Source organism: Enterovibrio qingdaonensis (genome assembly GCF_028683135.1).
Taxonomy (GTDB): domain Bacteria; phylum Pseudomonadota; class Gammaproteobacteria; order Enterobacterales; family Vibrionaceae; genus Enterovibrio; species Enterovibrio qingdaonensis.
The window spans coordinates 1-57,671 of record NZ_JAJUBB010000021.1; the positions used below are offsets into that span (position 1 = coordinate 1).

The following is a 57,671-nucleotide window of genomic DNA, read 5'->3' on the forward strand; positions in this document are numbered from 1 at the left end:
AACTTATTAGCGGGCAACTTGCCCGTTTAGTACAAAACCGGGACGCCCGATTAGTCCGCGTACACTTGTGCTAATTTACCATATAAGTTATTAAAATCAGTGGATTAACTTTTATAACTTTGACTTAAATAGGAGAAAACGGGCGTCCCTTACTAAAAAAAGGTTCATTTTTACTATACACATTGAACTGTGCATTCATACAGTATAAATACATAAGTGATATTTGGGCTTTTTGGGATAATTCGAGCACTCGGATGGTCGAAACGCTAACTCACTTTGGGGCAGAAACGGTTTAGAGCTACTGAACTAAACCGTTTCTATCAGGCTAAAAAAAGCACCTTCAAACCATAAACTCGCATTGTGAGCGTATCTACGCAAATGCTAGACTGTCTTAGCTACTGATTTAAAAGCACTTATTCAAAGATTAACGAAAACTTGGGATAATCGCCGGTATCCCTGGAAGTAAACCAACCAATGCCATCACACCACTTAGCACGATAAACATAATGCCAGGCAACACCCAGCGGCTCATTTTACTAAGCTCACTACTACGTTCCTTACAACCGACTAAGCCTAAGTTATCCAACAGCATGGTGAGAGCCCAACCAAATGCAGGATTAACGAGCGCTGAAGAAAATACAACAATCGCTGCCGACTGTGTGGTTTTACCTTCACGCGTCATTTCCATTCCAGCTTCTAGCAATGGCACAAATACCCCAACAATGAGCGCGACACAAAGTACAGGTTGCCAAATAGCTAAATCCATCGGGTAACCCCAAATGGCGGCGATGATACAGAACAGAGCCGTGAGCAAAGCACCAGCAGGAATAGGACGCTTAGCAATCGCTGCCGGTACGATATAAGTCCCCCATGAAGACGTAAAGTTTGTGCCACCGAGCAGAGAACCGAACGTTTGACGAATTGAAGCGGTGGTCATGGTATCGTCAATGTTCATGTGTACTTTTTCGGTACGTTCTGGATAGCTGATTTTTTGAAATACTTGATGTCCTAAGAAATCTGGCGACCACATCGCCACAGCTAAAATAGCAAACGGTAATACCACCATGAAATGTTCAATCGTAGGTAGGCCTAGCATCCAGCCTGTATCTTCTCCCCACCAATACATGGGGTTCATGTTGGGTAAACCTGGCTCGGTTTGGAAAGAAAACGGCGCACCCATAGCAAAAGCTAACGTACCACCCAGCAAGCAACTAAGAGGGACGGCTAGCCAACGTTTACGGAAATGTTCCAATAACGCATACAGAATAATGGTGCAAAAGATCACGACAAAGGCGATGTGGCTCATTCCGATTCCCTCCGCCCAAGCGAACAGCTTTTTAACTTGAGAAGCGGTTCCAACAAAGCCAAGGTAGAGCAATAAGCCGCCACACACGCCTTTACTGGTGAGATTTGCCAGCATGCTGCCACCTTTACTGATGGCTAACAGTATGCCAAAAGCGCCAATCAGCAAACCAAAGGCCATAGGGTGCCCGCCTGCTGCAACGACTATAGGAATTAAAGGGATGAGTGGGCCGTGTGTACCCGCGAGGTTTGCGGTCGGCAATAGAAAGCCGGAGAAAAGAATGATGAAAACAGAGGCGATCAGTAGTTCATAACGAACATTTTCTAATATAAATCCTTCATTCAGCCCTAGCGAACCGGCAAAAGTTGCTGCAATGGCTCCCACCATTACAACTTTACCAATGGTCGCGGCCATCGCTGGAATGGTGTCTTCTACCTCGAATCGATAATCTTTAAACGGCAAATTGGGACGCCAGCGTTTAGGCGCCATGATTTGTAATTCATGTTCTAGATACTGTTCGCGGGAATCAAATTCCGATCTTGGTTTATGTTGTTGTTCATAAGTGAGTTCATCCTCATTGGCTTGAGGCGTATCTGTTCGTATATCTGCGGACTCTAACGTAGTGCTCATTATGATTCCTTTCGTTCACACTCTAAGGTGTGTTTTTCCAACCAGCGTTATTGACTCACCAAACGAAGATTAAGCGAGTCGTCGTCTATATCTTTTCTGCCACAAGAACTCGATGACTGATTTTTATGAACCTTTGAAATTTTGTTGCTAGTACCTTATACCAAACGAAAAAACACAAATAGTCTCAGATAGTTAGACATTAGTCGTAGGGTACGACTACCAGCATGGGCTTTGTTATGGAATTCTATAGAACTAGCCTCAAGGGCTTTGGCGAAAGCGAATGGAAGGTCAAGAAGCATGGTACTGACGGAAAGCGCAGAGTCTGGAGAAAGTTGCATGTGGCGGTGGATATCAGTACTCACGACCACTAAATCAACATTACTAGCCAACTTTCAACCACCTCTATTTATTACTTAGAATCAATTGAAGCAATATAAATATGAGAAAAAGTAAGTCAAATCTTACTTGGTTTGATTAATGTGTTTGTCTGACGAAACAAAAAAAGGGGCAAAAACGTGCCAGAATAGTTTGGCCTATACAGGTGGAAAAAAGTGAGCTGCGCGTAGTCTGCTAAGCCACTTATATTAGGTTAGTAAAAGCATCTTTAAATCTTAACTAATTGTTTAAGAAGATACTTTATTTAGATTTAGAACCCATTTTTCTAGTTCTTCGTTATCGTCATCAACAACTCCCCCTGCAAAAACGAAATTGTTCGCCTTTACAACATTGAGTGACGCTACATTCGTTGATGAAATCAATGCGACTACATTTTCGACTAAACCAGAGTTAAACGCTACTTTGCAAAGTTTGTTAACCGCGGACTTTGCTAACCCAAGACCTTGCTGCTGCTCTGCAACATTGTAACCAATTTCAACCTCACCAGCGTTAGGTTCATTTTTAAAACCACAAAAGCCAACCACATGGTTATGGAGCAGCATCATGTAAGGCAACGACCATATTTCATCCTTTCCGCTTTGAGCATGTTGAACAGAACGATAAAGTACATGCTCAGGCGGAATTGAGCCGACACAGAAATCAACCTCCACACCAATACTTGCCGAACTGATCAATTGATGAAGCTGGTCCGTATTTAGCTGCTTTAACTCCATGTTCCACTCTGTGCCTAACGCTTATAAGTCGGATAACTTTCAGTAGGGTAAATCATATTGGCAGAATGTGAATATATTTAACCACTGAATCAGAAAGGCATTCGGAAAACGCATCAACCACAATCTGTCAGCGTTTCTCTCTCTGAGGAAACGATACCGACAGATTGCTTTGAAACTAACCCGTCTTCGATCCGTGGGCGGTAGCGTTATCTCTCAGGTGCACTGTCAGCTCAGCTTTTTGAGCAGTTGAGCGGCTGCCTCTTTGGGGTGAATATCACTCGTATCCACTTCCAAATCGTATTTCATGTATTTATGTACCTGTGGGAACTCCCACTCTGCAAGGCCGATTGCTCTGTCGCCACGTGCGAGTTCGCGTGCCACGCAAACCTCTAGACGACACTCGACTTTCACTCGCACCACGTGGAAACCAGTGAGGACGTTTTCAAGTGCGTTTATCTCGTCTTCGTTTATCCACGCGTTATCTATGATCACCCTGCAACCGGATGTCAGCAGTGCCTTTACGCTTTGATGGTAGCCTTCCGTCAGTTGACCATAGTCATAACCATCACGCGTGATAGGCTCGCCCTTCATCATGTGTTGCAAATCTGATGGTGGTAATGCGTACAAAACACTGTCAATGCTGAAATTCAGATACTGTGTGGGCAAAAGCTCCTGCAACTCTTTTGCCAGGCTCGTTTTGCCGGAACTACCCGTGCCGTTTAGCAATATGACATCTGGATACATACATAGACTCCTTCAAAAGATAACGACAATCTGTTTATATTTCAGCGTTTACCCGCCAAGGTGGATTCAGTCGATTTTCCCCCGCCCAGTAAAGCTTGATTTCATTACCCGATGGATCGACAAGCATGGCTTCTCTCCACAAGTAATCTTTGTCCTTAGGTTCTTCTACAAACTCAATCCCTTTTGCCTTCAAGTCTTCTACTAGGGCATCAAGTTGCTCATGCTCGAAATAAATAACACTGTTATTTTTGGAGTCGGGATTTCCTAAATAGAGTGAAAACGTCGCGTCACCTTCTGGACATTCAAAACGGGCATAATGGTCATCAGCCACTATTTGATTGAATCCAAGGGTTTTGTAAAAGTTGACGGATTCTTCCATGTCTTTGACAGTCAATGTCACTTGATTGAGGTTCATAGAAACTCCCTGATGAACAGACTCTTAATTCGCCATCACTTTACATGGTGTTGAAAAATACACGACTATCATTAGGCGTTTTTTGCGAGCGGGAGAGGGTGAGCAGAAAAGTGCAAAGGCACGGCATGTTAGGGGCAGGAATAATCTAGGCGATAAGGAACGCGGCTAAGCATTACACCGCCGTATTACGCCGTTTCGCTTTGACGCGTCTTACTCCTCTTCACTTTTAGAAAACCACCGGCTGAGCTTTTCTGCGGCTTTTTCGGAATGCTCGGGTTTTACGTACATCACAACTGCGGCGGCGGCAGCAAACAACACACCTAAATCATCAGAAAACCCCACTGCAGGCGTTAAGTCAGGAATGGCGTCAATCGGCGCGATGAAGTAACCCAAAGCGGCAAATATCGTTGTTTTAGCCCATTTCGGCGTGTCATTGTCGGTCGCTGAATAGTAGAGCGTCAGTGCTTTTTCCAGCACATCGTAGCCTGCTTTTTTCGCAAACCCTTTGGCTTTGTCCCAAAATCGCGCTTCGGTATATTCATCTAAATACTTATTGTCACTCATCGATACCGCCTCCTTTTAGCGACGTTATTTCAAACCACATCTTTACACATACTTGCTTCTCATGACTTCGCGTTGTGACGTTAAGACACTGAGATCCGAATCACACCCATCCCCTGCTAGAACATAAAGCATGTGCAAGACTGATATAGTACTTACCAAAATGTAACAGAATAGAAATGGCCAGTCTTCGAGACGGCCATTTTGTCACCATATAGGACACGCGTTAATGACGAAGTGGTACATGGTGCGACGATGGGTAGCTTCCCAGTTTCAACATTTGAGAGGCCGGCATATTGCCGTTGCTGTCGTCGCTTATGCACTCATCAGTTGGGTTTTGCTAACCGCTGCAGGCGAACAGGCTCTCACCTCTCCCTTTGTTGATTTTATTTATTACCTTATCGTCACTGCGTCGACGGTGGGATACGGCGATATGTCTCCGCAAACCGCGGCCGGGAAATGGATCGTCTTGTTATTTGTGATCCCCTGTGGTCTGAGTATTTTTGCCATCGGTGTCGGTCGATTAGCAAGTGTCACCATCGCATATTGGCGTAAAGGGTTATTAGGAAAAAGGAGTGTTGACGTGTCAGGACATATTTTGATTTTGGGGTGGAATGAAAGCCGAACTCTCCATTTAATTGACATGCTGCTTCACGAAGAAAAAGACAAGCGCCCAATCGTACTTTGTGTCCGTGCAGACATCGAAAACCCGCTGCCTAAGGAAATTGATTTCGTGCGCACCACCAGCTTTACCGACGAAACGGCCATGTCGCGAGCTGGCGTTCATGATGCTGAGTGCATCATCATCGACAATCCAGAAGATGATATTACGTTTGCTGCCGCGCTGTTTTGTGCGAGCAAAAATCCAAACGTTCATATTCTTGCCTACTTCCAAGAAGAAGTGCTCAGTAACCTTCTTAAAACCCATTGTCCTAACGCCGAGTGTGTCCCATCCGTTTCCGTTGAGATGCTGGCAAAATCGGCCGTCGATCCGGGCTCATCAGAATTGCATCATGAATTGCTCAATACCCGAAAAGGCATGACGCAGTATGCTGTTACCTATCCTGCGAATGCCAAGCATACAACGGTAAATGACCTATTTCTTCGCATGAAGCAAAACTATGATGCCACCTTGATTGGTATCCGCCGCGACAATCAGGTTCGATTAAACCCCGGGTTAGAGGAAGACGTGAAACCCAACGATCTGCTGTTTTACATTGCAGATGAACGCGTTCAAGACTTTACCTGGGAATAGAAAGCATAAGAGTAGAAAATCAAAAGGGAGCAAACGCTCCCTTTCTTTTAGCTTCGAACACGCTACTACGCCAGATTAAACCTCTGGCGCAAATTTCTTCTTAACAGATACCCAACTTCTCTTCCCTGTTTACCTAAATACGCACCCAGCAAACCACCAAATCGTGACCCACCTTTGGCCCCTTCGTAAACGGTATCAAACAAGGTGTTTTCGACTACCGTGAGATAGTCTTTTCTATCATCACCATCAAGCCAAGCGAGCGACTGAGGATTTAATGGTGCATCCATTAAGACAAACTTTTTTTCCGCTGGCAGTTTTTCAAGCATGGTCGCCATTAACTTCATCAAATTGAAAGGATGTGTGGATTCCCCTTGCCGCGTCAATTCTGCTGCGATACAAACAGGGGCGATTTCCAGCCCTGATTCATCAAGCAGACAATGACGAAGCAAAGACGCCGTGCTCTCTGGCCAGATTTCCACCTCTGGTGAGGGGCTATCCATCACAAAATCCCAGTCATAGGCATAACTCGCCACATCCACTTTATTTAACGCAACGACCAGCCTGTCTTCAAACTCACTGCCTAAAGCCGGAACGATTATGTCTGTGATCAAACGGTAGCCATCATTTAAGTTACGCTCTGCGGCATCAAGCACAACGACGGCCATATCTATTAACGGGTTGCCATCACCATCGTGCTCACTGAGGGTCGCACCAATTTGCATTTCTATCAGCTGATCATGCACTTTATCACCAGTTAATCCCGGATAATCCCATACAATAAGATCACCAGATTGGTAACGCGTAATGCCACTCACAGCATCTAATTCCGCAGAAGGAAATAGACTCTCGCCAAACAATGCTCTGATCGTCGCGGTTTTTCCTACACCTTGAGGTCCCGCAAACAGCAGAGTTAACGGTCGGGCTTCAAGTTGATGCAGACGAAGTTGCAACACTGCTTTTTTAAATTCATCGACGAGTGACGATTGGCTGATATCAAGCGCGAGCTGACGCGAAAATGATTTACTGCTTTCCATAGAAATCTACCTCAATGAGTACCACATATTCCCTTGTCCAACTGCAACTATACGCAAAGTGTTGAGTAAAGTTTGTCTCGCTCTTGATAGGGAAAGTGTATTTCCCCCAAGAGCTGAGGACAAAAAAGCCAGCATTCAAACTGGCTTTTTATTCCATTTTAAATCAATACGTTAAATGCTTATTCCGAATTGACGTCTTAACGCATCACAGACAATTTCACCCAGTGCTCTGCCATTTCGGCCAAGGAACGCACCCAGCTGACCACCGAATCTGTCACCATCTCTTGCGCCGAGATGGAGGTTATCAAAACAGAGATTTTCAACGCTTTGAAGGTACAGCAGCCTGTCATCATGATCGCGCCAATAATCATCACCGCGCGTGAAAGGCTGATTAAGAAGGAGGAGACGCTTCTCTTCTGGTAGCGTCACCATCATTCGAGCAATCACCTTCATCAAATTGTATGGTCGATGGGACGGCGACTCTCCCGCCAACGCACTGTAGGCAATTGGTCGAGTCTGTACCCCAGTGTTGTGAATGAGGCGATAGCGTATGGTCGCCGCTGTGCAGTCCAGCCAAATCTCGGCATCCAATGGCATGAGTTGGCTAGACGATGTTCCGCGGACATTTCGCGCCACTTTGTCAGCCTTATTCATTAGTACCATCAAGCGATTTTCAGTCTGTCTGCCCAACATAGGTACTAAGGTATCGCTAATGTCACGATAACAATCTTCAAGGTTATTGCTGGTTGCATCTAACACCACCAACACCAAATCAATCAGGGGACGTCCCTGCTCATCGTTTTCCGACAGCAAAGAGCCAAGCTCGGCAGTCATGCGTTTTGGATCCGCACTCTCGCTTGGTAATCGCGACTCCCATAGCGTCAAATGTTCGAGCTCGTGACGCGCAATAAGCTGCGGGGTTTCTGCACTTTCGGACCATGAATGTTCGCCAAATAATGCAGCCAGTGTTGATGTTTTCCCGACATCGGCCGCCCCCACCATCAAGATATTGAGTGATTCTGAGGACAAGGCAGCGATACGTTGTTGAACACGAATTTTATAGTCATCTTCTATCGTACTGGATGCACTAACATGTTGACTGATTTCGGAAAAGAATGAGAGCGCATGAGGGTGAACCGTAGACGTTTCATCCTTGTTTTGACTATTCAGTAACGCCCGAAATATTTGTGTATTGACGTTATTTTCCATCTGCATGGTGGTGGTTCTCCTCTTTACTAGATTCACTGCTGAACCGGGACACCTTTCCACTATATGCACTTAAGGCATCAGCATACTGTCTCGCACTTGATAGAGACCGTAAGTTTTTCTGACTGCATTTGAAAAAACGTTTTGAAAGAGAGCGTTAGCCCCAAAGAAATATGCCCGTTCAAAAAGGGCAATATGGTGTAGTCTCTATCTCGGCAACGAAACCTAAGGGTCACTCAACCGCTAATTTTCAAAACCCGCGACAAACAAGGTGTAGGCTATGTTGCTGACGGCTAATCTTCCGTACTGCACTTCACGCGCGATTCGAAACAGGTGCCCTCTTTATCCGCGCACTTTTCAAGTACACGCCCTTTAGCTTCTGCTTTGGTAAAACCTGTTCCGTACAGTCCGCCCGCTTTCAGATCATCGAGGTAGCACCCCCAACGCTTTGAATTCCCCGAATTGCCAGCCTCGCGCTCAAGTGCGCTAACGCGTTTTTTCAACTGCCTGACTTCTCTTTGCAGTTCACGAATCTCCTGTCGCAAAGCGTGGTCACCAAAAAAGTTATCTTCTTCAAACGCATAAGATGGACTCGCAAAGACAAATAAAAGTGCAGCAACAATATACTTCATGACTATCTCTACTTAATCAAACTAGAATTAACGCCACTGTTGGTGGGCCAAGCGACATAGCTTATGTCATCGATACGGCTTCTATCTTATTCCCATCCAGATCTTTTACATATGCTGCATAGTAAGTTGGACCATACTCGGGTCGAAAACCGGGCTTTCCTTCGCAACTTCCACCCAGTTCCATCGCTGCGAGATAAAACGCATCAACGGCATCATTGCTAGGCGCAGTAAATGCAACGTGAACGCCATTGCCTGCGCTTGCTTTATTGTTGCATGGCAGCGTTACCCAAAACTCGAAATTAACGCCATACGCCGCAGCGGTATTCTCAATGAGGTACGACCTTTCAATCGATAAAGCCCCCATCACGGCGTCATAAAATTTAACTGCTGGTTGAAATTGGTTAGTTCCGACTGAAACATGATTTAGCACGACACTTGCTCCTTTTTCTGCATATCCAATAGCACCATGATTATCACCCGACACTGTATGTATACCCAGCAAATTAACGATAACCTATCGTGACATCTGCCGATGTTTCATCTTTTCATGCGTAGTCGTGAAGCTAAGTAAGAGGAAAATGCACGTTTTGAAGCACACCTACCGTGAAATCAATTACATATCATCCGAAAATACAATCACGTAGCATCATTTCACTAACAAATAAAACAAGGGGAATTATTTGATTCCACTCTGACAATTTCGAGATGCCACATTCAAAATTGTTAACTCGTGGTAAATTTCACGTCAAACCTCAACATTTTGAATGTTTGCGGTTTTTTCATCATAGGAAATGTAAATTCATAGCATTGGATGTAGAAAAGGTATCAAGGATGAATATTTTCAAGGGAACCTTAGTGTGTGGTGTTTTATTGCTTAACACAGCGTGTTCATCAATTCCTACTGACTCACTGACAAACGAAGAAGCCGTCGCGCTTGAAGGAAAAGCACTGACTTACTCTCAATACGATGAACTGCCTGATTTCCCCGCGCAAACGGCACTCAACGTGCAATTTGGCTTGCTGGGTGTGTTAAGTGCGATTGAAAGCGGCAACACGATTTTGGAAAACAACCAAATTTCCGACCCTGCATTAGACATCGCAAAAAATTTAGCCAAAGGCATCGAGGAAAATTACGACGTTAACATTATCGAAAATGACAAGGTAATCTCTGTTGATGCCGGCCTGTCAGACGTGGTTGCCGCTTACAATACGTATGATTACGTTGTTGATGTGAAAACCACAGGGTGGGGCTCTATCTACTACTTGGAAGATTGGGACAACTACAAGCTCTCTTACGGTGCTCACGCTCGACTGATTGACGTTAAAGAAAAAGAGGTCGTAGTTGAAGTTCAGTGTTTCACCCAGCCAGCCTACGATGACTCAAATGAAGGACCGTCCTATGAGCAACTGGAAAACGGTGAAGGCCTGAAAAAAGAAATCGCGCGAGCAGTGGCCTTTTGTGTCGACCACATCGTTGCACAGGGCCAACTTCAAAACCACGAGACCAATCAGCCCGTTGATCCCCTCGCAGACAACCACTGATTTTCTAAAAATTCTATAAAAGAAGCCGACATTGGTCGGCTTCTTCTTTCTCCGCTCAACGAACCTTATTGCCGTTGAATTGCGCCAATTAATGCATCTAGCCCTGCATTCACTTTCGAGCGCGAACAGCCTAAATTCAATCGCACATAACCACGTCCCATCTCACCATATACGCCACCATCCATTATGGCGACATTGAAGTGCTCGATCAGGTCTTTCTGAAGCTGAATCATATCAAGGTTCAGAGATGACAGTTCTATCCACGCCAAGTAGGTCGCATCAGGTGCCTGATAGTTCACCGAAGGGAGCGCTTCTTTTAATCGAGAACGCACAAGCTCATGGCTGTCACGAACATACGCATTCAGGGCATCAAGCCATTCCTCGCCTGCGTTGTACGCCGCCATCATCCCAATCACGCCTAAAATCGACGGGGACGAAAGGCCATCCACTTCCTTCAATTTGAACAGGTAATCATTCCGCGCTTTCTCGTTTGGAATAAACGCGTATGCACCGTTCAAAGCAGGAATGTTGAAAGATTTAGAGGCTGATGTCACTAACGCCCAACGTTGTTCCATGCCAAAACCCAGAAACGGGGTGTGCTTTTTAAAGGCAACGTCCATATGAATTTCATCAGAAATCAGGGCCACATCATGCAGGTCACACAGTTCAGCGATTCGGATCAACTCTTCACGCGACCAAACGCGGCCCGTCGGGTTTTGAGGGCTACAAAGCAGGAAAATCGTGGTATCTGCGAGTGCCAACTGAGCTTCTAATTGTTCCCAGTTAATTTCCCAGCCACTTTCGGTTTTAATCAGCGGATTACGGATACAACGGCGGCCCGAGCCTTCTACCAATTTGTCGAACGCATCATAAGCGGGCGTTTGGAAAACCACGCCATCACCAAGATGGCTCCATTTTTCAATCAGCTTGGCGATGATGTAAATGACCGATGGGCCGTACACAATGGCGTCTTTATCAATTTGGGCATCGAATCGACGCTGATACCACGCTTCAATCGCGCCTTTAAAATCATCATGATTCCAACGACTGTAACCCAGCACTGGGTGTGCTAAACGCTCTCTCAATGCTGCCATAACAGCATCTGGTGCCGCAAAATCCATATCTGAAATCGTAAACGGCAACAAACCCGCCTTGCCAAATCTGTCCTGAACGTAATCCCACTGTGTGCAGTAGGTGCCCATGCGATCAATCGGCGTATCAAAATCTATGTGACTCATGAGTTTCTCGACCTCATCTGAAACAGGAAAACCCTCGGGCTGATATCAGTCTCCGAGGGTTTAAAACAGGGAACGTTTTTATTACATCGCAGGGGCTGAAATCAAAGCCTGCATTTCATTTTTCACCAAGTGAACCTGGGTACCGATAACCACCTGAAGGTTGTGCGCATCCAGCTTCACGACACCCAATGCACCGTAGGCTTTCAGCTTGGCATCGTCCACCAAGTCCATGTTATTCACTGACATACGCAGACGGGTAATACAGTTGTCCAGTGCGGTGATGTTCTCTTTACCGCCTAGCGCAGCCAGAATCGCAGCACCTTTGCCTGATTCGTTAATGAATGCTGCTTCCAATTCAGAATCCACTTCCGCAGTGTCAACTTCACGGCCCGGTGTTTTCAGGTTGAATTTGGTAATCGCAAACTTAAACACTGCGTAGTAAACCGCAAACCAAGCCGCCGCAACAACAGGAACCAGGTACCATTTCGTCGCTGTGCCTTGCAGTACACCGAAGACCAAGAAGTCGATAATGTTACCGTCAGTATTACCGATGGTCACATCCAGCAGGCCCATCACCATGAAGCCCAGACCGGTCAAAATCGCATGGATAAAGTACAGCGCAGGTGCAACGAACAGGAACAAGAATTCCAGCGGCTCAGTAATACCACCTACCACACACGCTACCACGCCAGAGATAAGCAGGGCTTTGATCTTGCTGCGGTTTTCTGGTTTTGAACAGTGGTACATCGCCAGTGCTGCACCTGGCAAGCCGCCAAGGAATGCTGGCATCTTACCTTGTGACAGGAATGCGGTAACTTCAGGTGTAAAGCCATTGGTGTCAGCACAAGACAGCTCAGAGTAGAAAATCGTCAGCGCACCAGACACGGTTTGACCACACACTTCCATGGTGCCACCCGCTTCAGTAAAGCGAACCAGAGCAACCAGAATGTGGTGAAGGCCGATAGGAAGAAGCAGACGCTCACCCGTACCAAACAGGAATGGACCAAACGCACCTGCGCCAGCAATCAGGTTACCGATGCCGTTGATGCCTGCGGCAAAGTAAGGCCACACGAATGGGATAAGTACACCGACAACACCCAAAGAGATCGCAGAGATAATTGGGACAAAACGCGCGCCACCAAAGAACGCCAGTGCATCCGGCATTTTAAAGGTGTAGAAACGCTGGTGCAGCTTCGCCACGATGATACCCACCATGACAGCACCCAAAATGCCTGTATCGATTGACTCGATACCGATAATGCTTTTCACACCGTACGCTTTGCGCTCGGCATCATCACCCAACACGCCATTGACGGTCAGGAAAAAGTTGATAGCGAGGTTGAACGCCGCATAGCCAACAAAACCAGCGAAAGCTGCAACACCTTTCTCTTCACGCGCTAGGCCAAGAGGAATCGCAATCGCGAACATTACAGGCAGATAAATAAACGCAACCAAGCCAATCTTGGTCATCCACATGAACAGGTATTGAAGCAGAGTGTTATCTAGAAAAGGCATTGCTTCGCGAACTGCATCGCTTGATAGCGAGCTACCTACCCCAAGCAAAATGCCCGAGAAGGCCAGAAGTGCCACAGGTAGCATGAAGGTTTTACCCAAGCTTTGCAGGAATTCCCACATGGTGGTTTTTGTTGCTTTTGTTGTCATTACAACTCTCCGAATCATGAGAACATGACTGATGCGCTAGATGCTTCCACTGGACAGCACCTAGCACGGTATTTTGTGTTTTCGGAGCGAATCATAGGCAATTAAAATTTTGATAAAACGTTTTATCAAAGCAAATGTGATCTGAATAAGGGCTACAAAACCATAATTTTGACATGGTTTACGTTTTGGGAATTTATCAGTATCTTTTATAGGTAAAACGTTTTATCAAGCGTAAACTGATGATTCTATTTCCCCCGTTTAGACACGTTCAATTCACACATTTTGGGGGCGCAGTGTTAAGGAAAGCTCTTGAAAAAGGTGACCATCACGGATGTGGCCGAACATGCTGGCGTATCCGTTACCACAGTCTCTATGGTGCTTGGCAACAAAGGACGAATTTCCCCAGATACCATTGAGAAGGTAAACCAAGCCGTCAATGCGCTGGGTTATGTGCGTAATCGCGCCGCCGCAAATCTTCGTTCAAACAGTAGTGAAATTATTGGGTTAATTTTAAAAGACATCAGCGACCCCTATTACGCGCAAGTTGCCGCGGGTCTTTGTGAAGAGACCGAAAAGCAAGGCTACATGGTGTTTTTGGCACAAAGCGGCGACGACGCGAAGTTCGAACAATGCGTTTTGACCATGGCACGGCAAGGCGTTGGGGGCATTGCCTTTTGCCCAACCAACGAAAACCAACAAGTGAATGCTGAAGCACTGAAAGCCCACGACCTTCCTCTAGTCTGTATTTCTCGCGCATCTTTAAATCAACCTATCGACTACGTTGGGCCAGACAATGCCAGTGCCGCAAAACTTGCGACCGAGTATTTGATCAATCAGGGACATAGGCGCATTGCCTATGTTGGGGGCAAAAGCAGCTCATTGTGCCGAGCCGAGCGTGTGGGTGGCTATTGCAGTACCTTAATGCAGTTTGGTCTGCCCTTTAAACCTGAATGGGTCGTGGAGTGTGAGTCGGGTCAGTCTCCCGCCGCCAACGCAGTTGAAAATCTCCTTGCCAGTCACCCGCAAATCACAGCAGTGCTTTGTCATTACGCATCTACCGCAGTCGGCGCTGTTCATGGCGTACATCGCGTCGGCGGCACCGTTGGAAAAGACAATATTTTCAACAAACAGATATCCATTGTTGGATTTGACGCCGTGCAAGAAGCTGAGCTGACGGAACCTCCAATCGTATTTGTTAATTCAGATGCAAGAGAGATAGGTCGACAGGCTGCGTTGCGCTTGATTGAACAACTAGAAAGAACCGATACCACCAGCAGGAAAGTGATAGTGTCACCATCGCTGATTAACCACACGTAATCTTTTGTTTTAACTGGTTGAATATCTGCAATAAATGGACAGTTTCATCACACTCCATGGTAAGGTGAAACGGTAACGTATAAGGAGTAGCGGAGCAGGCCATGCGCAAAAATTTGTTTTTCAGTTTGGATTTGAATTTGTTGAGAACCTTTATGGTCCTCAGCCAAGAACTCAACATGCGCAAGGCGTCAGAAAAGCTCTTTGTCACGCAACCAGCAATCAGCCAGTCTTTGAAAAAATTGCGCTTTCACTTCGACGATGAATTGTTTACAAAATCCAGAACCGGATTAAGCGCAACGCCATTTGCGGAAGAACTGGCCGCAAACTTGAAGCCTCACATGGATGGCCTTCAAGCTGCGTTAAACGAAACCACCGAATTTGATCCCGCAACAATTACCCGCCCTTTGCGCTTAGCTCTTGCACCTCAAGTGCTTTCTACAGTGGCAGGTCGCTTAGTCACTGCCTTAAAAACACAGGCTCCAGGTATTGATCTCCAGCTAGTGAATTGGAACATGTCAACACTAGAAGACATCGTTCGAGGTGATATCGACTTTGGCGTCAGCTATGAACTTCCCTCTATTTCGAAGGAAGTGATGAATGATGTCCTTTTCAACATCCAATCAGCAGTCATTGTTCGAAACGGTCACCCCGTCAATAAAGCGGTGGTTACCCCGCACGACATGGAAGGCTACGAACTTGCATCACTTATCATCCCAGGCTGGAATAACAATCAGTCGCTTGCTGCCTCCGTCATGGAACAACTCGGTTTGGAATACTCGATCGGATTCAGCTCTGAACTGCCGTCAGCCATACTGGATGTGGTGCAACAAACAGATATGTATTTCCCCTCTCACCATCTTTTTCCTATTGAGCACTACCCAAATCTTAGGATGATGGATGTGGAAGTTGACTGTGTACCATCAACATACGAAATCCTCGGGTATTACCATCAGAAAGACCGTAATAGTGATTTCACTCAATGGCTAAAACACCTTCTCATTGATGTTTTAGAACAGCAAAACCACTAATTACCATACCAAAAACAAGCATTGGTAATTAGTTTTGCTTATTACCAATATAACGCCTTCTGCTTAGAAAACCATCACTTAGCTCCGTAGACTTGCACTCAATCGATAGGGAATCGCAAAGCCAACAAGGCTTTGAAAATCGAAAGGACTCTCTTCGCTGATTGAACAAAAATTAAGAGAGCTAAGTTATGAAAAAAACGGTAATCGCACTTTCACTGGCAGGTCTGTTTTCAACGGGCGCAATGGCAAACAGCATTAACGTCGACATCGACAATAGCGTCCCGCACGTTCCAGATAATGGTATCGAAATCCCGGTAGAGCGTCCGCAACCAGTTGACCCGGGTTTTGGCATCACCCCTGATAACACACCGGATCGTCCACAGCTTGCTGACCCAGATTTTGGCGTGACACCTGATAGCAATGTACCGGACCGTGATGGCCCGAACTACACACCAGAGCGTCCGCAGCCTGCAGACCCATCATTTGGTGTCGGTGTGCCAACAAGTGGTGAGCTTGTTGCAGACTTGGAGCAACGTATGAATCACCGCTTTGATGAAATGTCAGAGCACATGGACGGTATTCGAGCTGGTCTGCACGCAGTAACCAATGCTCGCCCTTATGTGACAAACGGTGAGTTTGCGATTGGTGCTGGCGTCGGATTTGCGGGCAGTAAAGAAGCGTTAGCAATCGGTGGTGCTTACGGCCTTAGCGAGAAAGTCAGCCTGTCTGGTACTTTCCACTACGAAACGTCAGGAAAGATTTCAGGCTCTGAAGTCGCAGGCGGAATGGGCATCCAATACAAGTTTTAGGCTCAATCAGCGCCTTCGCCCCGGGAGACCGGGGCATTTTCGATCCTGCATAACACGCAATGTATTAAACCTCTCACGCACTTTGTCCAATACCACAAAATAAAAAAGTGGTAGCATTCCCGCCTTTCAGTCTTATAACCACAAAACACAATGAATAACGATAACCCAGTCCTTAAGGACGTTTTTGTAGCGTTTCAAGTCATTCCGCGCCTAAAAGAAGGCAACAACTTTGAAGTTGTCGATAAAGCCATTGAGGTTGTTAAAGCCGCAAACGTGCCTTACCAAGTCGGCGCGATGGAAACCACAATGAAGGGCGAATTGAATCAGCTACTCGAGATCGTGAAAAATGCGCAACAAGCGTGTTATGAAGCAGGGGCGGTGGAAGTGATCACAAACATTAAGATCCACAGTAAAACCGAAGCCGCTACCGACACCTTCTGTACCTATGATAGGGGTGTAACCAAAGCCAACTACATGTTTGTAGATAAGTAACCTGCTGCCGTCATCGTGATATTCACCATGACGGCACGTTTTACTCAAGACAATTTACATTCCCGCTTTTGGGTTAGCACCATACTTATTGTCGTCATGACTGTCTTGAGCCAAGAAAACAATAAGGATAATCCACCCAATGACAGGAATTAACGCTATCAACTGCCACCAACCGCTGCGCCCGGTATCATGAAGCCTTCTTGCTGCGATACTCAAACTAGGAATAAGTAAAGCAATCGAATACACAGCGGTGAGTAACTCTATCCCCGTTATTAGGTCAATGACCACAAAGGCGACATAAAGAAGCGCATAACACAGGATAAACATCCAATATTCTTTTCTTCTTGCTCGGCCCGTGAAGTCTGCATACTTTTTTAATGCCCCAATAAAATATTCCATGTCGTAATTTCCTTATTTTTGCAACCAGTGAGTTAATGACTTTATTTTTTAGTGCATTTCGCTAGATACCACCTTCTACCAAGCGATGCTCCTCTTGCGCGAAAATCAGATCCTACAAGAAACGCCAGCCCACCAGTGTCCCACTATTCGTAAAAAGCAATTTCGGCATTTCCTGTCTATCCGGCTGTTCTGAATAAGGAAAGATAAAAGCGTGATTTCATCACGATGTCTTGGCTTTTACCCAAATTCGCTCGCTTCACCCTCTCGCTTAAAAACGTTAAGATGCGCTCACAGTAAACCAATCAAAACGACAATACTTTGGAACTATTCAACCTTACCTGCTTAGGTAAACCTCTTCGCTTGGAAGCGTCTATGGCTGGCTGGCAAGCCCTTTTCTGGGATAACCAACTCGTCTCTCAACTTGCGGCAAGCGCAGACAACGAAGGTGAAAAAACACACTCTTTCCAATTGACCGCTGACGACCACATTATCACCGTCGATGTAATTTCTAACATTCAGTGGCAACCCTTCGTTGTGGACTACCGCGTCAGCGTGAATGGAGAGCTGATCGAGTCCGGTTCTCGCAATGAAAAAGACATTGAACGCCAACAACCAGTTGTGACGCCAGAAGCCAAACCCAAGCTCAGCCTGATTGGTTTAGCCTCTCTCGGTCTCAAGCTATTCAAAAGTGCCAAGGTCATTAAAGTGGTGCTGGCAGGCGCAAGCTTCGCGGCCTATTCCTGGCTATTCTCTTGGCAATTCGCACTCGCACTGATCGCCTGTTTAGTGGTGCATGAGTACGGACATATCCGCGCGATGAAATATTTCGGCATGAAGGTTAAAGGGTTTTACCTCATTCCATTTATGGGCGGTTTGGCTCTGTCCGATGAGAAGATCAATACGCGCTGGCAAGATGTCGTCATTTCCATTATGGGTCCGACGTTTGGCTTGTTTATGTCACTCGCGGCAATGGTGGCTTATTGGGTCACAGGCAATATTTTCTTTGCAGGGCTTGCCACCTTTAATGCGTTATTGAACCTCTTCAACCTGCTGCCGATCCTCCCACTTGACGGTGGGCATATTTTAAAAAGCATTAGCTTTTCTATGAACAGCATTGCTGGCCTCATTGCCTGCATTGCAGGTGCCGCGATTGGGGTGTTTGTCAGTTATACCTTTGGATTGGCATTGCTCGGATTTTTACTGCTCATCGGCAGTGCCGAAATCATATTTGAATGGAAATACCGCCATCACTCCCATCTGCTACCTTTGAGCCGCTATGGACAAGTGTTCAGCACGCTATGGTACTTAGCGACCGTCGGGGCTCTGGTCGGTGTGATCATGTATTTCGCCACCATGGGTGACGACATGCTGGCACTGCCTTTGATGATCCTTCAAAGCTAATTCAAATAAAAAACACCAGCCGAGGCTGGTGTTTTTCTTTCTGCTTATACTGTCTTCCACCTAGCTAAAAAACTAACGTCCACAGCAAGAAAATATTCAACGTCAGCACAAGCAAGACCACGATACCCCCGACATACGTCGTCAATGGTTTATTCGCGAAATCCCCCATCAATGCACGATTTTTGGTGAACATGAGCAAAGGAATAATCGCCAACGCAATACCAAAGCTCAGTACCACTTGGCTTAACACCAATATCTCGGTGGTATTGACGCCCAATGCAATAACAATAAATGACGGCACCATGGTGACTACGCGGCGAACCCACAGCGGGATAGAGAACTGAACAAATCCCTGCATCACCACATCCCCTGCTAACGTTCCCACTACGGTAGAAGACAAACCTGATGCAATCAGAGAGAGCGCGAAAAGATGCGCGGCAAACGTACCCAACAAAGGGGTGAGCGTCATGTATGCCGTTTCAATTGATGCGATATCTTGACGACCCGTTTGGAAGAAAACCGCTCCCGCCATGGCAACAATACCGATGTTAACGAACCCCGCAATCACCATAGCCACGGTCACGTCTACCCGCGTAGAACGAAGTCGATAAGATTTGGACAGCCCGTAATCGTCTTTAAACAGTGCGGAATGCAGGTAAATAACGTGTGGCATAACGGTCGCACCCAAAATTCCCGCCGCAAGATAGACTTGCTCTGCGTTGTCGAGCTTGGGTTCAAACAACCCTTTAACTACCGCGCCTGTCTCAGGGTGAGAAAAGAACAATTCAACAACGTATATCCCTGCCACCAGCAGCAACAGCCCACCGACAACAATCTCCAGCGGTTTCTGTCCACGTTTGTTCAACGCCAAAATAACAATCGTTGCAACGGCGGTGATCATCGCGCCTTCCATCAAGCTCACGCCAAATAGCAACTGGAACCCGACAGATGCGCCAATAAACTCCGCCAAATCCGTTGCTATCGCAATGAGTTCCGCTTGTACCCAATAAAGGCGCGTAGATAGTTTGTTGGGCAACCGCTCTCTCAGGTGTTCAGCGAGATTTTTACCGGTCACTATTCCCAATTTGGCAGAGAGATACTGAATGAGCATCGCCATCAAGTTGGCAAACAACACGACCCACAGAAGTTGATACCCGTATGAAGAGCCCGCTTGAATATTTGTCGCGAAATTACCGGGATCGATGTACGCAATCGCGGCGATGAATGCAGGGCCAATCATCAAGAGTTTTTGACGCCAGAACTGGCGTCCTGAGGTGGCTAAGGGTGTTTTTTCGTTCGACATGAAAGCTACAACAACGCAAGAGATGAAGAAAACCTAGGCATTCACTCTATGCTCATCAACCTACAAGCACCAATCGGTATAACTAATCGAATCGATTTGCCAAATACGCGCTCTCCCTATAAGTGATTCAGCAAATTGCGGCAAAACAAACTCATCACCCCCTCAAACTCTCAAAGAGGCAACCTCGAATCCGAGTGTTAAATTTACTGACACAACCATTCGCCCCCTCCGTTTTCGATCTCGCTCTTTTCCTTTATCGTATTGATTTTCATCCCCCTTAGCCGAGAAGTGTCAATTTTCACTTAATGAATGATTTACATGAGAATATTAGAGAGTTCTTACTTTGATGAAGGGAAAAATATAGGCTGGTGCTTCTCACAACATAATACCCCTACAAACTCTAATCATACTTTTCACCTTCTTTTGTTCTCATCTTTGAAGCATCTCATTTTTGATGCGCAATATGCTTTGCAGATACACGTATCTTCAGATCACAAGGAAACATGATTCGGTTATCAAAATCAACCAAACCCTGTCTTACGCAAAGGTGATCAGCATGAAGAAGTCGGCGTTAGTATCTGTGGTCGTATCCGCTGTTTTTGCTCAACAGTCTTTCGCTGCCTGTTTGGGGAATGTGTTCTCATTAAACGCAGGGCGAGGAGATGTGGGGATACTTGTAGACGTGCAAGAAAGCAATAAGTTAACTGGGGCATATAATGGTAGCCGCGCCCTTGCCGTTTCAAGGGCTGAATTTAGTGCATCAGCAATGACGTACGACAGTATTAATAATCGTATTTACTATGTCAGCACTCCTCGTCCGAAAACCTACCATGTGCAAGGGCTGGAAAACTTTGTTTCCGACGATGAATTCAACAATCTCAGCTTCCATGCCGCGACATTGGAACCTATTCAGCTCGCGTATTACGATCCGGACTCTAAAACTCATACCGTTGTCGGCACCGTACCTGCGGTTTTTCGTATGGCTTTCAACGCCTCTACCGGTCAAATCATCGCGTCCGACAACATGAAAATCTTCTCCATTGACCCTGCTTCCGGAACCACAGCCACCATTGCAGATTTTGACACGGGATTGATTAGTGGCGGCTTTACCTCTTGGGGCGACTTTGTCTACTACAACAATGAACTCCTTTTCGTCAGCAATACCCGAACATTTATCATTAACGAGTCAACGGGAGCGGCGTCGATTAAAGCCTTTCACTATATCGATTTCGTCACTGGTGCAACGTTAGATCAAAATGGACAAATGCTGGTTGCTGCCAAAAACCAAAACGTCACAGGCAACATCAATAGCACCTGGCTTTGGCGACTCAACCCAGCCACCGGTGAAAAAGCCTCTGTCGGGTTAATCCCCGCGAGGCTAAGTGCCCTCGCAACAAACACACAGGAAGACTATACCTGTTACCCCGAGACCGTTTTCCCGAGTGAAAAAGTGAATGATGTCGGCAGTATCACCACGGCCAATGTCGAGGAAGGGGAGACCGCGACCTTCACTGTGAATTTCGATAAAGACACAGCTGCTCCCATTGATATTAATCTGCAACTCAACAATGGCACTGCCGTTATTAATAGCGATTTCAGTGGCTCTGTTTCAGTTGAATTTGAAGATGGATCATCAACGACAGCGAGCTTGAGCAGCACGTCCAACAAAGTCAACGTTCCGGCTGGAAATGGCTGGATGAAGGTGAAAGTAAACACCGTCGAAGATTCTATCTTTGAAAGCAATGAAACCTTCTCGCTTAAAGCTTGGTTCAGGGACGATGAAAGCGATGCTAAATCCGCGACAGTTACCATCAACAATGATGATTACCAGGTGATGCAATTACTTGGCAATCCTGAAATGAATTATCGCGGCGTTTGGGGCGAAATTGAAAACGGATTGAATGCCAAAAACCTTAATCACAGCAATGGGTCCTATAACTTTAACTGGGCAGGACAAGGACAAGGTGCCGCTGTTTATCAATACTTCAATGTTGTACCAGAGCAGCAATATTCCGTACAGACTCGATTCTGGGCGCAAAGTAGCGGCACGGGCGGTAATCACGGTGGCGAGGTGCGTATCACCAATGGATACAACAACAGTACCATTGCGTCGCAAGGCTTCACACTTTATGAAGGCAATTCAACCAACATCAATTTCAACTTTACAGCCCCTGCGAACGTGAACTATCTTCGCATTCAAATCACCAATACCAGCGTGTCCTGTTGCGTAGAGAGTACGGATTTGAACGTTGATTACGCAAGAGTCACAGGCCCAAAACCTCAGTAATCCCTCGCTATATTTGACCATCAGATACAGTGAAGCCACGCATTCGGCGTGGCTTCTCCTTTACCCATCAAAAATATTTGCACCGTTTAAGCGCTATTTGCTTCGCATTTTTTTGCAATCGATATAGTATGCGCCACCTCCGTTTTTCTGGTGAATTTAAGCGATGACTCAGGCATCCACTGCCCTCTATTCTGACTTGTCTGGCTACTACGATCTGATGTGTGCTGACATCAACTATCAATCACAAAGTGATTGCGTACGTCGACTACATCAACTGTTTGGTAATGAAGGGAAACGCCATCTGGATTTGGCCTGTGGCACCGGCCCACATGTGCGATTTTTCCTTGATAGCGGATTCCTTAGCAGTGGTTTAGATTTAAACCAACCCATGCTTGAATTGGCAAAATTGCGCTGCCCAGAAGCCGAGTTTTCGTTGCAGAACATGTGTGAGTTTTCGGTCGATCAGCCTTATGATTTGATCACCTGCTTTCTGTATTCTATCCATTACAGCGGAAGCCTAGAGAATCTAGAAGCCTGTATCGAACGTGTTCACGCTGCATTAAAACCGGGTGGCATGTTCTGCTTCAATGCCGTCGCCAAAAACATGATCAACAATGACTCTTTCGTTGCGCACAGCGTAGAGCACGCGGGCAGTCACTTTACGTTCAAATCAGGCTGGTTTTATGGCGGTGATGGCGATAAGCAGGCATTAAGGTTGAGAATTGAAAAAACAACCGACAAAGTGACAGAAGAGTGGAACGACAACCACCCAATGGTTGCTGTCACCTTTCAAGAGCTTTCTGCGTTACTGGAGCCTTACTTCGACGTCACAATCCTTGAGCACGACTACGATAAGTTGCTTCCTTGGGATCTTGCCTCGGGCAATGCGATTTTTGCCTGCGTAAAACGTTGATGCGACAAGAGGGCCGAGGAACATGCTCGGCCTTTTCGTTATTGCTTAGCGTCCCATCAGCGTGCTAACCAACCCCCATCAACAGCCAGAACTGCCCCGTTCACATAGTCCGATGCTGATGAAGCAAGGAACACTGCTGCACCAGTAATATCTTGAGCTTCACCCCAGCGCCCAGCAGGTATGCGGCCGAGTATTTCAGCAGCGCGAACATTGTCATTGCGCAAAGCCTCCGTGTTGTCGGTTGCAAAGTAGCCAGGAGCAATGGCGTTTACGTTGATGCCATATTGCGCCCATTCACAAGCCCCGATTCGCGTTAAGCCAAGGACTCCCGTTTTACTTGCTGTATATGAAGGCACCCGAATACCGCCTTGGAACGACAGCATCGAAGCAATGTTGATGATTTTTCCCGGACGACGCTTTTTGATCCATTGCTTTGAAACCGCCTGGCTAAGGAAAAACAGTGTTTTCAGATTGAGATCCATCACTTCGTCCCACTCTTTCTCGGTAAAGTGAATGCTGTCGTTTCGTTGAATGATGCCCGCGTTATTTACCAGTATGTCTGGCACCAGTCTTTCTTGCGCCAGCTTACTCATGAGTGAGCTTATCGCTTCCATTTCGCCAAGGTTCTCCTGAATACCAACAAACCTGCTCCCGGTTTTTTCGACGCTAGCTTGGGTCTGTATTGTCGAAGACCGAGCAACGCCAATCACATCTGCCCCCGCATTCGCAAGTGCAACAGCCATCGCTTGGCCAAGTCCTTTCGAGGCACCAGTTACTAGCGCAACTTTTCCGTCCAACCTAAATTGATTCATTTTGTTCCTCAACGCATGTCTTCTGTTTTGATGAAATCCATATCCCCGAATTCTTGGTTTTCGCCCGCCATCGCCCAAATAAAGCTATATCGACGCGTTCCTACGCCACTGTGAATTGACCAACTGGGAGAAATAACCACTTGCTCATTTGCAATAACAAGATGACGCGTTTCATTCGGCTTCCCCATAAAATGAAAAACCCGTGTGTCATCTTGTTCGAAGAAATAAAAATAGGCTTCCATACGGCGGGAATGCGTGTGACACGGCATTGTGTTCCAGTTTGATGCATTAATTAAATCGGTAAGACCTAACGCTAATTGCGAGCTCGGGCAAACATCAGGGTGAATATATTGATGAATAATTCGTTCATTCGCCGTATCTGGATCACCCAAATGAATTTTTTTTACATCTGAGCGACCAATGTGTCGAACTGGATAAGGATGGTGACTGGGCGCACTGCAGACATAAAACTTCGCAGGGTTACTCGGCTCAACACTTTCAAAAGACACATCATGCTCACCTTTACCGACATAAAGTGCTTCCCGATACGCGAGGGAAAACACCTCATCACCTACGCGAATGACCCCATCCGCGCCAAGATTGACGGCCGCCGCTTCTCGACGAGAAAAAAAGGTTAATCCGCCAAGTGCCTTACCTGCGACTAACGACAGAGACGTTCCCTGAGGGCAGACACCCGCCACAATAAGGCGATCGTCATAACAATAGAACTGACGGACCTCGCCATAGCAAAACAGCGATTCTATCAAGTAATTATCACGCAATTTTTGCGTGTCATAGCCCTGATAATCTTCCGGGTGAGTGGAGTAATAGCATTTCATTGAGAACCTCCCGGTCAAAATTTGACGTACGCGTGCCCTACGCTTGACGAGTGTCCGGGCGCGCTGTTTTTAGATAGTGGTCATAGGTGAAGCTAAGCGTTTTTTGCGACAACGCTTAACATTCGAAACGGTATTGGCTGAATTACGGATAAATTAAATTGGGTAGCCACATCACCAAATCAGGTACGAAAGTGACAATGAGTAACACCGCCACTAACGGCACTAAGAAAGGAGCTGTCGCGGCAACACACCGTTCAAAACTGAGGTTAGATATACTGGATAAAACATATAGCACTACACCAACTGGCGGTGTCAGAAGGCTTATCATCAAGGTCAACACCATAATCACACCAAAGTGAACGGGGTCGACGCCTAATTGCGTGACAGTAGGTAGCAATACGGGCACTAAAATCGTCATTGCCGCAATGGTTTCCATGAAACAGCCAATGACCATCAGCAATACAAGAATGATCGATAAGATCACATACTTGTTGTCGGAGATCGTCATCAAGCCCTCAGCCATCGCCGACGCAATGTTGTGATTAGTCAGAATCCACGCGAAGATCGACGCCGCTGAAACAACGAAAAGGACGACGGCGGTCGTTTCAATTGATTTGAGAGAAACGATGACTAAGCGTTTCAGATTGAGTGAGCGATACACGACGGTGCCAAGGAAAAGTGCCCACGCCACCGCCGCGATTGCCGCTTCAGTCGGCGTCAGTATTCCCGTGGTTATACCGCCAACCACAATGAGCGGCGTCATCAAGGAGAGAAAAGCCCCTCGCGTACTTGTCGCCACTCGCTGAATTGAAAAGGCGCTGTCGACAGGGTAGTTGCGACGTTTGGCATACCAGAAGATCATGATCATGAGCGCGACGGCCATCATCAATCCAGGAACAAGCCCAGCGGCAAACAGTTTGCCGATTGATGCTGACGCAAGCACACCATAGATCACCATGGGCAAGGAAGGCGGAATGATAGGGCCAATCGTGGATGACGCAGCGGTTATCCCAACTGAAAATTCCGTATCGTACCCCGCTTCTCGCATCGCTTTGAGTTCAATTGCGCCAAGGCCTCCGGCATCAGCAACCGCCGCTCCCGACATGCCCGCAAAAACGACGCTCCCCCCAACATTGACATGACCTAGCCCGCCCGGTAGCCAACCAACTAACGCTTTGGCGAACTCAAAAATACGGTTGGTGATCCCTGCGGAGTTCATGAGATTCCCCGCCAAAATAAAGAAGGGGACAGCAAGCAAAGGAAAACTGTCGACACCACTGACCATGCGATGAATTACCACCATACTGGGTAATGAACCATCAATAAGAATAAACAGCAGTGACGCACCCGCTAGGGCGATGGCAACGGGTAAACCGATAAAAATAAAGAAAGCCGCCGCAATGAATAGTATGGCTATCATGAATTATCTCCCTTATTACCCACGTGCTCACTACCCTTCCTTAGCTTGTGCCATGCCTGAGCGAGTTGGATGCAAAGCATGACAACGAAGGCAATGGCAACACACTGGTAAATCACACTTTTTGACACGTTAACTGCCATGAGTTTTTGGAACTGCGTAGCACTTGCTACTTCACTACAGAGGTAAACAGCTCCTGCGTAAAACAAAGATTGAAGTAACGTGTTAAACCAGTAGATATACCCTTGTAACGACCGCGACATCCGAGACACAAAATATTGGACACAGATATGTGCATTACGTTGAAGCGCGAGTGCAGAACCAAAAAATGTGAGAATAATTAAAATGTTTCGTGCAATTTCTTCCGTCCATACTGCAGAATCGTTAAGAAAATAACGTGTAAAAAACTGGAAAAAGAGCACAAAGGCTAATACCCAAAACACAAGAGTACATAGCCATCCAAGTACACCTACGTCTCCCCATGCAAAGTCGCGGTCTTCGTCTTCAATGAATCCCCCGATATCGGCGTCGGTATCTTGAGTGATGGGGTCAGACGTACCATGGTTAGTGTTCGTTTGACGGCTTAATTGCTTGAATTCAGGTTCATTTGCAGCATCCTTTGCCTCGAACATGTCAAACTCCTTTCGAGAAGCAGATTTCGACCTGCTATTGGGTATTGAGCTGACGCCTATAGCAGGTCGTGGCGTTCCATCGCGTATGTTCAAATAGCACAATGGACGTTTATTGATAGTGAATATGTGTCGTTAGAGGTTTTGGAAGTTCTCGTACACATCTTGTGACCAAGACGCATGGGGTCCGTTGTGTACTTTGATCGCTGCTTCACGAAATGCCGCCCGATCAATATTCTCGTTAACGTTGACACCTTGTTCTTTAAACCAGCCAATTAGGTTTTGCTCTGATTCAAGTATGTCGTTGCTTGCCCCCGCGGCCGCTTCAACAAATACCGCCTTGAACACGGCCTTATCTTCGTCAGACATTTTGTTCCATGTCGGCCTGCCAACAACTGTCACCAAGCTATCAATGATATGCCCCGTAAGGTTTATATACTTTTGAACCTCATAGAATTTCTTTGCTTGTATTGTTGGCAGTGGATTCTCTTGCCCGTCGACAACACCTTGAGACAGAGCGAGGTACACTTCAGAAAATGCAATGGGGGTTGCGTTCGCCGAAACGGAGTCAGTAAACATCTGGAAAAGCGGTGCAGGCGGCACGCGCAATTTCATGCCTTTCATATCCGCAGGACTGGATACGGGTTCATTTGACGTCACCATACGTTGTCCGTAATAGACGAGTGACTGGATATTGTGCCCCGTCACTGAGCGATAGCCTTCACTTAACTCTGAAAACAGTGGGCTATTCGCATATGCATTAAAATGTTCGAAGTCCCGAAGCATAAACGGTGCACTTGGAATGGCAAGAGGGCCAAATGAGCGACCGACAAATGTTGACCCCGTATAAATAATATCAATGGTTCCTAAGCTTAGGGACTCATTAATTTCATTTTCTTTTCCCAGTGAAGCAGCAGGATAAACTTGAACTTCGTATTTCCCGCCCGTTCGCTTTTTAATTTCGTCTGCCGCCCATAGAGCCCAAGAATGGTACGGTGTAGATGTTTCATAAACATGTGCCCACTTTAACTTTTCGGCTGCCATAGACATTGGTGAAAATAAGCCAAGAACTGCAATTGAAAATCCTACCACCAATAATACAACTCGTTTTAATAGCATCCTACTATTCATGATTCCTCACCTTATGTTGGTGTGTTACAGGGTTTTAAATGTGTTTGTTCGTACTAGCGTTGTCATCCTTTCGAATTGAAATTAGCACATGTATGTCATCATACAAGTTGATTTTTACTGTACCTTTGACAATGATTAATATGTATCAACTAGCATATAAACAATAAAACTCAGCGTTAAGACTATGATTTAATTTGACCGCAAAGTCGGTTCAACATGAAATTGACAGCAAATTTAACGTTTATGATAAATTCAATTATTGTGCTTGTGGTCATATATTATTAATAAAGAGACACCATGCTCACCATTAGTAAAGTAGACAGTTACTACAAATAGTCATACGCTTTCAAAATGGTTCGGCTGATATAGTTGAAAAAAATCATCAATAATCACTTATGCTTAGCGCTTGGCATGTGAGAAATTTGATGCCTTTACGGAGAATCTTATCGGTATGCTTGGTAATCGAAAAACGTTAGCTTCACAGCTTATTGAAGAAATTAAGAAAAATATTGTCGATGGTGAATTGTCTCCGGGAGATAAGTTACCCTCCGAGCAAAAGCTTATTAATCAATATGGTGTAAGCCGCACTGTAGTACGTGAAGCTATCGCTGGATTACGCGCTGACGGCATGGTTGTCACAAGGCAAGGCGTAGGGGCTTTTGTTGTAGAAACCTCCGCAAATCGCCTTGAAATTTTCAACCCAAAAACGTTGAAAGACATTCTCAGCATTTTGGAACTACGTCTTTGTTTAGAAACAAAATCGGCTGAACTAGCCGCCAAAAATCATACCGATGAACAGCTCGAAAAAATCAGAGCATCACTGCACCAATTTAAAATCGCAGGATCAGACTTTACTGCAATTTCAGCTGCCGACTTCAAATTTCACATGGCGATAGCGGAGGCTTCTGGAAATCCTTACTTTGTAAAACTTTTAGAACACCTTGGCCCGCAAATCATCCCTCATTCTCGCATCGATCTTTATCAACTTCCTGATGATGAAGTGGATTTTCTTGAAAAAGTTAACATAGAACATGAAACAATATTTCAATATATAGCAAGTAGAGACACAAAAAGTGCATCAAATATTATGCAGCTGCATCTAGAAAAAGGAATAGATAGATATAAAAAGTTAGACAACAACTAATTAACAAACTGTCTTTAAGGAAAGGTCACTTAATAAGACATGCATCTTCTTATCAGGAAAACCAATCTGTAATTTGTGATCCTTATTACAAAACATCAAATGACTACATATTTAATTTGACTTAAATTCCATCATGAACAAAAACTAACCCCAGCGTTGTTCATTCTTTGTCGCCATTTCTATTTATACATAGAAGTGACGCATTTCGCGGTAATCGACAAAGAAGAGTACTTTTACTTTCGTTTTATTTTCTATTGTCGGTTACTTTTCAATTGCTTTTTGCTCTCACGCTTTGACGGAGAGCTAAATGGCAGAGAGGTAACATAGATGCTCCCCTCAACACGACAAATCCATTTCCACTCAACGAGATGGCTCAGTGCATTGGTTACGCTTATTGCATCAACTAGCATAAGTGCAGGACCTGTAAACACCGATTACGACTTCATTGCGAGTGAAGACGGTACTTACATCTGGTATATCGATGAAAGAGCACGAATCAACAATGGTGTCTTATACACTTCCTACGTAAAAATCGATGGCCACACCGGCTTGTCAACACTCAACCTTGAATCGGGTTCAAGGATTGGTGATGACATAGACCTAAGCAGCTTCCAGCAGGCTGACGATCATAACAACGCGGCTATTTTACCCCTGAAAAACGGTAAAATGATGTCTCTCTACACCCTGCATGACGCGCGTCGTACCCAGTATTATCGTGTTTCCAACACGCCCCTTCCTTTGACGTTAGAAGATTGGGGAGAGGAAAAAACCTACCCGATTCCAAGCAGTGCAACCTACAACAACGCGTACCAACTGTCGGCAGAAAACAACCGCGTCTACAACTTCTTTCGTGTCGGCGCACGTGACCCTTACTACGTCACCTTTGACAGCAATGGCGAAAACCCGAGTGAAGCGAAACACTTTATTCAAAATGGCACACAATGGTGGGACCGGGCGTACGCCAAATATGCGTCTAACGGCGTAGATCGTATTGATGTTTTCTTTACTGATGGGCACCCGACAGTCAGCCGCACCAGCCTCTACCATATGTATATCAAGGGCGGTAACGTCTATAAAAGCGACAACACGCGAATAGGCAGCCTTCAGGATGCCCCCTTCGGAAAAAACGATGCTACTTTCGTGTACCAATACGGCGAAGATGGTACGTCACGACGGCCGTGGAATCATGAAATGCGCTATGGGTCAGACGGCATCCCTGTGCTGTTCTATAGCCACCAGCTCGATGAAAACACGATCGATTATTATACAGCCATTTGGGATAGCACTAGCGGTAGTTGGATTAAAAAGTGGGTGGCAGATGCGGGAGATGCTCTCATTCGAGCCCCAATGTACGCACCAGATGGTACAAAATACGGCGGCACTCAGAATGACTATGCCGGCGGAATCACCCTAAATCCATACAATTTAAACGAAATTTTCATTTCGGCTAACGTTGACCCGCGCAATGGTCAGGAAACCACCAACTATGAGATTTACAAAGGAACCACAACCAACAACGGTGATTCCTATCAGTGGGAGGCGGTAACGTCCGATTCACCGGATAACAATTACCGCCCCTTTGTTCCATTTGGTGCGAACAAACCCAGTGAGCAAGTCGTCGTATGGTTTACCGGAAAGTATGAGCAATTTACCAACGGGTACAGGAACTTACAAAGTACGGGCGAACCGTATTTCTTCAAAGGGTATGACAGCAAGGTCGTAGGGAAGTATATCAACCGAAACGCCAGCTATCTCGCCAGTACTTGTCAAGCTGTTACCATCACACCAAATGCTTCCAATACCACTGGCTATGGTGGCAATCAGGATCAAGGTTCTGCTTCATTCGACAACAATGGTATTACAGTCTCTGGAAATGGCTGGAAAGCCGTCGATATTGATTATCGGGTCACACCAAACACTACGCTTTCATTTGAATTTAAGTCTGAGACTCAAGGTGAAGAGCATGCAATCGGACTGGATAACAACCTAGCACTTAGTAACGGCAAACGCATCAGACTGTACGGCACCCAAAAAGATGCAGGCATCGAAGGGCGTTTTGACACCTACCACAGTGATGGTGGCTTTGAACGTTTTATTACGCCAATAGGAAAATTCATCGCTAATTCGCCTTACTCCGCCGGCCATCTCGTTGTAAATGCAGATGATGATGCGAACGCTACAGGTACCTCCACCTTCCGCAATATTTCCCTGTTTGAAGACCATAGTGAAATCTACTTTAGCCGAAACCAAGTCGATAACTATGACGCTAACCAAGGAGATGGTGGCACGTTTGATGTTACACCTGATGGCAGTACCTTGACCCTCACTGACAATGGTTGGCGCGTGGTCGAATTACCCTATGACATTACGCCCAGCACCGTGCTTACCTTTGATTTTAAGAGCACCCGTCTTGGCGAGTTCCATGGAATTGCGATGGATGGTGATAGCTCTCTCAACAACGGGGAAACCCGTTTTGCGCTATATGGCACGCAAGCTGATCCATCCTCAAATGAGAATTACAAAACCTACGGCGGTAGCGGGGAATTCCAACATTTCACCATCCCAGTAGGGCAGCACGCTGCAAGTGGGCGAACGAACTATCTCGTGTTTATTGCCGACCATGACGGCGGCACAAAGAACGGCGAGTCGATATTTCGCAACGTACGGGTGTTTGACGACACGAACGGTAACTTAATTGATGATCGCTGCGACCCGGCACTTTGATGGAACAGGGCCTGATTGCTGTTCAAGGCTCAGGCCCAAAGAGGATTAAAATATGGAAAGATCACTGATGGCACGTAGCGTTATCTGCGGACTTATGATGCTAGGGTGCACAACGGTTACACCCGTCGACGCGTATGAGTTTACACCCAATGACATGTTAGCAACCTCGCAGTTAGCTCATGACTACTGGGTTGATAATGGCTTTTACAACAGCCAATACACACCCAATACCAACTGGATTTACGGTGCCTACCACATTGGTGAGTTTGAATACGCCAAACTCACGGGCAATGGTAAAGCGTGGGACAATACCTTGAATTGGGCGAGAACATTCTCTTACGAACCTCATGGCTCATGTGCCACGACCAACGCCGATCACCAAGCTGCCGGCCAAGTATTTTTCGAGCTGGCACCGATGGTAAATGAGCCAGCGGGCACACTGGACTGTCTAAAACAAAGCATATCGACCGTCGTCGACTCTACGTATACCCGCTATTGGTCATGGGCAGATACGCTATATATGGCACCCGCGGTTTGGCCGTTAATGGCCGATACATTATCCAGCCAAACTGACAAAAATGCGGTATACGAATCCTTGTATACGCAATTTAGCAGTGCCTATAACAGCTTGTGGAATGAAGAATACGATCTCTGGGCTCGAGACTCTCGCTATGTTTACCCTAACAACCCGAGCCCTGATGGCAGCCCAATGTTTTGGTCGCGAGGAAATGGCTGGGTGTTTGGTGGTATTGCGAGGCTTCTCGATCGATTACCCGAGAATGCACCGCACTACGATGTTTACCGCACTAACTTCGTCAAAATGGCCACGGCGTTAAAGAACAGCCAACAAGCCGATGGTTTTTGGGGGGCTGATCTCCTAGAGCCACACCATATCGATGCTCCCGAGTCGAGTGGTACCACCTTCTTTGTATACGGAATGGCGATTGGTGTCCGCCTGGGGATCCTTGACCGCGACACCTTTATGCCCGTCATCAAGAAAGGTTGGCTTGCGCTCGCCAATACAGCGTTTCAAGATTCGGGCCGTCTAGGTTGGGCGCAAGGTGTTGCTCACGAACCCTATATGTCTTACGCACGAGCCAGTTCAAGTCAACCTTACACCGTCGGCAGCTATCTCGCTGCAGCATCGGAGATTTATCATTTACTTGCTGATAGTAATGTGGCGTTAAATAAACCCGTGACCTGTTCAAAAGAACCGCAACCCACGCAAGCACCTTGTGAAAATGCGGTTGATGGAAGCGTTTCTGGCTATAACCGCTGGGCTTCAGACGAGATGCCTGCATGGATTGAAATTGATCTTGGTGAGCTAACCCGTCTGTCTGCATTTCGCGGAACCTTCTTTTTCGACCGAGACTACCAATACACCGTTGACGTAAAAGTTGATGCTGGGAGCCAGTACGAAACAGTCATTGATAAACGCGACAATACGGATGGCCGCCCGAGTCTTCTTGCATTCCCAAACAATACTGTTGGTCGCTATGTTCGAATTAACATTCAAGATGCGACGAGCTATCACGGCAGATGGGCGACGGTGAGAGAGGTGGAAGTCTTCGGAAAACCCGCGAACTTGGAAAGCATTGCCCTTAATCAAGCTGTCAATTGTAGCGATGAGCCTCAACCGCAGTACCATTGTGGAAAGGCCGTTGATGGAAGAACAGGCTCGCAAGATCGTTGGTCTGCCATGACATTCCCGCAATCGATAGAAGTCGATTTAGGCAATTTACATACACTAAATGGCTACGCGCTAAGTGCTCTTCATGATCGTCAGTACAACTACCGTATTGAAACCAAGCCAACCCAGTCTTCTCCCTATCAAACGGTTGTGGAGAAGACAGCAGGTGATGGTACAGGGAGACACCAATCACTGCCTCCGATTGTTGCTCAGTATGCTCGACTCACTGTGACAGGCATCGCTGACAATTCCACTAACTGGGTCAGCCTGCGTGAATGGGATTTGTATGGCCGAGACTACACACCAGCATTGATTCAACCTGCCTCTTTCCAATGCAGTGCCGAGCCCCAGCCACAATATGGTTGCGAAAACCTGTTTGATGGTAGCACCGCCTCTGGCGATCGTTGGTCGGCAGAAGGCTTGGCCTCTGTCGTGGTTGATTTTGGTTCGACAAGAGCGTTACGTTCTTACACGCTCCATACTTACCAAAACCGCAATTATGCATACAAGCTAGAAGCATTGAATGCCAGCGGTCAGTATGAACGGGTGGATGAGCGTTCAATTACCACGACTGAGCCTGGAACGAACCAGATATTACCCAGTGCTATTTCAACGTCAAAGATCCGCCTGTCAGTAACAGACATTCCTGATCACCTCTTCCAATGGACAGGGTTAACAGAGTTATCTTTATATGAGTAATACATAATACTCAGCAGAAATACGCCCAATAATACGCAATATTATTGGGCATTTTCTTTAGGACATATAAATAAGAGGGAAAGTCACTACCGCTTAACTTACTTTGCACACAATTATAGGCGGTTAATTATTGCGCGCCATTATAATGCTGAACAATGTCTAGCTCTGACACAGTAGACGATGATTTTGAACCAAGAAAATACACACCATTTGCAGAATCGATATTATAGCTGTCAGGAATTAGATAATCGAACAGCATAATCCAAAAAAACAACACCTTGACAAGCTTTCCTAAATATTTTGACCGAAATAGCCCAGTAAAAAAACCCTCAAGAGCCCATAATAATTGCGTTCCCGCACCTGAACATGCACCAGATTTAATCAACCTAAAGTGCCTGAATAAAAGTCGGTGGCCGCTCTCTGTATACCGTGTAAAGTCGTACGCCCCCTCGTGAACTTGTTGTAAAAAGGGAGTTTCTGCATAAACAAATCCATCGTCCTTTAAAACACGATGCACTTCCTCAACCACACGATCTGGGTAAAACACATGTTCCAATACCGCCTGAACAATCACAGCATCAAAGCTATCTTCTTTTAAAGGTATGCAATGGGCATCCGCCACAAATTGAACATTCGGCGAGGGGTAAATGTCAAAGGAGATTAATTCAATGCGGCTATCTGTATAGAATGGCTCCATGCCTTCACCGATTGTCCCACCTCCGACAATGAGCACTCTAGGTCTGTCCGATCTTTCAAAAAGCTGGGAAAGAAGTAAATCGACGTTTTTCCTTGTCACAAATGGTGGGGGGCAAACGAGGCGGCGTAGATTTTTCTTTATACCTGAGTAATGGGCTCTCGGAATCAATGAAAATTGAGTTGCCAATAACGCCTCTACATCCTGATCCTTGCTCTTGTCGCACAACAATATCGGAAGGTCCTGCTCCATATAGTAAGGAGTATCGCACTGCCCAGTCCAACCCTGCTTTTCGCTTGTATGCCTATCAACACGCTTTTGTGCGCAATTGATCAACTTTACAACATCTTTTTGGTCCAACAACATTGTCGTCCCCAACCTTTCGATGTGCCCATAAATAGCCACTTCAGTTAAACAATGACTACAGCACAAAAATTACTCGTATTCTTTTCACCATATACTTTTATTATGCCCAATTCTACAATCGCACTGTGATTAGTAAAAAAATAAAACTTAAAGATGAATTAAATAAATATTATGCATGAGCATTTAGCCATTTAATGACTATCACCTTATGAAAAGGTAAAAAGTTACGGTTACGGAATCAAATGACAATTACTGACCAAACAATGACGCTAACATGACAACAACAAACCCTAAAGATAACAGAGGAAGTTACATCCAAAAATAGAGACAATAAATTCCACTTAATGACAAATAAGTTTACATAAGATGCAAGCTGACATCATCATTTAATTATTATCAATACACAGTAAATAAGAAAATAAGAAAATAAGAAAATAAGAAAATACTTATATTAGATCGTAATACTTAATCCACAACCATATAAAACAGGCAATCTGATAAAGCGATGGCGTGCTTGGTTGTGATCATAAAAAGTTTAGCAGGGTGTTTTAGACGTAATTCGCCATCTTGCTCATAAAATAGTGCAGAAATGGGGTATTTCCCTTCCCCATCATTGGTGGTCATGGCATCAAGTCCTTTCGTTCCTAACCAACCAATTTGGCTATCCGCAGCCATCCATCCGAAATTGTGACGGTCAATATCTGGAGGCAGTGTCAGATCTGACTCTTCAACAAAACGATCGTGGTAACACAGTGACAGATCTGGCTTCAGTTGTACCCTTACAGGGTGATAAAGGCGCTCCACCGGCCAAAATCCCGTATGATTGAAAAACAGGTCCTCAGCCGACATAAAATGATGTAATCCATTCTTCGCAACTTCAACAGAGTTATGATCTTTTACACCACCACACTCAACGGTAACCATGGGGCTAGCATCACTGGTCTGCTCCATCAACGCCCCCAATCGAACGCTGGTACATAACATGCGTTCTGTAAACAAAGATGCAATTTGCTGATGTTTCTCATCATCATTGATGGACACAGCAAACGCAGGGCTTGTTCCTGATGTGTTATGGATATCAACGACCGCTTCTGGCTTAAGAGCATTGATTCGGGCAAGCAATTCGGCTGCAAGTGCATAACTAGGATCCGAGCCTGTCTTACCAAAGCATCGGTTCATATCAGGTTTGTGTTCTAAGTGACGAGTCGTAAATGGTGCCCCATGCAAAGACGCTTCAATATTGACGATGCAGAAATGAACCGTTACCGCACAGACAGGCGGGTTTTGGACAAAATGCCAAAACGCTTCCACGCCAGACTGCTCATTACCATGAAGTAACGTCACCACTACGCGATGTCGGTTAACGTCTTTGCCGGGCAAGGTCAGCCATACTGGGCCCGGCATCGCATTTAGCCATGAGACCAAACCTTGTTTATGTTCTTCTTCTGTTGGCCATGGCACATCATGTAGCGTCATTAGAACTCCCTGAAAAATAAAACGGTCTTATTTACTCCATCACAAAGTGGGCCATTGTGAAACCGGTGCACCTGATAAATATTGTTTTTGATACAGTCCGAACATGCGGCTCAATGCTTCTCTGGCATCGTATTTACGTTCCAGTTCGATAAGAGTATTGAGCTGCCAACTCGCCCCGTTTTGGCGTTTTGCCAAACGGTGCTCAATGACAACCATCAACATGTCTGCTTCCTGACGAGACACGCCCAGTTGCACCAAGGAATCCGCGACGCCCGGTAGCAGTTTCGCCAACACGTCAACGAGGGGATACTCTTGCAGCGTACCATTTGATGACTCCCAAAGAATATTGGCATTCACACCATACTGAGCAGCACGATAGAAATTGTATTTCGCAAACTCAAAAGGCAACAAATCCATTAACCGATCTAAATCATTCCGTATATGATGCGCAATCCCGATACATAACGCCGCGTTGGCAACCATATCAATGGTTGTTGGCCCTGCTGGCAAACTTCTTAGCTCCACGCGTAAATGCCCGCCATCGGCATCATCATAAACGGCTCGGTTCCAACTCCATATGGTACTTTGGTGCAGCCTTAGCGCATCCAAAATGGGACCGCTGTTTTCTTTGGGCTCTCTTTCGGTAACATCTGGCAGTAAAACAGGCTGCAAACTGACACCCTGTCTGAACAGCTCCAAAGCACTTTTACGCACATACCCTTTCCCATAGGATACCCGCGCCGGAATATGCCAGTTCATCCCACATGCATTTCGGCTATCAATAGATTGTTTAAACAAGGGGACACGCGTTTCATGCCAAAGCTTGCGCTCTAGAAAGACCGGTGAATTCGCCCCTATGGCTAGCGTGAAAATGGATGCTAGTTGTATACCGTTGTACCACATTGCAAATTCATCAGGCTTAACCCGGTAATGCACTTGAAAGGAGGTGTTTGCCCCTTCCAACGTCAGGTCATCAGCATCGACTTCTAGACTCTCTGCACCGTGAATACGAATGTGAAATGGACCACCTCTAGACTCACACAGAATATCCGTGAGTGCATGGTACCGAGGTAAATCGGTCATTGATGACAAGCCAAAATCACCTTGTCGCAAGGTCGGTAAAATCCCAATCGGAGTAACATCTACCCCCATGGTCGACGCTAGCGTTTGGAGCGATAACAAACGATCGTCCATATGCTGCTTTAAGAAGGTAAAAGGCGCCCCCTGAAAGCGCGTGTACGGGCAATTGTATTCGACGTTAAATCGATTGATTTCGGCGGTCATCAAGGGGTCAGCAGCTTTGTCTAAAAGCTCGAGATTACAATGTGAAGGTCGGTGATCTTTATCGGTCAAATAGAGCTCTAATTCAGCACCTAACGTACACTCACCCACTCCCCATCCTGGCGTCGAGATAAGTGTCTCAAGCTGCTCTAACTCTTGTTTCAGTTGATTGGCGAATAACACGTGATCGCTTGCACTGAACGAGGTTTTATTAACATTCTGTCCCATCTTGGCGTCCTCGTCTTACCTATACCCAACACATTGGAATAACCTTCTCCAATGAACGCGGGTAAACATATTTACCATAGAACAAAAATGCCTTATTTACAGTCAGCTACGGGGCTTGTTCAGCACTAGAAATGTCATTTTCCCAAAGTTAAGTCGTCCGGCACTATAGTTAAGGCAACTCTTTACATACTTTTTCCCTTTTATCTCTGTCGCTTGCCGCGAATACACTCCCTTTAAATCTCGGATTTTTGCCCGCTTGGGTAAAGGCAAGCATTCTGATAAACTCGCGCTCCTTTTGGTGACCGGATTTACTTTCATGTCTGACAATGCGTTTACGCTTTTACACCCTACGTTGCAAGAGACGCTGGCTTCGCTAGGCTATTCACAGCCGACTGAGATTCAGCAGCAAGCGATACCTTATGTTCTTGCTGGCAAAGATGTCATGGGTGCCGCGCAGACAGGTACAGGTAAAACCGCAGCTTTTACGCTACCGCTTATTCACCAACTGCTTGAGAGTGGTGCGAAGAAAACCACTCGCGTACTCGTGGTTACACCTACTCGCGAACTCGCTCAGCAGGTCTACGACAAAGTTACTGAATACAGCCAAAATACGTCATTAAAATGCGTCGCATTGTATGGCGGCGCGAACATCAACCCTCAAAAGAGTCAGCTTGCGAAAGGGGCTGAAATTGTTGTCGGCACACCGGGTCGTTTACTCGACCACTTGCATATTGGCACGTTACGTTTAAATAGCTTGGATGCTTTAGTTCTTGATGAAGCTGACCGCATGCTAGATATGGGCTTCATCTCTGACATCAAACGTTTGATGAAGAAAATGCCGGCTGAGCGTCAGACACTTTTCTTCTCCGCCACTTACCCAAAACAAGTCATGGATTTGGCGTATAAACTGCTAAACGATCCTGTTCGCGTGGAAGTCTCGACCGCCAATAGCACAGCCGATACCGTCAATCAGTTGATCCACCCGGTCGATCGTAAACGCAAGCGTGAATTGCTTTCCTATTTGATTGGTAGCAAGAATCTTCGCCAAGTGCTTGTGTTTGCTAAAACCCGACAAACCACCGAAGCGTTGGCAAACGAATTGAAGCTCGATGGTTTGGAAGCCGAAGCGATTCACGGCGAAAAAACGCAAGGTGCACGAAATCGCGCTTTGGAAGGATTTAAAGAAGGCAAAGTAAGAGTGCTGGTTGCTACGGATGTCGCGGCACGAGGTTTGGATATACCTTCACTCGATACAGTATTCAACTATGAGTTGCCACACCAAGCGGAAGACTACATTCACCGTATTGGTCGAACAGGTCGTGCGGGAAAATCAGGTATGGCGATTTCCTTGGTTTCTCGAGAAGAAGAAGGCATGCTCACCGCCATTGAAACACTGATTGATCAACGTTTGCCTCAAGAATGGCTGCCAGGTTTTGAACCCGATCTCAATGCAGATATCGAACACCACGAAAAACGCGGTGGACGAGGTGGAGAAAAGCGCCGATTAAAGCGTCAGCTAATCAAGAAATCGGGTGCCAAAAAACGATAACAATTAGGGCGCATAATGCGCCCTTTTTCATCTTTGCGGTTGAATTTTATACTGCGAGTGTATAGCTGCTAAACGCCACCACGACACACAATATAAACGCAGGTAATCCTGCCAAAAAGAATTTAAGAAATAGCGAGGGATCAGTCGTCAACTCCGCTGTCCTTGCCGCATAGGTAACACCTGCCTCTAGATCATTATCCCTTTGCTGCCAGCTCAAAGTGAACGCCGAAATGGCCCACAACGTCAGCACTATCGCAAATGCATAATCCACCCAATGAGACATCCCAAACAGCCCAGTTAACGCTTCAAATCCACCGACGACACTCACGGCAACTAAGTTAGCTACCAGCGTAAATAACAAGAAAGAAAGCACCAAAACCTCCCGCTTCTGCCTCTTAGCTACCAATCACCTTCACGCTATTTGGATGATTAGGTAAATCGTATTTCGCGCAGCATCATGCCGCACATAAGCATACAGCGTACTTTATTTAAAGCATGAATTTCAACGATATGTATCACAAGGCTGACCACCAAGTGATAACAAATTTGCAAACAAATGGATGGTTTTTGCCAAGCTTTCTGATTCTTCCACACTTAACGTTATGACGACTTTTTATCGCTCTGATGATCGTCAACGCTGTGTAGTTGTCCATTCACCTCAAAATGAACGCGATTTCTGCCGTCTTGTTTCGCTTGGTAGAGTGCTTCATCTGCCGCATTGAACAAATCATCAGATGTTAGATTGGGTGTGGGCACCATCTGTGCGCAACCAACGGTTATTGTCACAATGAAATGTGATGAAATTGAGTGTTCTAACCCCAATTCTTCAATCCGTTTTCGGCATTTTTCAGCGACGTTAAGCGGATCGTTTGTATCCGGAAGAATAGCTACAAATTCCTCGCCGCCATAGCGGCAGAGGGTATCTTGCGATCGTAGCAACGTCATTTTGAGGGTCTGGCCAATTTTAGTAAGACATTCATCGCCTGCTAAGTGTCCATACTGATCATTAAACTCTTTGAAATGATCCACATCGAAAATGAGTAGAGAGATGCGAGAGTGATTCCTTTGCGCCCTTGCCCATTCCTGTTCAATCTGTGCGTCATAGTAGCGACGATTAAACAAACCCGTAAGCGTGTCTTTCTGCGTCAGTTGCCGTAAAGAGTGGTTGGCTTCGTCGAGCTCTTTTGTTCGGTCGATGACCTCTCTTTCAACCAGTTCTGCATGCTTAAACACTAATCGCATATATGCAGTAAACACCAAGGTGATAGCAATACCCGCGAATAAGATCACTAGCGGCAGCAAAGTTTTTTTACTTTGAACATACTCGTTGGTTGCCGTCGCTCTTAATTGCCACATTCTGCCAAGAACATTCAAATTGTTCGGTTGGTATGCCATTTCAGATACAGGATGTTTCCCCTTAGCTGGGACATATTTATACAGCTCATCACCTTTTTCATCGTCCGTTATGTCATAGATTTCTACCACAATTTCAGCGGGTAACTCTCCGTGCTGTGAGGCTATAAAAATATCCCGAATACGAAATACCCCAAGAACAACGCCAATCAAGTTATTACGGCGGTCTGCCAGAGTTGATATTGATCCTTTGAAGATAGGAACAATGGCAAGAAACCCTTTTTCATTTGCTGTTTCCTGCACCAAGGTGATGCTACTTGTTGATGCCGGGAAGCCAGAGTCTCTGACTTTATTGATAGTGGCTGCTCTGGAGGGGCTTGCGAAAAGATCAAATCCTAGTGCTTTTTCATTGCCAATGTAGGGTTCCACGAAGTAGACAGGGAAGTACTCTTCTCTTACTCCTGCTTCTATCATCTCGCCTTCTGGCGATAATTCCGTAAATTTAAACCCTGGAAACTCGCGTTGAAATGCGTTTTCGAAATGCTCGCGCTCCTCCTTTTTCACGAACGGTATCCATTCCAATGCTTGGATATCTCGATGTCGTTTTAAGGTTCGTCGCGCTTCCAATTGAAATTCGGAATAGGCGGTATGAGGATTACTGCGAAAAAGCGTCGCTAGCGAATGCAACGCTTCAAAGTTAGTAAAAAGGCTTTTTGAAAGAGATGCAGCGCGCTGATCAATGTCATTTTGAAATTCGACGGAAATCGTTTTTCTTTCTGTGTCCGCAACTATCCAGGCCATAAGTACTGAAATTGAAATGCCTATAAGTAACGCGAAAAACCTCGCATAACGGTATTTCATCAGTACCATGAGTCCACCAATGCTATCCATTTTTCCATTGAACACTAGATAGAGATAGTACAAAAAACGAGACAATGCGCGTATTTACATGAAATACATTTAGAAATTGCCTTAAGGACTGCCCATGTTTTGCCGTTCTATCACTCCTCTACGTGTTACAACGTTTGAACCAATATGGTGTGAGTTCTAACTATGACCGTAATGCTCTCTCCACCGCTTTTGGTGAGAAACCGTGAAGCACAGTATCCCCAATCCTAATGACTGGCACACCTCTCGCCCCCAATGCAGCGTGTTCTTTTTTACCTCTCGGCGTCCCAACATCACAGAGACGATAGGCGATTTTTTTGCTGTCGAAATACTGTTTTGCAGATTGGCAATGCGGGCAGTTTCGGCTGGTATACAGTACGATTCGTTTCATGGGAACTCTTATAATAAGCAACAACGCGTATACGCTTGGTGTTCCCCATTCTACCCAGAATGCGCGTTTGGTTGTACTCGCTTAACAACGCACGTAAACCAATGTTGAAGTACTAAAAACAACGGCGATAATAAAACTAGATGACACCGTCTTTCTTTAATTGGGCAAGAATCGCTTCCGCCCCCTCCTTCGGGGAAACATTCGCCATCACTTTCCCGCCGCTAGCCGCCTGGGCTGCAGTCGCGGCGAGAAATCTGTCTCGGCTTGACGCATTTGCGGCGACCGCCTTTGTCCGCTTGGGGCGTTTTTTTGCTGCCAACCATTGCCAGCTCTCTTTAACCGTATCCGTTTCAGCTTTCACTTCCAAAACGTTGATGACCCCATCGCGTGCCACCGTAAAGGCACTTTGCCTTGGTGCGGGAGCAGACGCTCCGGCAATCAACACCACAGGCAAGCTGACACGAAGCTTTCTGCGCTGCCCTCCCGCAAGTGCTTGGAGGACATCAATATGCTTTGTTGTTTGGTCAAGCACACTCACCACTTCCGGCACTATCGTGGCCCCTAGCGCATCGCCAACCAGATACGGCACCATGCCTGAAGACTCTCCATGTTCTGCCCGCGCGCCACAAAGAACCACGGAACACTTTTGCGCTTTGGCATAACTTGCCAGGGACAACGCAGCATCAGCATTGTCCGGTATATTCAGGACATCGATCTTATGCAGCCCCATACCTAGGTATTCCCTGAGAGCAGGAGAAGACGGGTCTCCAGCAAACACGACTTCTTGCCCATGTCCTATCTGAAGTGCCAACTCTAACGCTTTCGCATCATTCTCCGCTCTGCGCGCTCTCTCCGACAACGGGTGCAGTCCTTCAGATACCAACACTAATGTTTTATTAGCCTGCATGATCAAACACTCCCGCGGAATCAGATCCTTCAATTGCATTAACCAGTGCCTGCATAACCTCACTACTGTCAGCGATAACACTGAGGTCCGCGCGCTTGACCATGTCACAGTTTGGATCGGCATTGATCGCTATAACCGTATCGCAATGTGTCATGCCTTGAAGGTGCTGTATTGCTCCGGAAATACCGACGGCGACATACACCTTCGCATTCACATACGTTCCCGTCGCGCCGACTTGGGTCGTTCTGGGCATGAACCCATTGTCGACAGCAACACGGCTTGCACCTTCTGTCGCACCCAACGTTTTGGCGCATTGATGGAACAGAGCCCAATTTCGAACCCCGTTACCACCAGATAAAATAAAACGTGTTTCTGCCAAAGGAATATTGGCGGGATCAACTGCCACCTGCCCAAGATCTTCAATCCCGGCGTGTGAGTCACTTCCCGCTAAATGCGCGATCTCTTCCGCTTCAGTAACAAAGCCAGAGATCGGGTCTGCCACTTGCTCTTCCACCAAAAGGATCCGAGAAACCGCGCGATCGACACTTTTCGAGGCATCACCACTGCCACAATTTAGCGTCCCATCAAGGTAATGCTTACCGCGCGTCACCGGCCGTTCTTTCAATGACACCGCCAGCCTTCTCGCTAGATCACTGCCGCACAAAGACCCGTCGGCAAACACCCAATGCTTAGGCTGAAGCGTGTCTTCCAATACCAATAGATTTCGCAGCCACACTTCAGGCGAATAATCAGTGCTGCTCAAGGTCAGTGTTCGATGTGCGCCATACAGAGAAAGATCATCCGTGCGCGGGTATAACGAAATAAATAGTACCGCCGTCTGGTTGTCATACGTTGCACTGAGTTGATGAGCAAGCCCCAGCATGTCTTTGTCTAACACCGTGAGCTTGTCACTGTCCGCATCAGAAAACACGACAATAAAACCTTCAGGTTCAGGGATCGCATGAAGCGGTAACGTCGCCTCTTTCAAGCGTTGAGACGCTAATCCTTTCGCGACCGCAGCACCGGATCGATCGATGCGTTTAATACCCTCGGCACTCAGGATCCCCGTATTGTGAACGTCTTTTCGGTTGATCCCTCCGACCATCAGGCTGGAAGAGGCAGACACGCTGTCATAGTCTGGGTGTAGCCTGTTTCTGGCGATTCTTTCTGCTCTGGGATCTCGACGTATGATGTCATCCATAGCTAGCCCCTTAGCTGACCTTTCTTTCCGATTCAGCGTTATCTGCCAATGACTCCAATAGCATGACGGCGATGTCTTTCACATCTGGCCTTGGCAATACAACCCCTTCCAACATCACAGCACACTGCGGGCACGCGACGGCAACCTGTTCGGCTCCGGCATCCCGCACATCCTGCATTCTCATGTCTGGAATGCGACTCTCGCCCGGAATATCGGTTACTGGCGCGCCGCCACCGCCGCCACAACAACGCGACCGATATCCAGACCGTTCCATCTCTTTCACTTCAATGCCCATAGCTTTCAACAGATAACGCGGCGCATCGTATCCGCCGTTGTAGCGCCCGAGATAACAAGGGTCGTGATAAGTGACAGATTGCGAATTCTTTTGCTTGAACCTCAATTTACTCTGCTCTGTCAGTTGCGCCAGATACTCGGTGTGGTGCAAAACATCGTAGCTGCCACCAAAGTCGGCGTACTCGTTTTTTAACACGTGGTAGGCATGTGGGTCGGGCGTGACGATGACTCTGAATTGGTATTTGTTCAGGGTTTTGACATTGGCAATCGCCAAGCGTTGGAAGGTCGCTTCATCCCCCAATCGACGTGCTAAGTCTCCGCTGTCTAACTCTTCATTGCCCAATATGGCGAATTCCACGCCAGCTTGGCGAAGCAAAGCAACAACCGCTCGCAACGTTCTTTGGTAAGCGAGATCAAACGCCCCGTCTCCCGCCCACAACAGCACATCCGTTTTGCCAATATCTTTCAATAGATCTACCTTCAAATCGACCGACCAATTGGCACGATTTTTCGGTGAAAACCCGTTGGGATTGTCAGTGGTGATCAAGTTTTCCAACGCCTGAACACCTTTCCCCGCAGTCTCGCCTTTCGCGAGAGTAAGGTTTCTGCGCATGTCGACAATGGCATCAACATGCTCAATCATCATCGGGCATTCTTCGACACAGGCTCGGCATGTCGTACATGACCACACGGTGTCAGCACCCAAAAGGCGTTCGAACAAAGGTTCGTCTGGTGCGCCCTGACACGGCGTATCTGACTTACCAGGGTAATGACTACCGGCATACTTTTCCGTAGAACCGCCCGCCATGCCTACAACCAAGTCCTGAATCAGTTTTTTGGGGTTCAACGGCTGACCCGCCGCAAATGCCGGGCATACCTTTTCACAACGCCCACACTGCACACAGGCATCAAACCCCAGCAACTGGTTCCAATAGAAGTCTTTCGGTTTCTCTACGCCCAAGGTCGATTCATTGAGGTCAATAGGTTTTAACCCCGTGGAGCGGCCACCACCAAACCGTTCTTGGCGTCGGTGAAACCCAAGATGCAATGCCCCAGAGAAGGCATGCTTCATTGGACCGCCGCTGAACACACCAAAGAACAGTTCCGCCAAGCCAAAGATCACACCTCCTATACACAACGCCACCAAGATAAGCGGCTCACTATGCGAACTGAAAAGCAACAGGATGGATAACACTAAGCCAGACAAGGAGAAAGCCAACAGGCTGACAGGCAATCGTTGCCAGTCGCCTTTTGATAAATTTTCAGGCGGGTTATCTCGACGCTTTTTGACCTTCATCGCTCCGTAAGCCATGGCCGAAAAAGTGATTGCCATCAAGGCGTACGTGACAAGGTTGCCGATGCCAAACACGTACACAATAAGCATCAATATAACCGAGGCAACCAAGCCACCCGCGGTGGCAACGTGCGTATCAGCAAACGCTTTGTCTCTCGCCACCACATCGTGAAGATCGACAAGATAACGACGAGGAATGGAAGACAGTGCTGCAAGAAACGGAACTGGCTGCGGTTTTCCACGTCGCCAAAGCCTGACTCGCTTAAGTGCTCCTATGGCAAAGAGCACCACAGAAACTACCAATATCGCACCGATCAATGACGTCCACATGTATTGTTACCCCGCAGACCGTCAGAGATCTTTGAATATCCGCAACGCATCATAGATGGCTGCATGAATGTTTCTAGGTGCACCACAATCGCCAATCCGGAAGAGCAGGTAGCCCTCTTCCGTTTCTGCAAACGCAGGTTGTGGTTCAAAGGCAAACAAGGCATCGATATCCACCTGCCCTTTGTTGCTCGCGCCCTCTTTTAATGCGTAGTAAAGCGATTCATCAGGTCTGACACCGTTCTCTACCACCACTTGATCAACCACGCGCTCTTCGCGAACACCCGTGTACTCGTTTTCAAAGCGTGCGATCAGTTTGTCACCTTCTTTGTATACGCGTTCCAACGTCAAATCCGGCGTCATCACTACGTCACTCTGATAGAGACTGCGGTAATAGGTGGGGAAACTGGTACCGCCTACCGCAACACCTGGCTTGATATCGTCAGTGACTAATTCCACCAGCGATCCTTTCGACGCAAGATAATCCGCAACCGACATGCCCGCAAATTCACAAATAGTGTCAAACACCACCACATTTTTGCCTGGTTCAACCGCGCCGCTTAATATGTCCCAACTCGATACGACCAACCCATCATCCCCGCCCCATTCTGGGCTCTGATTGATGAAAGGTTTTCCGCCAACAGCCAGCACAACCACATCGGGATTTTCAGCCAGAATGGCCGATTCATCCGCCGCGGTGTTAAACACCAGATTCACGCCTAAACGACGCAGTTCCAGATCAAACCAACGTGTGATCCCTGCGATTTGCTCCCGTTGCGGTGCTTGTGCCGCCAATGTGATTTGCCCGCCAAGCTCGCTGTTTTTCTCAAACAGTGTGACTTGGTGACCACGTTCGGCGCAAACTCGCGCAGTCTCCATACCTCCGGGTCCGCCGCCAACGACAACAACCTTGCGGATCGGACCATCTGTTTTGGTGATGTTATGAGGGAGATGCGTTTCACGAGACGTGGCCGCATTTTGAATGCACAGGACGTCGATGCCTTGATATTGGCGATCGATACAATAGTTTGCGCCAACACACTGACGAATTTGGTCTGTCTGTCCTAATTTCACTTTGGTGATGAGATGCGGGTCAGCAAGATGTGCACGTGTCATACCAACAAAATCGACCAAACCGCTTTCCAACGCCCGTGCTGCTTGAACTGGATCTTTAATGTTTTGTGCATGCATGACAGGCACGCTGACCACACTGCGAATACCCGCTGCCAAATGGATAAAAGGCTCTGGCGGATAGGTCATATTTGGGATCACATTCGCCAGCGTATTGTGGGTATCACAGCCCGAACCCACCACGCTGAAGAAATCGATCAGCCCTAAACCATCGTAGTAAGCCGCAATTTCTTTCATTGCTTCATGGTCTAGGCCATCAGGGTGAAACTCATCGCCCGTCATGCGAATGCCAACGGCATAATCACGCCCAACTTCTGCCCGAACGGCTTTAAGGACTTCTACACCAAAACGCATGCGGTTTTCAAAACTGCCGCCCCATTCATCGGTTCGGTGATTAACGCGCGGGCTCCAGAATTGATCCACCAAATGTTGGTGTGCAAAAGAGAGTTCAACGCCATCTAGCCCACCGTCTTTTGCCCGCTTCACGGCTTTGGCAAAGTCATCAATCACGCGCCAGATTTCCTCGGGCTCAATGGTTTTACAGGTGGCACGGTGGACAGGCTCACGAATACCACTCGGGCTCATCAAGCTTGGCCAATTCCCCCCATCCCAACGTGAACGACGCCCCATGTGCGTCAATTGAATCATGATGTGGGCACCGTGCTTGTGCATCGCGTCAGCCAGATTTTGAAGGTGAGGAATGACATCGTCAGACGCCATGTTGACCGAACTCCACCAGCCTTGCGGGCTATCAATAGAAACCGGACTCGACCCACCACAAACACAAAGGCCGATTCCGCCTTTGGCTTTCTCTTCGTAGTATTTGATGTAACGCTCGGTGGTCATCCCATTTTCCGTTGCGTATACCTCGGCATGCGCTGTGCTGATCACACGATTTCTGATCGTGAGCTTATTGATGGCCAGCGGTTGAAAAATCGCGTCGAACTGAGACATTGCACTTCCTTATACATGACGGGCTAAGGCATCTTTTTCGCGCCTTTTACATAGCTTGTTTGACACTATCCGATCGGTTTCACCTCAAAGAGGCCAAACTCTATCCCTTCTTCCGCCCCACTTTGTAACTGGGTGGCGACCGTTTTAATGGGAAAACCCACACTGTCTGTTATCTGATCCATTGCGCCTGCAAACCAGCCTGTGAACATGTAGTCCACCTTCCGGTTTACCTTGCCGTAGTAGTAAACAAACGCTGAGTTCTCGAGCCTCACTTTTGCCGTACCCTGTGCGACATCGAGTTGCTCGATAAAGAATTGCCCCCAACCACGTTGAGAGAGTCGTTTCATGTAATGGTCAAAGACTTCAGCACCTGAAATGCCGTGTGTCGCGCCTTCTTTTTCACACCAGAAATAAGCTGATTTATAGCCTGCCTTATAAAGCAACTCTGCATAGACATCCGCACCAATAGCGTCTTCTACGGCAGCATGGTTATTGATAAAGAAATGCCGAGGAACATAGAGCATGGGTAATCCATCGGTGCTCCACACGCCTGTTTCGTCATCAACTTCAATCGGTATTTCCGGGGGATGATGTCCCATGTTCTCGTCCTTCATTCGTAACCCCAGTACATTTATTCGCCCCAAACATCTCTCAAGACGTTCACCCAGTTACCGCCCATGATTTTCTGCACCTTCTCGGGAGACCAACCGTTCGCCAGCAAGGCTTCAGTTAGGTTCGGGAATTCCCCGACAGTGCGAATGCCTTTGGGGTTAATGATCTCGCCAAAGCGTGTCAGTCTTCGGGCATAACCTTTGTCATGGGTGATCCATTCAAAGAACGCCTGATCGTGGCCTTGGGTAAAGTCAGTGCCGATGCCCACACAGTCTTCGCCAACCAAATCGACGATGTAGTCAATCGCTTCAACATAGTCTTCGATGGTGGATTGGATGCCGTTTTTCAAAAATGGCGCAAACATGGTGACCCCGATGAAACCACCATGGTCAGCAATGAATTTCAGCTCTTCATCGGACTTGTTGCGGGGGTGCTCTTTAAGGCCGAGTGGTAGGCAGTGGGAATAACAAACCGGTTTTTTCGATTCGAGTATGACTTCTTCTGACGTTTTTGGACCAACATGGGAAAGGTCACACATCATGCCGACACGGTTCATTTCCGCGACGACTTCCTTGCCGAATCCCGACAGACCACCATCACGCTCGTAGCAGCCTGTGCCGACCAAGTTTTGAGTGTTGTAAGCCATTTGAGCAATGCCCACACCCAGCTTTTTGAAAATTTCGATATAGCCAAGTTTGTCTTCGAATGCGTGGACATTCTGAAAGCCAAGCATAATGCCTGTCTTGCCTTCTTGCTTGGCGCGCAGAATGTCATCGGTCGAATGCACTGGGCGAATAAGGTCGCTGTTTTCTTCCATCAACTGGTTGAACTCAACAATGTTATCCACGGTTGCCTGAAAGCCTTCCCATACCGACACGGTGCAATTCGCCGCTGTCAGGCCCCCTTTCGCCATATCTTCAAACAGTGCACGATTCCACTTCGCGATGATCAACCCATCAATGATGATGGAGTCACGATGCAAAGCTGCCGCAATTGGATTGTTGTTCGACATCTTGTCTACCCACGTTAGCGTTCTCTTTATATGTAGTTCAAGTTAACCAACAAGGGGGTGATTCAGCGGTGCGATTGCGACAGGATTGAACAGGAATGCGTCGTTACCGATCTCTACCCTGACGGCTTTTCGTTCTCATCATTTTGACGAGAGAGGAGAACGGATAAATTGTCTGTCCCACAATGGTTTTCGGTAAAGGCTTGGTCGTGCCATATTCAGCTGGCCAGTGTGTTTTTGGCATATGCATGGTGCCAAATAGCCAATCAAACAGCACAAGGTGAGCACCAAAATTGGTATCGATCGCAGGCTTCTCTGAACTGTGGTGCCAATGATGAAACTGAGGCGTTACAAAGATGTACTTCAGAACACCAAACGGTAGCCTCGTATTGCAGTGAATCAAGACCGCCTGCAGTGCAGCAAACACGACGTAGGCATTTAGTACACCTTCCGATGGCCCTAAGAGATACAGCGGCACCATCACCATCGCGCGCTCAGAAAATACCTGGATGAAATGTCCTCGCGAACCCGCCAACCAATCGAGGTTTTCAACTGAATGATGAACCGCATGCACAGGCCAGAGGCATTTCACCACATGGAACAAACGGTGCTCCCAGTACAAAACAAAGTCAGCGGCAACAAGGACTATTAAGAACTGAAGAACGGTAGGTAGAGCCTGAAAACTTTCCTGAAATGAAGGACTAACCGCCCAGTTAAAATGACTCGTGTGGTAGTTGGCATAAATCAGAATGGCCGAAATGGCGAGGTGGTTAAAACAGAAATAGATAAAGTCCGTTTCCCACTCGGCACGAAGAATGACCTGATTTTTGTATTTAGGCAGAAGCTTTTCTAACGAGAGGAAAATCGCCGCAGACCCCAGCAGTGCCAAGATAAGCCAATCAACACCTAGCGAAAGCTCCATAGGTTCGACAGGCCCAACAGGAACGGCATACCCTCCAAGCGCAAAAGCCAACAGGGTGAGAAGAATGCCTGCACAGCCTAACCTGCGATACTTTTTTAAAAAGTGGGTCATTGCACCGAAGAACAATGAAAAGTACATGCCGTACTTCAGCACAACCTGCAGTTTTTCCGCATCGTACGCTTTACGAAGCTCGGTAGTCGTTAGCAACGAGGGGTAGAGGTACGCAAGCACAGCCAACAAGCTCAGTGCGCCTAAAAAAACCGAAAGGTAGCCACTGATTTTTCCATCGCCTAATCGAAACTGTCGCTCTGCGTCCAATTCAACCACGCGGTTTCGATATTCGTACTTTTCCTTGTTGCTCATAACTGCTTACTCTCGGGATTGGAGGAATAAGAGTATGTTAGCGTTGTGTTTAACGGCGTGCCCGCACGACGCTCCAAGTAACAAATAACGCCACATGACGTGGCGTTATATAGTACCTTCAGCGCAAGGTGTACTTAGAACAAGCCGACGATCTCACCATCATCGTCTAACGAGATATTGAGAGCCGCTGGGTGCTTGGGTAAGCCCGGCATGGTCATAACGTCCCCGCAAATCGCGACAACAAAGCCTGCACCGGCCATCAAACGCAACTCTCTGACAGAGAGAATGTGCCCTTCGGGTGCGCCTAACTCACTGGCTTCTGAAGAAAAACTGTAAGGCGTTTTTGCAATACAAATAGGAAGATGTCCAAACCCAAGATCATGAATTTCATCTAGCTGTTTTTGCGCTGCAATGTTGAACTGAACGTCTGCCGCACCGTAAAGCTCGGTGGCAACAGCACGAATTTTTTCATCAATGGCCTGTTCGTTTTCGTAAAGGTATTTCACTTGCGCACCGTCATTTTCCAGTGCAGATTTTACAGCTTCAGCGACCGCTTTCGCGCCCTCTCCACCTTCAGCCCAGTGTGTGGCTTCTTCTACACGCGCACCCAGTTTCAAACAGGCTTCTTTGATGGCAGTCAATTCCTGCGTGGTGTCTGTCGGGAAGCGGTTGATAGCAACAATCGGGTTCAGACCAAATTTCTGCATGTTTTGGATATGACGTTCGAGATTAACCATGCCGTTTGAAAGTGCCTCGACATTTGGCTCATCAAGCTGCATTTTCAGTAAGCCACCCTGCATTTTCAGGGCGCGCACGGTACAAACAAGCACGGCGACATCGGGTTCCAACCCAGAAATACGGGACTTGATATGAATGAACTTCTCTGCCCCTAAATCTGCACCAAATCCCGCCTCAGTCACGACCACGTCTGACAGCCCCATTGCAGTGCGTGTTGCCATCACTGAGTTACAACCATGGGCAATGTTAGCGAATGGTCCACCGTGGATAAGAGCAGGGTTATGCTCCAACGTTTGAATGAGGTTCGGTTGGATGGCATCTTTCAGCAACACTGTCATTGCACCGTCAGCACCTAATTCACGCGCTGTGACAGGCCGACCACTGGTATCGCGACCAATAATAATATTGCCCAATCTGCGTTGCAGATCTTTACGGTCTTCCGCCAGACATAAGATAGCCATGATTTCTGAGGCAACGGTGATATCAAAACCCGACTCTCTCGGCTGCCCATGCGCAGGGCCACCCAAACCTACCAAGGTATGACGCAACGCGCGGTCATTCATGTCCATCACGCGGCGCCACGTGATGCGCCTTGGGTCTAGGTCGAGTTCGTTGTCCCAGTGAATATGATTATCGATCAGTGCTGCCAGCAGATTGTGTGCGGAAGTGATGGCATGAAAGTCACCGTTAAAGTGCAGATTCAAATCTTCCATCGGGATCGCTTGTGAACGACCACCTCCTGCTGCACCACCTTTCACCCCAAAACAAGGGCCAAGAGATGGCTCACGCAAGCATACGCTGGTGTTAACGCCAATACTGTTCAACGCATCTGTCAAACCAATGCTGGTTGTTGTTTTCCCTTCACCCGCAGGTGTTGGTGTTATTGCCGTCACCAACACCAGCTTCCCTTGCTTCGTTGTTGTGTCAATCTGACCTAAATCAAGTTTCGCCTTGTAGTGTCCATAAGGAATAAGCGCATGATGCGCGACACCCAACTTGCGCTGAGCCACTTCGAAAATAGGCCAAGGTTTCACTGCACGTGCAATGTCGATATCCGGGGCACCCGGTGGGGGTAAAACTGTCATAGATGATTCTGCCAGTACTGTATTATTTTGGTTATTCATACCTGCCATCCAAACTTCATGACGACACAAGCAAGTGAGCCGATGACAACCATTGGTTTGACTGCTTTAAGCCACCAAACGGAAAAAGATGAATCCCTTGAAGCGACGTCGACGGGTGCGTCGCTTTATATTCACAAAGCGTTCTAAACAGCGCATCCGGTGTCCAAGGGCGCAGTAGTCTCGCTGCATTCATATTTTTGCGCAATGCCTTTGCGGAGGTTGATACACCACACTGCGCTGCGTATGCGAGCAAATTTTTCAACCGTGTTGGGCCAGCAAGGCCCAAGTAGACCGGAATTGACGACAAAATGGTTTGATGTTCATCAAGCCATTTAATGAGTGATTCATCATCAAATGAAAACTGTGTTACAACCCAAAGTTCCAGTCCGTGTGCTTTTGCATAATCACGCTTAAACATAAGTGCTTCTTTTAATGCGGTATTATCTGCTTTGGGGTGCCCTTCAGGATGCCCTGCAACGCCCATCCCTGTTAGGCCGTACTCGGTCAAAATACCTGAGGCCAACAATGCAAGCGTATCTTGGTACGGTCCCAATGCTTTTTCTGTGTCACCCGCGATGAGCAATACCTCTTTCACACCTATACGTTGAAGAGACGCCAACCATGCGCGCAAGGTTTCTGCATCAGGTACGCTGCGCGCTGGAAGATGAGGAACTGGCTTCATCCCCCAGCCTAGCAAGGTTTCACAGGCACTAAATGCGTTTTCAAATGCTGCGTTGGGCAAAAACGGAACATACACCCGCATACCTTGATGCATCCACTCTGGTGCGGTAGCACCTAAGTCAACGATTTGTTTGGGCGTTGCTTCTAAAGAAGACTGAGAGAGCAATGCGTTAGCTGCTGATACAGGATCAACCAGCTCTGGCAACGTACGGTTGCCATCTGAAATACTGTCCATGGTCATGAAACGTGTCGCCTAGAGGGAAGCAAGGCGCAGTGAACACACTGCGCCATAATGCTAATCGACGAAGTCACTGCCGCGAGATTTCGCCACTTCTCGAGAGTTTGGATTAACAGAAGGGCGGAAGGGTACATCAACTACCTCTGCATCCACAACTTCTCCGCCATATTCAGACGGTAACGCCACTTTCAGTTTGGTGCCTACGTCCCGCATATCCCAAGGAACATGGCAAAGCGCGATATTCGTTTCGAGCTCTGGGCTGTACCAAGGCGACGTTACGTAGCCGATGGCATCACCACCGTCTGCGCCATAGATCAGCCAAAAGTCATTGGAGTAATCAATAACCTGCTCTCCGCCAAACACAATGCCGACCATGCCAAGTTCGTAAGGCGAATTACCGGCTTCAATGTCATCTCGCGCTTTTTCCAGCGCGGCTTTACCGATGTAGTCACCCTCTTTATTTTTGGGAACTTGGTACGCAAGGTTACATTGAAACGGTGACACTTCTTGGTCGATGTCCTGACCCCAAGACAGAATTCCCGCAGCAATACGGCGATGGTGTGCAGGTGCAATCACCATCAGGTTATGAGCTTTACCCGCTTCCAATACGCCATACCAGACTTTCTCTGCATGCAGCGTGGCGTCTTTACAGTAGATTTCGTACCCTTTTTCTCCGGTAAACCCGGTCTGGGAAATAATGACATCAGCCCCATTCAAGTTACCTTCCATTAACCCGTAGAAGGGGATATCACTGACCGCTGGCCCAAAGAGATCAGCCATCAGTGCTTCTGATTTAGGCCCTTGAATTTGCAATGGCGCGACATCAATTTCCGCGATACTGACATCAAACCCCTTGCCAACATTTACGCCCTGAAGCCAAAGTTCAAGATCACTGTCAGAGATTGAAAACCAAAACTCATCCTCGGCAGGACGAAGCAAGACTGGATCGTTAAGAATCCCCCCTTCTTCGTTGCAAAGAATCACGTATTTTCCGTGCATTGGTTTTATAAGGTTGGCTGCTCGGGTAATAACAAAATCTACAAATTTCTCCGCGTCTGGCCCTTTGACCTGTATCTGACGCTCTACTGCTACATTCCACATGGTTACGTGATTAACCAGTGCATCGTACTCGACCATTGCACCGCCATCTTCTGGTAGCACATAGCCGCGTGGGTGGTAAATGCGGTTGTAGACCGTTGCGCGCCAGCAGCCTGCTTCAAAAGCGAGGTGCCAATAAGGCGATTTTCTGACACGCGTCGAAATGAGCATTTCGACAGGCGTAGGGCCAGATTGCCTTAAGTTGATGGGAACGCGTCGTGTGGATTGTTCTACGGAGGTGTTATGTCTCGCTGCGCCTGCTCTTGCCTGAAGGAGGCTTTTGTCACTGTCGGTCATGGCTGAACCCTCATAAGTGCCCTAGCGTTTATACCTAAACAACTTGGTCGCAGGTTATTTGGGTATATCTCAATTAACATGGGCGTTTTTCGCCATGAAAATTGTTCAACGTGCGACACCTCAAAAAGCAAACGCGTCAAAAAACGACAGGGAACCTTCAGTTTTCACCTGCAGCAATGGGTAACTTGGGTATACACTGTAGGGCTGAAATCACAAAGAGAATAAACAATGCCACGTATATTATGTTTTGGTGATTCAAACACTTGGGGCTACAACCCTTCAAACGGACAACGATGGCCTGAAGGCGTTCGTTGGACATCCCGTCTTGATGAACATCTCAACCAAAATACGTCGCAGGACGAACATTGGTATGTGTTGGAAGAAGGTTTGAATGGTCGTACGACAGTTTGGAATGACCCCATGAAACCTTATCGTGATGGTAGTGCCGCGTTGCCTATGCTTTTACTTACGCATCGCCCATTAGACTGGGTGGTCATCATGCTGGGTACCAACGATCTTAAATCTCAATTTCCGTCAGAACCAGCCTGGATTGCAGAAGGGATAAGAAAGCTCGTAAATCAAATTCGTGATACTGACAACGCCTCTTATCCTACGCCACAAATCCTCATCGTCTCTCCTCCTCCAATGCATGACGATAACAATTGGGCTCTCGGTTTTAGAAATGGTAGAGAAAAATCGTTGGAGTTGTCTGAGCATTTCAGTGTGGTGGCACAAGATGAAATGTGCGATTTCCTTGACGCCAGTGAGGTGTGCGAAGCCTCACCGATTGACGGATTACATTTGGATCAGGAGGGTCACGCAGCACTGGCAGAAGCCATCGCTGAATTCCTTATCGATAAGTCGAGTGATCGTTAAGCAAACCAACCACGTAAGCCGTTATATTTCCTCGATAAGAGACAACCTATGTATAAACGGCTTTTCATTCTCTTCACGACGTTTGCGTTAGCAGCTTGTCAAACAGTCCCTGATGGGATTACGCCTGTCGCTCAATTCGAAAAATCCCGTTTTTTAGGAGAGTGGTATGAGATCGCACGTCTCGACCATTCCTTTGAAAACGGTCTGTCGGAAGTTACAGCGCAATATGTTGCGCGCACAGATGGTGGCATTGATGTCATCAACAGAGGATTTAAACAGAAAGACAATGCGTGGACAGAGGCTATAGGACGCGCATATTTTGTTGAAGACACTTATTTGGGGCATCTTAAAGTTTCTTTTTTTGGTCCTTTCTACTCGTCTTACGTGGTGTTTGAATTAGGTGAGGATTACGAGTACGCCTTTGTTTCGGGTTACAGCAAAGACTACCTCTGGCTTCTTGCCCGACGTCCGACAGTATCGAATGAATTGCTTATGCGATTCCTACGTATTGCAGATGAAAAAGGCTTCGATGTCGAAGAAATCATTCTATCTCAATGAGATAATTATCACGCATTTCAGCGTATCCTCAGTGAAAGTTGGGCTAAAATCTCCTTTTTTGCTTAATTTAGCAACAAACTCGGTCGCCTTTTGCATAAAGCACTAAACTTCATTTTTGCTTTTTGTTTAAATACCCAAGTAATAACAAATAACTCAATAAAAATGCCAATTACAACTGATACTCAAGCTATGCGCAGCACACTTGCTCGCCTAAATCACGATGCCATTGACTCCATGAGCCCTGAAGGCGAGTGCACCATTAAGGTTGCCGATCTTTCAACACTGATGGCGGCATACAAGATAGAACTCAACAAAAACCGCGGACTAAAGAAAACGCTCGCAATGACAGAACAACGTCAGCGTTAGCACTCTCATACCGCGGTCGCCAATTTTGTATCGTTGGGACATGCAATGCCTTACACCTTAATCAAATCATCAAATCCCGAGGACTTTGTG

General features: G+C 46.9%; 51 protein-coding genes and 1 pseudogene (1 of these 52 running past the window's edge). 18 read left to right on the forward strand and 34 right to left on the reverse strand.

Annotated features, from left to right (window positions below; all coding sequences use genetic code 11):
• Window positions 1–424 precede the first annotated feature (424 nt).
• On the reverse strand, window positions 425–1,933 hold the full coding sequence (locus LRP49_RS20720; protein WP_274144588.1) for a DUF3360 domain-containing protein: 1,509 nt from the start codon (window positions 1,931–1,933) through the stop codon (window positions 425–427).
• 251 nt (window positions 1,934–2,184) lie between these two features.
• Here LRP49_RS20720 and LRP49_RS20725 point away from each other — a divergent pair.
• A pseudogene (locus LRP49_RS20725) lies at window positions 2,185–2,298 on the forward strand (IS5/IS1182 family transposase); the annotation flags it as partial.
• A gap of 258 nt (window positions 2,299–2,556) precedes the next feature.
• Here LRP49_RS20725 and LRP49_RS20730 read toward each other — a convergent pair.
• From LRP49_RS20730 to LRP49_RS20745, 4 genes are all read right to left on the reverse strand, one after another.
• Window positions 2,557–3,042 carry a GNAT family N-acetyltransferase gene (locus tag LRP49_RS20730; RefSeq protein WP_274144589.1) on the reverse strand — a complete coding sequence of 162 codons (486 nt, stop codon included), beginning with the start codon at window positions 3,040–3,042 and terminating at the stop codon, window positions 2,557–2,559.
• Window positions 3,043–3,267: 225 nt separating this feature from the next.
• Window positions 3,268–3,786 (reverse strand): chloramphenicol phosphotransferase CPT family protein, encoded by a 519-nt coding sequence (locus LRP49_RS20735; RefSeq protein WP_274144591.1) that lies wholly within the window; start codon window positions 3,784–3,786, stop codon window positions 3,268–3,270.
• Window positions 3,787–3,820: 34 nt separating this feature from the next.
• Window positions 3,821–4,201, reverse strand: a complete 381-nt coding sequence (locus tag LRP49_RS20740) for a VOC family protein (protein WP_274144593.1) — start codon at window positions 4,199–4,201, stop codon at window positions 3,821–3,823.
• A 210-nt stretch (window positions 4,202–4,411) separates the two neighbouring features.
• On the reverse strand, window positions 4,412–4,765 hold the full coding sequence (locus tag LRP49_RS20745; RefSeq protein WP_274144594.1) for a YkvA family protein: 354 nt from the start codon (window positions 4,763–4,765) through the stop codon (window positions 4,412–4,414).
• A 226-nt stretch (window positions 4,766–4,991) separates the two neighbouring features.
• Between LRP49_RS20745 and LRP49_RS20750 the strand changes: the two genes are divergently transcribed.
• A complete protein-coding gene (locus LRP49_RS20750) occupies window positions 4,992–6,017 on the forward strand; it encodes an ion channel (RefSeq protein WP_274144596.1) in 1,026 nt (341 codons plus the stop codon).
• A gap of 65 nt (window positions 6,018–6,082) precedes the next feature.
• Here LRP49_RS20750 and LRP49_RS20755 read toward each other — a convergent pair whose 3' ends face one another.
• The 4 genes from LRP49_RS20755 to LRP49_RS20770 form a co-directional block, all read right to left on the reverse strand.
• Complete coding sequence (locus LRP49_RS20755; RefSeq protein ID WP_274144598.1) at window positions 6,083–7,051, reverse strand: GTPase family protein; 969 nt, start codon at window positions 7,049–7,051, stop codon at window positions 6,083–6,085.
• Between the two features lie 171 nt (window positions 7,052–7,222).
• The gene (locus LRP49_RS20760; protein ID WP_274144599.1) at window positions 7,223–8,266 is read right to left on the reverse strand and encodes a GTPase family protein; all 1,044 of its coding nucleotides are present in this window, start codon (window positions 8,264–8,266) and stop codon (window positions 7,223–7,225) included.
• Between the two features lie 284 nt (window positions 8,267–8,550).
• Window positions 8,551–8,889: a hypothetical protein gene (locus tag LRP49_RS20765; RefSeq protein ID WP_274144600.1), complete on the reverse strand. Its 339-nt coding sequence runs from the start codon at window positions 8,887–8,889 to the stop codon at window positions 8,551–8,553.
• A 61-nt stretch (window positions 8,890–8,950) separates the two neighbouring features.
• Window positions 8,951–9,319 carry a VOC family protein gene (locus tag LRP49_RS20770; protein ID WP_274144602.1) on the reverse strand — a complete coding sequence of 123 codons (369 nt, stop codon included), beginning with the start codon at window positions 9,317–9,319 and terminating at the stop codon, window positions 8,951–8,953.
• A gap of 401 nt (window positions 9,320–9,720) precedes the next feature.
• Here LRP49_RS20770 and LRP49_RS20775 point away from each other — a divergent pair, with 401 nt between their 5' ends.
• Window positions 9,721–10,431: a hypothetical protein gene (locus LRP49_RS20775; RefSeq protein WP_274144604.1), complete on the forward strand. Its 711-nt coding sequence runs from the start codon at window positions 9,721–9,723 to the stop codon at window positions 10,429–10,431.
• Window positions 10,432–10,496: 65 nt separating this feature from the next.
• Here the strand turns inward: LRP49_RS20775 and LRP49_RS20780 are convergent, their stop codons facing one another.
• A complete protein-coding gene (locus LRP49_RS20780) occupies window positions 10,497–11,669 on the reverse strand; it encodes a MalY/PatB family protein (RefSeq protein ID WP_274144606.1) in 1,173 nt (390 codons plus the stop codon).
• A gap of 81 nt (window positions 11,670–11,750) precedes the next feature.
• The gene (gene malX, locus LRP49_RS20785) at window positions 11,751–13,331 is read right to left on the reverse strand and encodes a maltose/glucose-specific PTS transporter subunit IIBC (RefSeq protein WP_274144608.1); all 1,581 of its coding nucleotides are present in this window, start codon (window positions 13,329–13,331) and stop codon (window positions 11,751–11,753) included.
• A gap of 309 nt (window positions 13,332–13,640) precedes the next feature.
• Between malX and malI the strand changes: the two genes are divergently transcribed.
• The 4 genes from malI to LRP49_RS20805 all read left to right on the forward strand — a co-directional run bounded on the left by malI (window position 13,641) and on the right by LRP49_RS20805 (window position 16,977).
• Window positions 13,641–14,648, forward strand: coding sequence for a Mal regulon transcriptional regulator MalI (gene malI, locus LRP49_RS20790; protein WP_274144610.1), 1,008 nt, complete (start codon window positions 13,641–13,643; stop codon window positions 14,646–14,648).
• A gap of 101 nt (window positions 14,649–14,749) precedes the next feature.
• A complete protein-coding gene (locus LRP49_RS20795; RefSeq protein ID WP_274144611.1) occupies window positions 14,750–15,676 on the forward strand; it encodes a LysR family transcriptional regulator in 927 nt (308 codons plus the stop codon).
• Window positions 15,677–15,864: 188 nt separating this feature from the next.
• On the forward strand, window positions 15,865–16,485 hold the full coding sequence (locus tag LRP49_RS20800) for a YadA C-terminal domain-containing protein (RefSeq protein ID WP_274144612.1): 621 nt from the start codon (window positions 15,865–15,867) through the stop codon (window positions 16,483–16,485).
• 150 nt (window positions 16,486–16,635) lie between these two features.
• A complete protein-coding gene (locus LRP49_RS20805) occupies window positions 16,636–16,977 on the forward strand; it encodes a thiamine-binding protein (protein ID WP_274144615.1) in 342 nt (113 codons plus the stop codon).
• Window positions 16,978–17,031: 54 nt separating this feature from the next.
• Here the strand turns inward: LRP49_RS20805 and LRP49_RS20810 are convergent, their stop codons facing one another.
• On the reverse strand, window positions 17,032–17,376 hold the full coding sequence (locus LRP49_RS20810; protein ID WP_274144616.1) for a DUF805 domain-containing protein: 345 nt from the start codon (window positions 17,374–17,376) through the stop codon (window positions 17,032–17,034).
• A gap of 318 nt (window positions 17,377–17,694) precedes the next feature.
• Between LRP49_RS20810 and LRP49_RS20815 the strand changes: the two genes are divergently transcribed.
• The gene (locus tag LRP49_RS20815; RefSeq protein ID WP_274144617.1) at window positions 17,695–18,777 is read left to right on the forward strand and encodes a site-2 protease family protein; all 1,083 of its coding nucleotides are present in this window, start codon (window positions 17,695–17,697) and stop codon (window positions 18,775–18,777) included.
• A 64-nt stretch (window positions 18,778–18,841) separates the two neighbouring features.
• Here LRP49_RS20815 and LRP49_RS20820 read toward each other — a convergent pair whose 3' ends face one another.
• A complete protein-coding gene (locus LRP49_RS20820) occupies window positions 18,842–20,080 on the reverse strand; it encodes an Nramp family divalent metal transporter (protein ID WP_274144619.1) in 1,239 nt (412 codons plus the stop codon).
• A gap of 556 nt (window positions 20,081–20,636) precedes the next feature.
• Here LRP49_RS20820 and LRP49_RS20825 point away from each other — a divergent pair.
• Both LRP49_RS20825 and LRP49_RS20830 read left to right on the forward strand, forming a co-directional pair.
• Window positions 20,637–22,367, forward strand: coding sequence for an SMP-30/gluconolactonase/LRE family protein (locus LRP49_RS20825; RefSeq protein WP_274144621.1), 1,731 nt, complete (start codon window positions 20,637–20,639; stop codon window positions 22,365–22,367).
• Between the two features lie 163 nt (window positions 22,368–22,530).
• Window positions 22,531–23,280: a class I SAM-dependent DNA methyltransferase gene (locus LRP49_RS20830; protein WP_274144623.1), complete on the forward strand. Its 750-nt coding sequence runs from the start codon at window positions 22,531–22,533 to the stop codon at window positions 23,278–23,280.
• A gap of 56 nt (window positions 23,281–23,336) precedes the next feature.
• Here the strand turns inward: LRP49_RS20830 and kduD are convergent, their stop codons facing one another.
• From kduD to LRP49_RS20855, 5 genes are all read right to left on the reverse strand, one after another.
• Window positions 23,337–24,092, reverse strand: coding sequence for a 2-dehydro-3-deoxy-D-gluconate 5-dehydrogenase KduD (gene kduD, locus LRP49_RS20835; RefSeq protein WP_274144625.1), 756 nt, complete (start codon window positions 24,090–24,092; stop codon window positions 23,337–23,339).
• An 8-nt stretch (window positions 24,093–24,100) separates the two neighbouring features.
• Window positions 24,101–24,931, reverse strand: coding sequence for a 5-dehydro-4-deoxy-D-glucuronate isomerase (kduI, locus tag LRP49_RS20840; RefSeq protein ID WP_274144626.1), 831 nt, complete (start codon window positions 24,929–24,931; stop codon window positions 24,101–24,103).
• Between the two features lie 142 nt (window positions 24,932–25,073).
• On the reverse strand, window positions 25,074–26,351 hold the full coding sequence (locus tag LRP49_RS20845) for a TRAP transporter large permease (RefSeq protein WP_274144628.1): 1,278 nt from the start codon (window positions 26,349–26,351) through the stop codon (window positions 25,074–25,076).
• Window positions 26,348–26,980: a TRAP transporter small permease gene (locus LRP49_RS20850; protein ID WP_274144630.1), complete on the reverse strand. Its 633-nt coding sequence runs from the start codon at window positions 26,978–26,980 to the stop codon at window positions 26,348–26,350. The genes LRP49_RS20845 and LRP49_RS20850 overlap by 4 nt, the downstream gene beginning before the upstream one ends.
• 132 nt (window positions 26,981–27,112) lie before the next feature.
• Complete coding sequence (locus LRP49_RS20855; protein ID WP_274144632.1) at window positions 27,113–28,108, reverse strand: sialic acid TRAP transporter substrate-binding protein SiaP; 996 nt, start codon at window positions 28,106–28,108, stop codon at window positions 27,113–27,115.
• A 451-nt stretch (window positions 28,109–28,559) separates the two neighbouring features.
• Between LRP49_RS20855 and LRP49_RS20860 the strand changes: the two genes are divergently transcribed.
• The 3 genes from LRP49_RS20860 to LRP49_RS20870 all read left to right on the forward strand — a co-directional run bounded on the left by LRP49_RS20860 (window position 28,560) and on the right by LRP49_RS20870 (window position 34,365).
• On the forward strand, window positions 28,560–29,252 hold the full coding sequence (locus LRP49_RS20860; RefSeq protein WP_274144634.1) for a FadR/GntR family transcriptional regulator: 693 nt from the start codon (window positions 28,560–28,562) through the stop codon (window positions 29,250–29,252).
• A 327-nt stretch (window positions 29,253–29,579) separates the two neighbouring features.
• On the forward strand, window positions 29,580–31,976 hold the full coding sequence (locus LRP49_RS20865; protein ID WP_274144635.1) for a BNR-4 repeat-containing protein: 2,397 nt from the start codon (window positions 29,580–29,582) through the stop codon (window positions 31,974–31,976).
• A gap of 52 nt (window positions 31,977–32,028) precedes the next feature.
• The gene (locus LRP49_RS20870) at window positions 32,029–34,365 is read left to right on the forward strand and encodes a glycoside hydrolase family 88 protein (RefSeq protein WP_274144637.1); all 2,337 of its coding nucleotides are present in this window, start codon (window positions 32,029–32,031) and stop codon (window positions 34,363–34,365) included.
• Between the two features lie 127 nt (window positions 34,366–34,492).
• Here the strand turns inward: LRP49_RS20870 and LRP49_RS20875 are convergent, their stop codons facing one another.
• From LRP49_RS20875 to LRP49_RS20885, 3 genes are all read right to left on the reverse strand, one after another.
• Window positions 34,493–35,425, reverse strand: a complete 933-nt coding sequence (locus tag LRP49_RS20875; RefSeq protein WP_274144639.1) for a methyltransferase domain-containing protein — start codon at window positions 35,423–35,425, stop codon at window positions 34,493–34,495.
• A 465-nt stretch (window positions 35,426–35,890) separates the two neighbouring features.
• A complete protein-coding gene (locus LRP49_RS20880; protein WP_274144641.1) occupies window positions 35,891–36,901 on the reverse strand; it encodes a M14 family metallopeptidase in 1,011 nt (336 codons plus the stop codon).
• Window positions 36,902–36,940: 39 nt separating this feature from the next.
• On the reverse strand, window positions 36,941–38,410 hold the full coding sequence (locus LRP49_RS20885; protein ID WP_274144642.1) for a glutamate-cysteine ligase family protein: 1,470 nt from the start codon (window positions 38,408–38,410) through the stop codon (window positions 36,941–36,943).
• A gap of 316 nt (window positions 38,411–38,726) precedes the next feature.
• Between LRP49_RS20885 and LRP49_RS20890 the strand changes: the two genes are divergently transcribed.
• Window positions 38,727–39,959 (forward strand): DEAD/DEAH box helicase, encoded by a 1,233-nt coding sequence (locus LRP49_RS20890; protein WP_274144644.1) that lies wholly within the window; start codon window positions 38,727–38,729, stop codon window positions 39,957–39,959.
• Window positions 39,960–40,005: 46 nt separating this feature from the next.
• Here the strand turns inward: LRP49_RS20890 and LRP49_RS20895 are convergent, their stop codons facing one another.
• The 13 genes from LRP49_RS20895 to LRP49_RS20955 form a co-directional block, all read right to left on the reverse strand.
• Window positions 40,006–40,332, reverse strand: coding sequence for a hypothetical protein (locus LRP49_RS20895; protein WP_274144646.1), 327 nt, complete (start codon window positions 40,330–40,332; stop codon window positions 40,006–40,008).
• 227 nt (window positions 40,333–40,559) lie between these two features.
• Window positions 40,560–42,203 carry a CHASE domain-containing protein gene (locus LRP49_RS20900; RefSeq protein WP_274144648.1) on the reverse strand — a complete coding sequence of 548 codons (1,644 nt, stop codon included), beginning with the start codon at window positions 42,201–42,203 and terminating at the stop codon, window positions 40,560–40,562.
• 160 nt (window positions 42,204–42,363) lie between these two features.
• Entirely contained in the window at window positions 42,364–42,591 is a 228-nt protein-coding gene (locus LRP49_RS20905) for a glutaredoxin family protein (RefSeq protein ID WP_274144650.1), read from the reverse strand.
• A 136-nt stretch (window positions 42,592–42,727) separates the two neighbouring features.
• Window positions 42,728–43,498, reverse strand: coding sequence for an adenine nucleotide alpha hydrolase family protein (locus tag LRP49_RS20910; protein WP_274144652.1), 771 nt, complete (start codon window positions 43,496–43,498; stop codon window positions 42,728–42,730).
• A complete protein-coding gene (locus tag LRP49_RS20915) occupies window positions 43,488–44,699 on the reverse strand; it encodes an electron transfer flavoprotein subunit alpha/FixB family protein (protein ID WP_274144654.1) in 1,212 nt (403 codons plus the stop codon). Before LRP49_RS20915 ends, LRP49_RS20910 begins: the two co-directional genes overlap by 11 nt.
• Window positions 44,700–44,709: 10 nt before the next feature.
• A complete protein-coding gene (locus LRP49_RS20920) occupies window positions 44,710–46,617 on the reverse strand; it encodes a (Fe-S)-binding protein (protein WP_274144655.1) in 1,908 nt (635 codons plus the stop codon).
• 21 nt (window positions 46,618–46,638) lie between these two features.
• Entirely contained in the window at window positions 46,639–48,699 is a 2,061-nt protein-coding gene (locus LRP49_RS20925) for an NADH:flavin oxidoreductase (RefSeq protein ID WP_274144656.1), read from the reverse strand.
• 65 nt (window positions 48,700–48,764) lie between these two features.
• Window positions 48,765–49,298, reverse strand: coding sequence for a DUF5943 domain-containing protein (locus LRP49_RS20930; RefSeq protein WP_274144658.1), 534 nt, complete (start codon window positions 49,296–49,298; stop codon window positions 48,765–48,767).
• A gap of 32 nt (window positions 49,299–49,330) precedes the next feature.
• Window positions 49,331–50,323 (reverse strand): dipeptidase, encoded by a 993-nt coding sequence (locus LRP49_RS20935; RefSeq protein WP_274144660.1) that lies wholly within the window; start codon window positions 50,321–50,323, stop codon window positions 49,331–49,333.
• A 103-nt stretch (window positions 50,324–50,426) separates the two neighbouring features.
• Window positions 50,427–51,605, reverse strand: coding sequence for a sterol desaturase family protein (locus LRP49_RS20940; RefSeq protein WP_274144662.1), 1,179 nt, complete (start codon window positions 51,603–51,605; stop codon window positions 50,427–50,429).
• A 134-nt stretch (window positions 51,606–51,739) separates the two neighbouring features.
• Window positions 51,740–53,467 (reverse strand): formate--tetrahydrofolate ligase, encoded by a 1,728-nt coding sequence (locus tag LRP49_RS20945; RefSeq protein ID WP_274144664.1) that lies wholly within the window; start codon window positions 53,465–53,467, stop codon window positions 51,740–51,742.
• 16 nt (window positions 53,468–53,483) lie between these two features.
• Window positions 53,484–54,389: a methylenetetrahydrofolate reductase gene (locus LRP49_RS20950; protein WP_274144666.1), complete on the reverse strand. Its 906-nt coding sequence runs from the start codon at window positions 54,387–54,389 to the stop codon at window positions 53,484–53,486.
• Window positions 54,390–54,443: 54 nt separating this feature from the next.
• The gene (locus LRP49_RS20955) at window positions 54,444–55,781 is read right to left on the reverse strand and encodes a glycine cleavage T C-terminal barrel domain-containing protein (RefSeq protein ID WP_274144668.1); all 1,338 of its coding nucleotides are present in this window, start codon (window positions 55,779–55,781) and stop codon (window positions 54,444–54,446) included.
• A 228-nt stretch (window positions 55,782–56,009) separates the two neighbouring features.
• On the opposite strand from LRP49_RS20955, the gene LRP49_RS20960 reads away from it, so the two are divergent.
• The 4 genes from LRP49_RS20960 to LRP49_RS20975 all read left to right on the forward strand — a co-directional run.
• Window positions 56,010–56,657 (forward strand): SGNH/GDSL hydrolase family protein, encoded by a 648-nt coding sequence (locus LRP49_RS20960; RefSeq protein WP_274144670.1) that lies wholly within the window; start codon window positions 56,010–56,012, stop codon window positions 56,655–56,657.
• Window positions 56,658–56,705: 48 nt separating this feature from the next.
• A complete protein-coding gene (locus tag LRP49_RS20965; protein ID WP_274144671.1) occupies window positions 56,706–57,215 on the forward strand; it encodes a lipocalin family protein in 510 nt (169 codons plus the stop codon).
• Between the two features lie 162 nt (window positions 57,216–57,377).
• Window positions 57,378–57,581: a hypothetical protein gene (locus LRP49_RS20970; RefSeq protein WP_274144672.1), complete on the forward strand. Its 204-nt coding sequence runs from the start codon at window positions 57,378–57,380 to the stop codon at window positions 57,579–57,581.
• Window positions 57,582–57,626: 45 nt separating this feature from the next.
• Window positions 57,627–57,671, forward strand: the 5' portion of a protein-coding gene (locus LRP49_RS20975) for a GNAT family N-acetyltransferase (RefSeq protein ID WP_274144674.1). 450 nt of this gene lie beyond the right edge of the window; the window shows 45 of its 495 coding nt (coding positions 1–45); it begins with the start codon at window positions 57,627–57,629; the stop codon falls past the right edge of the window.

Coding starts and splice junctions, on each gene's coding strand:
- LRP49_RS20740 (WP_274144593.1), bottom strand. CDS start 4,201: ATGAACCTCAATCAAGTGACATTGACTGTCAAAGACATGGAAGAATCC.
- LRP49_RS20930 (WP_274144658.1), bottom strand. CDS start 49,298: ATGGGACATCATCCCCCGGAAATACCGATTGAAGTTGATGACGAAACA.
- LRP49_RS20795 (WP_274144611.1), top strand. CDS start 14,750: ATGCGCAAAAATTTGTTTTTCAGTTTGGATTTGAATTTGTTGAGAACC.
- LRP49_RS20875 (WP_274144639.1), bottom strand. CDS start 35,425: ATGTTGTTGGACCAAAAAGATGTTGTAAAGTTGATCAATTGCGCACAA.
- LRP49_RS20945 (WP_274144664.1), bottom strand. CDS start 53,467: ATGAATAACCAAAATAATACAGTACTGGCAGAATCATCTATGACAGTT.
- LRP49_RS20825 (WP_274144621.1), top strand. CDS start 20,637: ATGAAGAAGTCGGCGTTAGTATCTGTGGTCGTATCCGCTGTTTTTGCT.
- LRP49_RS20845 (WP_274144628.1), bottom strand. CDS start 26,351: ATGATAGCCATACTATTCATTGCGGCGGCTTTCTTTATTTTTATCGGT.
- LRP49_RS20755 (WP_274144598.1), bottom strand. CDS start 7,051: ATGGAAAGCAGTAAATCATTTTCGCGTCAGCTCGCGCTTGATATCAGC.
- LRP49_RS20935 (WP_274144660.1), bottom strand. CDS start 50,323: ATGTCGAACAACAATCCAATTGCGGCAGCTTTGCATCGTGACTCCATC.
- kduD (WP_274144625.1), bottom strand. CDS start 24,092: ATGAATCAATTTAGGTTGGACGGAAAAGTTGCGCTAGTAACTGGTGCC.
- LRP49_RS20855 (WP_274144632.1), bottom strand. CDS start 28,108: ATGAATAGTAGGATGCTATTAAAACGAGTTGTATTATTGGTGGTAGGA.
- LRP49_RS20940 (WP_274144662.1), bottom strand. CDS start 51,605: ATGAGCAACAAGGAAAAGTACGAATATCGAAACCGCGTGGTTGAATTG.
- LRP49_RS20810 (WP_274144616.1), bottom strand. CDS start 17,376: ATGGAATATTTTATTGGGGCATTAAAAAAGTATGCAGACTTCACGGGC.
- LRP49_RS20720 (WP_274144588.1), bottom strand. CDS start 1,933: ATGAGCACTACGTTAGAGTCCGCAGATATACGAACAGATACGCCTCAA.
- LRP49_RS20820 (WP_274144619.1), bottom strand. CDS start 20,080: ATGTCGAACGAAAAAACACCCTTAGCCACCTCAGGACGCCAGTTCTGG.
- LRP49_RS20735 (WP_274144591.1), bottom strand. CDS start 3,786: ATGTATCCAGATGTCATATTGCTAAACGGCACGGGTAGTTCCGGCAAA.
- LRP49_RS20905 (WP_274144650.1), bottom strand. CDS start 42,591: ATGAAACGAATCGTACTGTATACCAGCCGAAACTGCCCGCATTGCCAA.
- LRP49_RS20870 (WP_274144637.1), top strand. CDS start 32,029: ATGGAAAGATCACTGATGGCACGTAGCGTTATCTGCGGACTTATGATG.
- LRP49_RS20800 (WP_274144612.1), top strand. CDS start 15,865: ATGAAAAAAACGGTAATCGCACTTTCACTGGCAGGTCTGTTTTCAACG.
- LRP49_RS20850 (WP_274144630.1), bottom strand. CDS start 26,980: ATGTTCGAGGCAAAGGATGCTGCAAATGAACCTGAATTCAAGCAATTA.
- LRP49_RS20960 (WP_274144670.1), top strand. CDS start 56,010: ATGCCACGTATATTATGTTTTGGTGATTCAAACACTTGGGGCTACAAC.
- LRP49_RS20765 (WP_274144600.1), bottom strand. CDS start 8,889: ATGAAGTATATTGTTGCTGCACTTTTATTTGTCTTTGCGAGTCCATCT.
- LRP49_RS20900 (WP_274144648.1), bottom strand. CDS start 42,203: ATGGATAGCATTGGTGGACTCATGGTACTGATGAAATACCGTTATGCG.
- LRP49_RS20910 (WP_274144652.1), bottom strand. CDS start 43,498: ATGCAGGCTAATAAAACATTAGTGTTGGTATCTGAAGGACTGCACCCG.
- LRP49_RS20915 (WP_274144654.1), bottom strand. CDS start 44,699: ATGGATGACATCATACGTCGAGATCCCAGAGCAGAAAGAATCGCCAGA.
- LRP49_RS20745 (WP_274144594.1), bottom strand. CDS start 4,765: ATGAGTGACAATAAGTATTTAGATGAATATACCGAAGCGCGATTTTGG.
- LRP49_RS20860 (WP_274144634.1), top strand. CDS start 28,560: ATGCTTGGTAATCGAAAAACGTTAGCTTCACAGCTTATTGAAGAAATT.
- LRP49_RS20920 (WP_274144655.1), bottom strand. CDS start 46,617: ATGTGGACGTCATTGATCGGTGCGATATTGGTAGTTTCTGTGGTGCTC.
- LRP49_RS20750 (WP_274144596.1), top strand. CDS start 4,992: ATGACGAAGTGGTACATGGTGCGACGATGGGTAGCTTCCCAGTTTCAA.
- LRP49_RS20730 (WP_274144589.1), bottom strand. CDS start 3,042: ATGGAGTTAAAGCAGCTAAATACGGACCAGCTTCATCAATTGATCAGT.
- LRP49_RS20830 (WP_274144623.1), top strand. CDS start 22,531: ATGACTCAGGCATCCACTGCCCTCTATTCTGACTTGTCTGGCTACTAC.
- LRP49_RS20775 (WP_274144604.1), top strand. CDS start 9,721: ATGAATATTTTCAAGGGAACCTTAGTGTGTGGTGTTTTATTGCTTAAC.
- LRP49_RS20780 (WP_274144606.1), bottom strand. CDS start 11,669: ATGAGTCACATAGATTTTGATACGCCGATTGATCGCATGGGCACCTAC.
- LRP49_RS20950 (WP_274144666.1), bottom strand. CDS start 54,389: ATGACCATGGACAGTATTTCAGATGGCAACCGTACGTTGCCAGAGCTG.
- kduI (WP_274144626.1), bottom strand. CDS start 24,931: ATGAAATGCTATTACTCCACTCACCCGGAAGATTATCAGGGCTATGAC.
- LRP49_RS20885 (WP_274144642.1), bottom strand. CDS start 38,410: ATGGGACAGAATGTTAATAAAACCTCGTTCAGTGCAAGCGATCACGTG.
- malX (WP_274144608.1), bottom strand. CDS start 13,331: ATGACAACAAAAGCAACAAAAACCACCATGTGGGAATTCCTGCAAAGC.
- LRP49_RS20955 (WP_274144668.1), bottom strand. CDS start 55,781: ATGACCGACAGTGACAAAAGCCTCCTTCAGGCAAGAGCAGGCGCAGCG.
- LRP49_RS20760 (WP_274144599.1), bottom strand. CDS start 8,266: ATGCAGATGGAAAATAACGTCAATACACAAATATTTCGGGCGTTACTG.
- LRP49_RS20970 (WP_274144672.1), top strand. CDS start 57,378: ATGCCAATTACAACTGATACTCAAGCTATGCGCAGCACACTTGCTCGC.
- LRP49_RS20880 (WP_274144641.1), bottom strand. CDS start 36,901: ATGACGCTACATGATGTGCCATGGCCAACAGAAGAAGAACATAAACAA.
- LRP49_RS20805 (WP_274144615.1), top strand. CDS start 16,636: ATGAATAACGATAACCCAGTCCTTAAGGACGTTTTTGTAGCGTTTCAA.
- LRP49_RS20925 (WP_274144656.1), bottom strand. CDS start 48,699: ATGTCTCAGTTCGACGCGATTTTTCAACCGCTGGCCATCAATAAGCTC.
- LRP49_RS20890 (WP_274144644.1), top strand. CDS start 38,727: ATGTCTGACAATGCGTTTACGCTTTTACACCCTACGTTGCAAGAGACG.
- LRP49_RS20865 (WP_274144635.1), top strand. CDS start 29,580: ATGCTCCCCTCAACACGACAAATCCATTTCCACTCAACGAGATGGCTC.
- LRP49_RS20965 (WP_274144671.1), top strand. CDS start 56,706: ATGTATAAACGGCTTTTCATTCTCTTCACGACGTTTGCGTTAGCAGCT.